This is a genomic window from Halomonas sp. TG39a, assembly GCF_000744395.1.
Taxonomy (GTDB): domain Bacteria; phylum Pseudomonadota; class Gammaproteobacteria; order Pseudomonadales; family Halomonadaceae; genus Vreelandella; species Vreelandella ventosae_B.
Genome location: NZ_JQLV01000001.1, coordinates 922747 through 980417, shown reverse-complemented (window position 1 = coordinate 980417; position 57671 = coordinate 922747). Strand labels below are relative to the sequence as shown.

Annotated in this window: 49 protein-coding genes (2 of these 49 only partly in view); 18 read left to right on the top strand and 31 right to left on the bottom strand. The window is 56.6% G+C overall.

Features of this window, described 5'->3' with window-relative positions:
- The 4 genes from U738_RS04310 to U738_RS04295 all read left to right on the top strand — a co-directional run.
- Positions 1 to 606, top strand: the 3' portion of a protein-coding gene (locus tag U738_RS04310) for a cupin domain-containing protein (protein ID WP_035577669.1). Its footprint begins 585 nt before the window's first position; the window shows 606 of its 1191 coding nt (coding positions 586-1191); its start codon lies beyond the left edge, outside the window; it ends in the stop codon at positions 604 to 606.
- Positions 606 to 1031 (top strand): GNAT family N-acetyltransferase, encoded by a 426-nt coding sequence (locus tag U738_RS04305; RefSeq protein ID WP_035577667.1) that lies wholly within the window; start codon positions 606 to 608, stop codon positions 1029 to 1031. The genes U738_RS04310 and U738_RS04305 overlap by 1 nt, the downstream gene beginning before the upstream one ends.
- Before the next feature lie 405 nt (positions 1032 to 1436).
- Entirely contained in the window at positions 1437 to 3035 is a 1599-nt protein-coding gene (locus U738_RS04300; protein WP_035577665.1) for an isocitrate lyase, read from the top strand.
- Positions 3036 to 3345: 310 nt separating this feature from the next.
- Complete coding sequence (locus tag U738_RS04295; RefSeq protein WP_035577663.1) at positions 3346 to 3816, top strand: glycine zipper 2TM domain-containing protein; 471 nt, start codon at positions 3346 to 3348, stop codon at positions 3814 to 3816.
- 119 nt (positions 3817 to 3935) lie between these two features.
- Here U738_RS04295 and U738_RS04290 read toward each other — a convergent pair whose 3' ends face one another.
- The gene (locus tag U738_RS04290; RefSeq protein ID WP_035577661.1) at positions 3936 to 4214 is read right to left on the bottom strand and encodes a hypothetical protein; all 279 of its coding nucleotides are present in this window, start codon (positions 4212 to 4214) and stop codon (positions 3936 to 3938) included.
- 176 nt (positions 4215 to 4390) lie between these two features.
- On the opposite strand from U738_RS04290, the gene U738_RS04285 reads away from it, so the two are divergent.
- Positions 4391 to 4873, top strand: coding sequence for an FKBP-type peptidyl-prolyl cis-trans isomerase (locus U738_RS04285; protein WP_022520436.1), 483 nt, complete (start codon positions 4391 to 4393; stop codon positions 4871 to 4873).
- 53 nt (positions 4874 to 4926) lie between these two features.
- On the opposite strand, the gene nikR is transcribed toward U738_RS04285, so the two are convergent.
- Complete coding sequence (nikR, locus tag U738_RS04280) at positions 4927 to 5328, bottom strand: nickel-responsive transcriptional regulator NikR (RefSeq protein ID WP_035577659.1); 402 nt, start codon at positions 5326 to 5328, stop codon at positions 4927 to 4929.
- Between the two features lie 98 nt (positions 5329 to 5426).
- Between nikR and U738_RS04275 the strand changes: the two genes are divergently transcribed.
- Genes U738_RS04275 through U738_RS04255 form a run of 5 tightly spaced genes read left to right on the top strand, consistent with a single transcriptional unit; the run spans position 5427 to position 10294 of the window.
- Positions 5427 to 7016 (top strand): ABC transporter substrate-binding protein, encoded by a 1590-nt coding sequence (locus tag U738_RS04275; RefSeq protein ID WP_035577656.1) that lies wholly within the window; start codon positions 5427 to 5429, stop codon positions 7014 to 7016.
- Positions 7007 to 7987: an ABC transporter permease gene (locus U738_RS04270; protein WP_035577653.1), complete on the top strand. Its 981-nt coding sequence runs from the start codon at positions 7007 to 7009 to the stop codon at positions 7985 to 7987. The genes U738_RS04275 and U738_RS04270 overlap by 10 nt, the downstream gene beginning before the upstream one ends.
- On the top strand, positions 7984 to 8802 hold the full coding sequence (locus U738_RS04265) for an ABC transporter permease (protein ID WP_035577650.1): 819 nt from the start codon (positions 7984 to 7986) through the stop codon (positions 8800 to 8802). Before U738_RS04270 ends, U738_RS04265 begins: the two co-directional genes overlap by 4 nt.
- A gap of 15 nt (positions 8803 to 8817) precedes the next feature.
- A complete protein-coding gene (locus tag U738_RS04260) occupies positions 8818 to 9663 on the top strand; it encodes an ATP-binding cassette domain-containing protein (RefSeq protein WP_035577647.1) in 846 nt (281 codons plus the stop codon).
- Positions 9656 to 10294: an ABC transporter ATP-binding protein gene (locus U738_RS04255; protein ID WP_035577644.1), complete on the top strand. Its 639-nt coding sequence runs from the start codon at positions 9656 to 9658 to the stop codon at positions 10292 to 10294. The genes U738_RS04260 and U738_RS04255 overlap by 8 nt, the downstream gene beginning before the upstream one ends.
- A gap of 2 nt (positions 10295 to 10296) precedes the next feature.
- On the opposite strand, the gene U738_RS04250 is transcribed toward U738_RS04255, so the two are convergent.
- From U738_RS04250 to U738_RS04235, 4 genes are all read right to left on the bottom strand, one after another.
- Positions 10297 to 11487 (bottom strand): MFS transporter, encoded by a 1191-nt coding sequence (locus tag U738_RS04250; protein ID WP_035577641.1) that lies wholly within the window; start codon positions 11485 to 11487, stop codon positions 10297 to 10299.
- 26 nt (positions 11488 to 11513) lie between these two features.
- The gene (locus U738_RS04245; protein ID WP_050713717.1) at positions 11514 to 12041 is read right to left on the bottom strand and encodes a C40 family peptidase; all 528 of its coding nucleotides are present in this window, start codon (positions 12039 to 12041) and stop codon (positions 11514 to 11516) included.
- 202 nt (positions 12042 to 12243) lie between these two features.
- On the bottom strand, positions 12244 to 14709 hold the full coding sequence (locus U738_RS04240) for a DUF1266 domain-containing protein (RefSeq protein WP_035577635.1): 2466 nt from the start codon (positions 14707 to 14709) through the stop codon (positions 12244 to 12246).
- A 164-nt stretch (positions 14710 to 14873) separates the two neighbouring features.
- The gene (locus tag U738_RS04235) at positions 14874 to 15116 is read right to left on the bottom strand and encodes a GlsB/YeaQ/YmgE family stress response membrane protein (RefSeq protein ID WP_035577633.1); all 243 of its coding nucleotides are present in this window, start codon (positions 15114 to 15116) and stop codon (positions 14874 to 14876) included.
- A gap of 149 nt (positions 15117 to 15265) precedes the next feature.
- Between U738_RS04235 and U738_RS04230 the strand changes: the two genes are divergently transcribed.
- The 5 genes from U738_RS04230 to U738_RS04210 all read left to right on the top strand — a co-directional run bounded on the left by U738_RS04230 (position 15266) and on the right by U738_RS04210 (position 20670).
- Positions 15266 to 16135 (top strand): D-hexose-6-phosphate mutarotase, encoded by an 870-nt coding sequence (locus U738_RS04230; protein ID WP_035577631.1) that lies wholly within the window; start codon positions 15266 to 15268, stop codon positions 16133 to 16135.
- Positions 16136 to 16196: 61 nt separating this feature from the next.
- On the top strand, positions 16197 to 16385 hold the full coding sequence (locus tag U738_RS04225) for a hypothetical protein (protein WP_035577629.1): 189 nt from the start codon (positions 16197 to 16199) through the stop codon (positions 16383 to 16385).
- Positions 16386 to 16478: 93 nt separating this feature from the next.
- Positions 16479 to 17882, top strand: coding sequence for a YcjX family protein (locus U738_RS04220; protein WP_035577626.1), 1404 nt, complete (start codon positions 16479 to 16481; stop codon positions 17880 to 17882).
- Positions 17879 to 18916, top strand: a complete 1038-nt coding sequence (locus tag U738_RS04215; protein WP_035577624.1) for a YcjF family protein — start codon at positions 17879 to 17881, stop codon at positions 18914 to 18916. Before U738_RS04220 ends, U738_RS04215 begins: the two co-directional genes overlap by 4 nt.
- A 113-nt stretch (positions 18917 to 19029) precedes the next feature.
- On the top strand, positions 19030 to 20670 hold the full coding sequence (locus U738_RS04210; protein WP_051912755.1) for a BCCT family transporter: 1641 nt from the start codon (positions 19030 to 19032) through the stop codon (positions 20668 to 20670).
- 85 nt (positions 20671 to 20755) lie between these two features.
- On the opposite strand, the gene U738_RS04205 is transcribed toward U738_RS04210, so the two are convergent.
- The 12 genes from U738_RS04205 to U738_RS04150 all read right to left on the bottom strand — a co-directional run bounded on the left by U738_RS04205 (position 20756) and on the right by U738_RS04150 (position 35917).
- Positions 20756 to 21877, bottom strand: a complete 1122-nt coding sequence (locus U738_RS04205) for an ABC transporter ATP-binding protein (protein ID WP_035577623.1) — start codon at positions 21875 to 21877, stop codon at positions 20756 to 20758.
- Between the two features lie 232 nt (positions 21878 to 22109).
- Positions 22110 to 22988, bottom strand: coding sequence for a carbohydrate ABC transporter permease (locus U738_RS04200; RefSeq protein ID WP_009287309.1), 879 nt, complete (start codon positions 22986 to 22988; stop codon positions 22110 to 22112).
- Positions 22981 to 23907: a carbohydrate ABC transporter permease gene (locus tag U738_RS04195; protein ID WP_035577620.1), complete on the bottom strand. Its 927-nt coding sequence runs from the start codon at positions 23905 to 23907 to the stop codon at positions 22981 to 22983. The genes U738_RS04200 and U738_RS04195 overlap by 8 nt, the downstream gene beginning before the upstream one ends.
- A 93-nt stretch (positions 23908 to 24000) precedes the next feature.
- Positions 24001 to 25260 (bottom strand): ABC transporter substrate-binding protein, encoded by a 1260-nt coding sequence (locus U738_RS04190; protein WP_035577618.1) that lies wholly within the window; start codon positions 25258 to 25260, stop codon positions 24001 to 24003.
- 111 nt (positions 25261 to 25371) lie between these two features.
- Positions 25372 to 26874 (bottom strand): ATP-binding protein, encoded by a 1503-nt coding sequence (locus U738_RS04185; protein ID WP_035577616.1) that lies wholly within the window; start codon positions 26872 to 26874, stop codon positions 25372 to 25374.
- Between the two features lie 5 nt (positions 26875 to 26879).
- Positions 26880 to 27605 carry a response regulator gene (locus U738_RS04180; protein WP_035577614.1) on the bottom strand — a complete coding sequence of 242 codons (726 nt, stop codon included), beginning with the start codon at positions 27603 to 27605 and terminating at the stop codon, positions 26880 to 26882.
- A gap of 118 nt (positions 27606 to 27723) precedes the next feature.
- Positions 27724 to 28521, bottom strand: a complete 798-nt coding sequence (locus tag U738_RS04175; protein WP_035577612.1) for a Cof-type HAD-IIB family hydrolase — start codon at positions 28519 to 28521, stop codon at positions 27724 to 27726.
- A 124-nt stretch (positions 28522 to 28645) separates the two neighbouring features.
- Positions 28646 to 30361 (bottom strand): N-acetylglucosamine-specific PTS transporter subunit IIBC, encoded by a 1716-nt coding sequence (gene nagE / locus U738_RS04170; RefSeq protein WP_092490859.1) that lies wholly within the window; start codon positions 30359 to 30361, stop codon positions 28646 to 28648.
- Position 30362: 1 nt separating this feature from the next.
- Positions 30363 to 32996 carry a phosphoenolpyruvate--protein phosphotransferase gene (ptsP, locus tag U738_RS04165; RefSeq protein WP_035577609.1) on the bottom strand — a complete coding sequence of 878 codons (2634 nt, stop codon included), beginning with the start codon at positions 32994 to 32996 and terminating at the stop codon, positions 30363 to 30365.
- Positions 32997 to 33051: 55 nt separating this feature from the next.
- A complete protein-coding gene (locus U738_RS04160; RefSeq protein ID WP_152561124.1) occupies positions 33052 to 34071 on the bottom strand; it encodes an SIS domain-containing protein in 1020 nt (339 codons plus the stop codon).
- Positions 34071 to 35174 (bottom strand): N-acetylglucosamine-6-phosphate deacetylase, encoded by a 1104-nt coding sequence (gene nagA, locus U738_RS04155; protein WP_035577605.1) that lies wholly within the window; start codon positions 35172 to 35174, stop codon positions 34071 to 34073. The genes U738_RS04160 and nagA overlap by 1 nt, the downstream gene beginning before the upstream one ends.
- An 8-nt stretch (positions 35175 to 35182) precedes the next feature.
- Entirely contained in the window at positions 35183 to 35917 is a 735-nt protein-coding gene (locus tag U738_RS04150) for a GntR family transcriptional regulator (protein ID WP_035577602.1), read from the bottom strand.
- Between the two features lie 255 nt (positions 35918 to 36172).
- Between U738_RS04150 and U738_RS04145 the strand changes: the two genes are divergently transcribed.
- Positions 36173 to 38113 (top strand): exoribonuclease II, encoded by a 1941-nt coding sequence (locus U738_RS04145; protein ID WP_035577600.1) that lies wholly within the window; start codon positions 36173 to 36175, stop codon positions 38111 to 38113.
- A 108-nt stretch (positions 38114 to 38221) separates the two neighbouring features.
- Here the strand turns inward: U738_RS04145 and rfbC are convergent, their stop codons facing one another.
- From rfbC to U738_RS04110, 7 genes are all read right to left on the bottom strand, one after another.
- Positions 38222 to 38770, bottom strand: coding sequence for a dTDP-4-dehydrorhamnose 3,5-epimerase (gene rfbC / locus U738_RS04140; protein ID WP_035577599.1), 549 nt, complete (start codon positions 38768 to 38770; stop codon positions 38222 to 38224).
- Between the two features lie 3 nt (positions 38771 to 38773).
- On the bottom strand, positions 38774 to 40120 hold the full coding sequence (locus U738_RS04135; RefSeq protein WP_035577597.1) for an NAD(P)H-dependent oxidoreductase: 1347 nt from the start codon (positions 40118 to 40120) through the stop codon (positions 38774 to 38776).
- A 7-nt stretch (positions 40121 to 40127) separates the two neighbouring features.
- On the bottom strand, positions 40128 to 40904 hold the full coding sequence (gene rfbF, locus U738_RS04130; protein ID WP_035577595.1) for a glucose-1-phosphate cytidylyltransferase: 777 nt from the start codon (positions 40902 to 40904) through the stop codon (positions 40128 to 40130).
- Positions 40905 to 40919: 15 nt separating this feature from the next.
- Positions 40920 to 42020: an NAD-dependent epimerase/dehydratase family protein gene (locus U738_RS04125; RefSeq protein WP_051912754.1), complete on the bottom strand. Its 1101-nt coding sequence runs from the start codon at positions 42018 to 42020 to the stop codon at positions 40920 to 40922.
- Between the two features lie 643 nt (positions 42021 to 42663).
- On the bottom strand, positions 42664 to 44289 hold the full coding sequence (locus tag U738_RS04120; RefSeq protein WP_035577593.1) for a methyl-accepting chemotaxis protein: 1626 nt from the start codon (positions 44287 to 44289) through the stop codon (positions 42664 to 42666).
- Between the two features lie 182 nt (positions 44290 to 44471).
- The gene (locus tag U738_RS04115) at positions 44472 to 45683 is read right to left on the bottom strand and encodes an extracellular catalytic domain type 1 short-chain-length polyhydroxyalkanoate depolymerase (protein WP_035577590.1); all 1212 of its coding nucleotides are present in this window, start codon (positions 45681 to 45683) and stop codon (positions 44472 to 44474) included.
- 53 nt (positions 45684 to 45736) lie between these two features.
- Positions 45737 to 46153, bottom strand: coding sequence for a CopG family transcriptional regulator (locus U738_RS04110; RefSeq protein WP_035583164.1), 417 nt, complete (start codon positions 46151 to 46153; stop codon positions 45737 to 45739).
- Between the two features lie 201 nt (positions 46154 to 46354).
- On the opposite strand from U738_RS04110, the gene U738_RS04105 reads away from it, so the two are divergent.
- Positions 46355 to 47473 (top strand): glycosyltransferase family 4 protein, encoded by a 1119-nt coding sequence (locus U738_RS04105; RefSeq protein ID WP_035577587.1) that lies wholly within the window; start codon positions 46355 to 46357, stop codon positions 47471 to 47473.
- Complete coding sequence (locus U738_RS04100) at positions 47451 to 48476, top strand: lysylphosphatidylglycerol synthase transmembrane domain-containing protein (protein ID WP_051912753.1); 1026 nt, start codon at positions 47451 to 47453, stop codon at positions 48474 to 48476. Before U738_RS04105 ends, U738_RS04100 begins: the two co-directional genes overlap by 23 nt.
- 91 nt (positions 48477 to 48567) lie before the next feature.
- Here the strand turns inward: U738_RS04100 and sucD are convergent, their stop codons facing one another.
- From sucD to U738_RS04070, 6 genes are all read right to left on the bottom strand, one after another.
- On the bottom strand, positions 48568 to 49440 hold the full coding sequence (gene sucD / locus U738_RS04095; protein ID WP_009287300.1) for a succinate--CoA ligase subunit alpha: 873 nt from the start codon (positions 49438 to 49440) through the stop codon (positions 48568 to 48570).
- Positions 49440 to 50606, bottom strand: a complete 1167-nt coding sequence (sucC, locus tag U738_RS04090; protein ID WP_035577585.1) for an ADP-forming succinate--CoA ligase subunit beta — start codon at positions 50604 to 50606, stop codon at positions 49440 to 49442. Before sucC ends, sucD begins: the two co-directional genes overlap by 1 nt.
- A 162-nt stretch (positions 50607 to 50768) precedes the next feature.
- On the bottom strand, positions 50769 to 52208 hold the full coding sequence (lpdA, locus tag U738_RS04085; protein ID WP_035577583.1) for a dihydrolipoyl dehydrogenase: 1440 nt from the start codon (positions 52206 to 52208) through the stop codon (positions 50769 to 50771).
- A gap of 134 nt (positions 52209 to 52342) precedes the next feature.
- Positions 52343 to 53923, bottom strand: a complete 1581-nt coding sequence (odhB, locus tag U738_RS04080) for a 2-oxoglutarate dehydrogenase complex dihydrolipoyllysine-residue succinyltransferase (RefSeq protein ID WP_035577582.1) — start codon at positions 53921 to 53923, stop codon at positions 52343 to 52345.
- A 38-nt stretch (positions 53924 to 53961) separates the two neighbouring features.
- Positions 53962 to 56796: a 2-oxoglutarate dehydrogenase E1 component gene (locus tag U738_RS04075; RefSeq protein WP_035583160.1), complete on the bottom strand. Its 2835-nt coding sequence runs from the start codon at positions 56794 to 56796 to the stop codon at positions 53962 to 53964.
- 350 nt (positions 56797 to 57146) lie between these two features.
- Positions 57147 to 57671: the 3' portion of a succinate dehydrogenase iron-sulfur subunit gene (locus U738_RS04070; protein ID WP_009287296.1), read on the bottom strand. 186 nt of this gene lie beyond the right edge of the window; the window shows 525 of its 711 coding nt (coding positions 187-711); the start codon falls outside the window, past its right edge — the gene reads right to left on this strand; it ends in the stop codon at positions 57147 to 57149.

Sequence of the window (57671 nt, the reverse complement as noted above, 5' to 3'; positions counted from 1 at the left end):
CCTCCCGGTTGGGCACATCACGGCGTCAGTCAGAGCGATGACTGCATGACCATTTCGGTGGGTTTTCGCGCACCTTCCGCCGATGAGGCGATCACCTCCTATGCGGACTACCTCGGCGAGCAGCTACCGGCCTCTCAGCGTTACAGCGATGCAGGCATGGCGCCTGCTCAGCAGCCCGGTGAACTGGATGACGCCGCAGTGGAACGGATGCGTCAGCTGATTATGTCGACGCTGGATAACCCAACCCAAGTCGCTCAGTGGTTTGGCCGGGTGATGACCCAGCCAAAATATGTCGATCAAGTGGTACCGCTTGAAACACCGATGACCGAGGCGGCGCTTGTTGCTCAGCTACAAGACGACGAACCGCTTTATCATATGCCGGGCTCACGCTTTGCCTGGCGTAGCGACGCCAGCGGCACCACGCTATTTGTTGATGGCGACGGCCACGCTTGCTCGGCTGAATTGGCTAAACGCCTTGCCGACACTACCCCGCTCTACGCCGACGACCTTGAGCTTGACGGTGCTGCTGCGCTCATCACGCAACTGGTCAATACCGGCAGCCTGGGTTTTATGAGCGATGAAGGTGATGACGACGAGGCGTATTAATGGCGATTACCCACATTAGCACCGGCAACTGGGAAACGCTTGGCCAGGCTGCCAGCGAGATCCGGCGCCGAGTATTTATTGAAGAGCAGAGCGTGCCTCAGGAAGAGGAGTGGGATGGCTTGGATCCTGAGTGCCAGCACTTTTTGGCACTCCTCGACGGGCAGCCGGTAGGCACCGCACGGCTGCTGCCCGATGCCCATATTGGCCGTGTTGCAGTACTTAGTGATGCCCGCGGCACCGGCATCGGCGTGCTGCTGATGCAGGCCGCCATTGAGGCGGCTCGCCATGCAGGACACCCTCAAGTCGTGCTGAGCGCCCAAGTTCACGCGTTGGCGTTTTATCAGCGGCTAGGCTTCGTTGCCCACGGCGAGGAGTTTCTCGATGCAGGTATTCCCCATCGAGAAATGACGCTTTCACTCGCGTAATAGATACTCTTGTTTGATCTCTAGCACTGCTCCGGCAGTGCTTTTTTATGCCCTCCTGACGAAAAACCACTACACAAACCCACCGCTGTATTACCCGCTGTAGTCGGGTTACAACCCACTGTGCCCCCAAGTGTCAATTGTTGAATACGCCATCCTCGTGGATAGTTATTGCATTGCAGCGTTATGGCGATGTGGTTAAGGCTTCAAGCCCGCAACGCTGTATCAGATGCCTCTAGCACTGATGTCTCTAGCACCCAAGACAATGGGCTTAGAGACGATTGACTTAGAGACGATTGGCTTAAAGACAGTAACGCGAAATTCAATGATGCTGAATACAACTTCGCAGGTGCAGCATAAGCAAGCGCTGATTTGCGAAACAACATCAAGACCAAAGAGGGTAAGCTCATGTCAGGACTGCTCGACGATATCAAAGCCATGGCCCAGCTCCGCGAAGCACAAGGCGGCAAATGGGAAGCCATCAAACCTGAGTACGCCGCCCGCATGCGTGCTCAAAACCGCTTTCACACCGGCCTGGACATTGCTCGCTATACCGCCAAAGTCATGCGTGAAGATATGGCTGCTTACGATGCTGATACCGCACAGTACACCCAGTCACTAGGCTGCTGGCACGGCTTTATTGGTCAGCAGAAGCTTATCTCAATCAAAAAGCACTTTGGCACCACCAAACGTAGCTACCTCTACCTTTCTGGCTGGATGGTTGCCGCGCTGCGCTCCGAGTTCGGCCCGCTCCCCGACCAGTCAATGCACGAGAAAACCTCCGTCGCGGACCTGATTGAAGAGCTCTACACCTTCCTAAAGCAAGCCGATGCCTGGGAACTTAACCACCTGTTCCGCGCCCTGGATGAGGCTAAAGAGGCCGGCGACAGCGGCAAAGAGCAGGAGTTGATCAGCAAAATCGATAATTACGAGACCCATATCGTGCCGATCATTGCCGATATCGACGCGGGCTTTGGTAACGCAGAAGCCACCTATCTGCTGGCCAAGAAGTTTATTCAAGCCGGCGCTTGCTGTATCCAGCTGGAAAACCAGGTCTCTGACGAAAAACAGTGCGGCCACCAGGACGGTAAAGTCACCGTGCCCCATGAGGACTTTCTGGCCAAAATTAACGCCGTGCGTTATGCCTTTTTGGAACTCGGCATTGAAGATGGCGTTATCGTGGCGCGCACCGACTCACTCGGCGCTGGTTTGACGCAAAAAATTGCCGTCACCAATGAGCCAGGTGATCTAGGCGATCAGTACAACAGCTTCCTGGACGGCGATACGATTGAGAACGCCGCCGACATCAATAACGGCGATGTGGTTATCAAGCAGAACGGCAAGCTGGTGAAACCCAAGCGCCTCGCGTCGGGCCTCTACCAGTTCAAACCCGGTACTGGCGAAGATCGTGTCATTCTGGACTGCATCACCAGTCTGCAAAACGGCGCCGACCTGCTATGGATCGAAACCGAGAAGCCTCACGTTGGCCAGATCGCCAGCATGGTTAACCGGATTCGTGAAGTCGTGCCGGATGCCAAGCTGGTCTACAACAACTCACCGTCCTTTAACTGGACGCTGAACTTCCGCCAGCAGGTGTTCGATGCCTGGCAGGAAGAGGGTAAAGATGTATCGGCTTACCAGCGTGACAAGCTGATGAGCGCCGAATACGACGAAACAGAGCTTGGTCAGTTGGCCGATGAGTGGACGCGTAACTTCCAACGCGACTCATCTCGCGAAGCAGGGATCTTCCACCACTTGATCACCCTGCCGACTTACCACACCGCCGCCCTGTCCACCGATAATCTGGCGAAAGGCTACTTCGGCGACGAAGGCATGCTGGCTTACGTGAAAGGCGTCCAGCGCCAGGAAATTCGCCAGGGGATCGCCACAGTTCGTCACCAGGATATGGCGGGCTCCAATATCGGTGATGACCACAAAGAGTTCTTCCACGGCGATGCCGCGCTCAAAGCCGGTGGCAAAGACAACACCATGAACCAGTTTGGCTAATTAGCAGGTTTTAAACTGCCTTAACTCGCCATGCAAACCCTGCAACAGGAGGCCTTACAGGCCTCCTGTTTTTGCTTGTCTAGCGGTATTTGCACACTGTTTTCTTAATACGCTGTTACACTCTGGCGTAAGCTATTTGGTAGCGCCTGCGCTACCAGTTGTGATCTTTTTAAACGATCACTGGTCAAAAGCGGTGGCATCAGCTATCTTTAACGAACACTGTTCTATAACTGTAATTGCTCCTCAAACCGTCATCTTAATGACAGCCATGTGGGCGACAGTTATCAAAATAGACACACTGGAGGTTTTAATGAAACGTCTTCTTTTACCCGTTGCCGCACTAAGCATTCTCACCCTAGCTGGCTGCGCCAACACATCCGGCTACTCTGGCGATGTCTATAGCGGTAATCAGGCCAAAACAAGCCAAAGCGTCACTTATGGCACGATCGTGGCGGTTCGCCCGGTACAGATTCAAGCGGAAAGCCGTGCAGGCGGCCTTTTAGGCAGTGGTGGTGGCGCGATCATTGGTGGTCTTCTGGGCAACCAAGTCGGCGGTGGCTCGGGTCGTCAATTGGCAACGGTTGCTGGTGCACTCGGCGGTGCGGTGGCAGGCACCGCCGCTGAAGATGCGACTAACCGCGTCAATGCGCTGGAAATGGAAATTCGTCGTGACGACGGCTCTGACATCGTTGTCGTTCAGCGCGCAGACCAACAATTCCAAGCCGGTCAGCGTGTTCGCCTGATTGGTAGTGGTGCTAGCGTGAGCGTTGCACCTTATTAATGTAAGCAGCGTTCATGGATAGCGTTTAATCGCCACGAAAAAGCCCGACCATCTACCATGATGGTCGGGCTTTTTTTATGACTATTTTATTGCCGCCGACTTTATTGCTGTCGACGAAATCAGTGAGCTTTGCTGCCCGCCCAGTTAACCAGCGCCATAACTGCCCAGCCAATGAGGCCCAACAGAATAACGACCAGCAGCATATCAACCGGCTTCACTAACGTGGTCGAGCCCAATACTCCCAGCGTAATTACCCATAGATAACGGTTATCGCCATGGCTTTTCAAAAAACCGGGCAACACCTTATCTAATCCCTCGCTCACGCCGCTATTCCAGCGCTGATGCACAAAGTAAGCAATCAGGCAAAATGCGACAAGCCAAATAATTAAGATCGTCATTGCATGCTCCAAAAGTGATAGGGCAAAGGAAAAAATGATGGTTGTAGGGTATCCCTGGTCACCCTGGTGCGCAATACCGTCGAAAGTGGTGAGTAGGAAAAAGCGCTGCTACCCCCTGACAAGCCAGCCCACACGCGTTACCATATTGGGACATGCACTCACCGAAAGGTTATTCCATGCAAATTGCGCAAAACTCGGTTGTCGCGTTTCACTACACCCTGACCAACGATGCAGGTGAAGTGCTAGACAGTTCCGAAGGCCGTGAGCCGCTTACCTACCTCCATGGCGCCGGTAATATCATTCCGGGCCTTGAGAAAGAGCTGGAAGGTCGTGCTGCGGGTGAAAAACTGAACGTTGCCGTATCGCCTGAAGAAGGTTACGGCGAGCTGCAAGAGCAGCTAATGCAAGAAGTACCGCGCGATGCGTTCCAAGGCGTTGAAAGCATTGAGCCGGGCATGCAGTTCCAAGCCCAGACCCAAGGCGGCCCGCTGATGGTTACCGTCAAGAAAGTCGAAGGCGATACGGTTGTTGTCGATGGCAACCACCCGCTGGCAGGCCAGCAGCTCAACTTTGATGTTGAGATCGCTGAAGTACGCGAAGCCAGCGCTGAAGAAGTTGAGCACGGCCACGTGCACGGCGAAGGCGGCGTTGAGCACTAAGACGCTCGCGCTACCGATCAGAAAAGGTGACCTCAGGGTCACCTTTTTTATGCCTACTCGTCAGGTATCAGCACTAACTGCCCATGACGCACGCTGCGTGACGACGTTACTTCGGCGGCAAACTGTTTGAGCGCCCGCCCCTGGCCTTTGAGCAGCGCCACTTCCAGGCAACTGTCGTGGTTAATATGCACATGTAGGGTCGACAGCGTTAGATCATGATGGTCGTGGGAGTGGCGCGTTAAGCGCTTGGACAACTCACGGGCGGCGTGATCATAGACATATACCAGCGCGCCCATGCAGGGTGAGTCCGGTGCGACCTCCTCCCTCACCTGCTTTAAACCACTGCGGGTCAGGTCGCGAATCGCCTCTGAGCGATTCTGATAGCCGCGCTCACGCATTAGCGTATCTACCTCCGCCAGCAGCTCTTCATCAAGCGTAACCGTTACACGCTGCATTCACGCCCCCTCAATTGATTCACTTTTCATGTGTCGCCCATGCCGCTAGTATGATGTTATTTAAAAAAGATCATACTAGTAACAGCAAGGATAAAGCGATGCCTGGATTACCTCGGCCTATCTTACTGGGTATTGCACTCAGTTGTTTAGGGGCCGCTAGCGCCGTGCAGGCGAAGGAGCAGCTGGTGCTCGCCGTTGGTGGCGAGCCCGAGCAGGGCTTCGACCCGCTACTGGGCTGGGGGCAATACGGCAATCCGCTGTTTCAGTCGACGCTACTCTCTCGGGGCAGAGACCTTACGCCACAGCCTGAATTGGCTACCCAGTGGTCACTTTCTGAAGATCGTCTAACGTGGACACTCACCCTGCGTGACGATGCCCGCTTTGCCGACGGTACGCTGCTGACCGCTGAAGATGTGGCCTATACCTTCAACGCAGCGGCCAAGGCGGGTGGGCGTGCCGATCTAAGCGCCCTTGATCAAGCCCAAGCCGTGGATGCGTATACCGTCACGCTTCATCTACGCGCCCCACACATCACTTTTGCTGACCAGCTCATGACGCTGGGTATTGTGCCAAGCGCCGAGCGTGACAACGGCTATAGCGAACATTATGGTCGCCACCCCCTTGGCTCAGGCCCCTATCAACTGGTCGAGTGGCAGGAAGGCGAACAGCTGATTGTAGAACGTAATCCCTACTTCTACGGCCCTACGCCCGTCTTTGAACGGCTGGTGTTTCTGTTTACCGGTGAAGACGCCACCCTCAGTGCCGCCCATGCTGGTCAGGTGGATATTGCCTCGGTTCCGCCAGCGCTGGCGGACAATGTACCGGCGCAGATGCAGCGGGTCATCATGGAGAGCGTCGATAACCGTGGCATCCTTTTCCCCATGCAGCCTGCCAATGGTGAGCAAGCAGCGTCGGGAACATTGATTGGCAACGACGTCACCGCCGACCTTGCCATTCGCCAAGCCATCAACCTTGCGGTCGACCGTGAAACCTTGGTGGAGGTAGCGTTGCACGGTTTTGGCCGCCCCGCATTTGGCCCAGCCGACGGCCTTCCTTGGAGTGGCCCGGAAGAGAACGTCGTCGCACCCGACTTGACTCAGGCAGAAAAAATACTTGAAAGCGCTGGTTGGGAACTTGGTGAAGATGGCCTGCGCTACAAAGATGGCCTGCCCGCGCGCTTTCGGCTCACCTACCCCGCCAGCGATACCACCCGACAGCTGCTCGCGGAGGTAAGCGCCGAGATGGTACGCCCACTGGGTATTGAAATGCAGCCCACAGGCCGCCACTGGGACGAAATCCAGCGCGAAGCGCTGCATCAGGACGCGATTATGTTCGGGTTTGGCAGCCACAGTCCGCAAGAGATTTACTACCTCTTCCACAGTCAGTATGCGGGCAACGGTTTCTATAATAGCGGCTTTTATGCCAACCCAGAGGTGGACGCCCACCTTGACGACGCCCAGGCGGCTCACAGCATCGAACAAGCCAACCAGTACTGGCAAGCAGCGCAGTGGGATGGCACGACTGGCTATGGTCTGCGCGGCGACAGTAGCTGGGCCTGGCTGGTCAACCTGGAGCACGTCTATTTTGCCAACACTTGCTTAGACGTTGGCGAGCTGGGCGTGGCGCCCCACGGCCACGGCTGGCCGATTACCGCTAACCTGCTTGAGTGGCGCTGGACGTGCGAGTAATAGCGCGTATCGCGACGCGGCTGTCACGCCTAATCCTGGTGCTGCTGTGTGTGGCAGTGGTCTCGTTTGGGCTGATGATGGCCTCGCCTATCGACCCAATCGATGCCTACCTAGGCCCGCAGATGGCCCAGGTTAGCCCTGAGCAACGTGAATTAATTGCCCAGCGCTGGGGGTTTGATGAGCCTCCTGCTGTCCAGTTTGGCCACTGGCTACGTCAATTAGCGAGCGGTGATCTGGGCTGGAGCCATGTGTATAACCAGCCGGTTAGCGAGGTAATTGGCCAGCGCTTTCAGCGCTCCATTGTGCTGCTGGGCGGCGCCTGGCTACTCTCGGCGCTACTGGGATTTAGCCTTGGCGTTGTAGCCGGAGCCAAAGAGGGCTCAACGCTGGATAACATTATCAGCACCTACGCCTTCATTACCGCCTCCACGCCCGCCTTCTGGCTGGCGATACTTGCCGTGCTGCTTTTTTCAGTAACGCTAGGCTGGACACCCACTTGCTGCGCTGGCCCAACGGGCACCTTAAGCCAAGATGTCACTCTCGCTACGCGCCTGCACCATCTGATACTGCCGATCGCCACCCTGGCGTTGCTGGGCATTGCCAATGTCACTCTTCACACCCGCGCTCGCATGCTTGAGCTAATGCGCTCAGAGGTGGCCACTCATGCTTTCGCCCAGGGTGCCAGCCGAATTGATGTGGCCTGGCGCCACGGCCTGCGCCATGCCAGCCTACCAGCGATGACGCTGGCGTTTGCTTCACTGGGCGAGCTATTCGGCGGCTCTATCCTTATTGAACAGGTATTTGCCTACCCCGGTTTAGGTCAGGCCACGGTGGCAGCGGGACTGCGCAGTGACGTTCCCCTGCTGCTAGGCATTGCCCTCTTTACCGCGCTGTTTGTCAGCGTCGGCAATATGATCGCTGATACGCTCTATGACGTTATCGACCCTCGCATTAAGCAGGGCGGCCTATGAGACTCGCCCTAACAAGCCGCGATGCTCAACCACGCCTGCGTGCCGCTTTCAGCCTGGGCGTCACCGTTCTGCTGGTGACGGGGCTGGTCGCCAGCCAGTGGCTGCTGGGTGATTCAGCTCAGCAGATGCAGTTTGACGCCCGCTTGGCCCCGCCCAGCCTTGACCACTGGTTAGGTACCGACGCGCTAGGTCGGGAACTTTGGGCAAGAACCCTGGCCGGGCTGGCACTCAGCTTTTGGGTGGGCTGCCTGGCGGCGCTACTAAGCACTCTGATTGCACTGAGCCTGGCGGCACTGGCCACGCTATCAGCGCGGCTGGATGCGCTGGTAAGTCTACTGATTGATACGCTACTCAGTGTGCCCCACCTGATTTTATTGATGTTGATCGCCTTTGCCCTGGGCGGCGGCACCCAGGCAGTGATTATTGCCGTAGCCGTCACCCACTGGCCGAGTTTGGCCCGGGTGCTACGCGCCGAGCTGTTGCAACTGCGCCAGGCACCCTATGTGCGAATCTCTCGTGCGCTGGGTAAGTCGCGCTGGTTTGTGCTCCATGGCCACTTGCTCCCCCATTTGCTCCCTCACTGCTTGGTCGGCGCGCTGCTGCTGTTCCCCCACGCGATTCTTCACGAAGCCGCGTTAACCTTTCTGGGCTTTGGCCTAAGCCCCAGTCAACCGGCCATTGGCGTACTGCTGGCGGATGCCATGCGTTACCTAAGCGGTGGCTACTGGTGGCTAGGGGTATTTCCAGGCTTGGGGCTGTTAGTGATGGTGCTGGGCTTCGAGCGCCTTTCCACTCACCTGCGTCGTGCGTTATAGCGAGGAACCACAGATATGTTAACCATTGAGCGTTTAACGCTACAGCTGCCTTATTATGCCCATGGGCATGCCTCATGGTGGAAACGTCGCTGGGCCACCTGCCTGGATGAGCTCTCGTTGCAGTTCTCGGCAGGCGAAGTGCATGCGGTGGTGGGCGCATCCGGTGCTGGCAAAAGCCTGTTGGCCTACGCAGTGATGGGGTTACTGCCAACACCTGCGCGTTTGAACGGGCAGCTTTGCTATCAAGGAAAGCCGCTTGATGAACAACGCCAACGCCAGCTTCGCGGCCGTGAACTAGCACTGATCCCCCAGTCGCTTAGCGCGCTGGACCCGCTGGTGCGCACCCAGCGCCAAGTGACCTGGGCGGCCCAGCGCGCAGGTCATGCCCCGGCGAATGCTTGGCACTCTGCTCAGCAAGCCCTAAATCATTACCAGCTAGACGCCCACGCACAGCAGGCCTACGCCCACGAGCTTTCCGGTGGTATGGCCCGCCGCGTGTTGACGGCCATGGCCCACGTGAGTCAGGCCCAGCTGGTGATTGCCGATGAGCCTACCGTGGGCCTTGACCCGCACCAGCGCCAGCGAGTGCTGGCGGCGTTGCGGGAGCTGGCCGACCAGGGCAAAAGCGTGATGTTAATTACCCACGACCTACGCCACGCCCTACCGATTGCTGACCGCGTGACCATTATGCGTGACGGCAAGCGGGTTGAAACCGCGCCCGCCCATGCTTTTCAAGGTACCGGCGACTTGCTGGTCCATGACTATTCACAGGCACTATGGTTGGCGCTGCCGGACAATCACTTTTCGACCAGCGCGACACGCCAGGCACCACAGCTGCAACAGGAGGCAGACGTTGCTTGAAGCGTGCCAACTTGGCTTTCAGTTTGCTAACAGCTCCCCACTGCTGCGGGACGTTTCACTCACGCTGAAAGCAGGTCAGTGGCTAGGACTAAGCGGTGACTCTGGGGCAGGTAAATCAACGCTGGGCAAACTGCTGGCCGGCTATTTAGCTCCCCAGTCGGGTGCGATCACCCTGGATGGCGCGGCGCTACCTAACAGCGGCGTGCAGCCTGTGCAGTGGCTGCCACAATCGCCAGAGCTGGCGGTTAACCCCCGCTGGCGGGTAGGCAACATATTACGTGAAGCCTGGGCACCTTCTGACGCCCAGTGCCAAGCGTTTGGTGTACAGGCAAACTGGCTATCGCGCTTTCCACAGTCGTTATCGGGGGGAGAGTTACAGCGCGTATGCGTGTTGCGAGCGCTCGCGCCAGAAGTGCGCTTTCTGGTCGCCGATGAGATCTCTACCATGCTCGACCCGATCACCCAGGTAGAGCTTTGGCAGGCGTTAAAACAGGAGACCGAGAAACGCCAGCTTGGCGTCCTCGTGATTAGCCACGACAGCGCGCTGCTGGAACGCCTCTGCCCGCAGCGCTTACACTTAAGCGCAGGTCAATTAATAGACAAAACGATAACTGATGCCAGGGAAGGTTGAAATTAGCTAACTGACTGGCGACGCTCAAAGCGCCATAGACCGAAAGCAATGATCAGCGTGATACTCAGCAGTAGCCACGAGCCAATACTCACCCCTGCCCACCCGGCCCATTGCCAGAACGGCTCCAGCCAGAAGCCACCCAAACTGGCGCCCACATAGTAAAACACCAGATAGAGCGCCGAGGCGCTGCCCCGAGCCCCCAGTGCATAACGCCCCACCCAGCTAGACGCCAACGAATGGGCCAGAAAAAAGCCAAAGGCGTTGACGGTTAAGCCGATGATAATCACCGGCAGCGAATCCGCCAAGGTGATCGCCGTGCCCAGCATTAAAATTACGACCCCCACCATCATGCACGCCGCGGGAGAAAAGCGTTTGGCCAAACGCCCGGAAATCATTGAACCAAAGGTGCCGCCGAGATAGGTCAAGAAAATCAGCCCCAAGCCGCTAGCGGCTAGTTGATAGGGCGCTGCCGCCAACCGAAAGGTGATATAGCTGTATTGGTTAATAAAAATCAGGAAGTTGATACCACCCAAGCAGTAGGCGGCGAGCAATACCGGGTTGCGTAAATGACTGACTAAATCGCTAGCCGCTTTGCGTAGCTCAAAGCGCTGGGGAGTAAAAGCGCGGCTATTGGGCAGCAAGCGCCAAAACACCGCACAGCCGACCAGCGTCATAAGGCCTACCGCTAGGAATGCCGCGGTGGGACCACCTATTTCAGCGGCGCCGCCGCCGACAATACGCCCGCTAATACCACCGAGGGAGTTGGCACCAATATAGAGCCCTACAGCACTTAACAGCGCAGGCTTTTCAAACTCATCCCCCATCCAGGCGATGGCGACTGCCGGTAGCCCGCCCAGCACAAAGCCCTGCACCAGGCGCAGTAGCAGCAAGCTTTCGAAGGTGGGGGCAAATGCCAAGGCAATGGAGCAGCCGCCTGCTAACAGCAGGGTGATGCGCATAATACCTTCGCGACCAATAGCATCAGAGAGTGGCCCGAAGACCAGCAGCGCAATGGCTAAGGAGAGGGTCGACACCGACATCAGCAGGCTGACGCCAAGGGTGGAGACAGCGTAAGTCTCCTTTAACCCTGGCAGCAGCGGCTGCGGTGCATAGAGATTAATAAAAACAAGAAATGAGCCGAGGCAAAGCGCCAAGGTGGCGCGCCACCAGGCGCGCGATTTGGCTTCAATCATGCCATTCCTAGATTAATGACGTCAGGCTACTGGAAAACACTGCCACCCAATTGGGCTAGATGCGTCGGCTCCAGCGCCCGCCGTGACTGCCAGTAGTAACGCTGCCAGTAGCTGTTATCCAAGCTGGAAATAATCACCCCTTTCGAGGTCGAAGCGTGGAGAAAATAGCCATTGCCCACGTAGATACCCACATGGTTATAGCGACCCGGCGGCTGGAAGAACACCAGATCGCCCGCCTGCAGCTCTTGGCGGTCGATCGGGCGTCCCTCGTGTACTTGACCACGGGTGGAGCGCGGAAGCTCTAAATTGAAGGTGTCACGATAAACATTGCGCACCAGGGCCGAACAGTCAATACCTCTCTCTGAGGTGCCGCCAATCCGGTATGGCGTTCCTGCCCAGCGCTGGTGTTGTGCCAGCAGCGCCTCGCGAATCACTGTTGGTGGCGGTACTTGCAAACTGCGCAGATGCGCATCGATGGGGTCAACCGGGGACATTTGCGGGTTCGCCCCCATTCCAGGCAACGTCATCGAGAAATAATCCTCCGGTGCCTGCATATTGCTCTGTCGCGCCGAACCTGCGCAACCAGCGACCAATGCAACTAAACAACAAACACTTACAACACGGACAGCGGTCACAGCGGGGCGTGGCAACGCAACCATGCGATTAACCTCGTGACATCGATAAGAAGGCGGTATGACAAAACTAATTTTTCTAATAAGCATGACTATAAGCTAATTCTCATAGGTTTGGCGAGCATCAATGTAACGTGCGTTGATCGCCCGGCAGTGTATCAATATGCAGTGGCGCGAAATGGCGCGGTTTATTGCCCGGAAAATCCAAGCTTACCCATGGGCCAGCCAAGACCGGCGCACCGCATACCCAAGCCACCAGTGCCTGACGAAAACCAGCTAGAAAGCTCTCCCGCTCAGGGGTTTCGCCCATAAAAAACGAGAACCCTGCATACATCCCCATGGCATACTCCTGCCACCCGGCATAGTGGTCCGCCGCCAATTGATAAGCTCGATCCAACACCTTGGCAAAGGCCGCGCTGTCCAGCCAGCCTAGCTGCCGAGCGGCAATGGCCAAATCGACCAGTTGGGCAATATCCCAGGCCGCCATATCCACCTCATTACAGCCATCTTCGTTGTCGCGCACACGGCGCAAGCGCAGCAGATGGTGGCGTTCGTCGTCAGCACAGTCGCCGGATTCAAGAATGGCGATCTCTGCGCTTAAGCGCTCAGTATTAAGGGTATAGGGCGCATAGTTAATCTGATACTCCTGACGATCCCCCGCTTCGAGCATGTAGGTCAAAAACTCCTGCATATCTTCGCCGTTGCTCAAATGGTAGTGGCTCTCCACCCATTCGCGGATCTCGGCGCACTCACGGGCACTCTCGGGCTGGGGTTCACTCCACACCGCACTGTTCAGCGGGCCCACCAACGACATAGCGGTAAAGTGGCTCAAAGTGGGGCGATTACCCGGCTCGCGCCAAGCGTCGTGGTGCCAATCCAGCCAGTGAAACAGGCTACCAGGATCTTCGATGTGCCAAATAATTTCATTCACCAGCGAGGCATGCTCCGGCTCCGGCAGGCAGCTCTCCCAGGCAAACCACGCCTCTAACAGACGTTTGGCATTGGGGTAAAAACGACATAGGCAGCTACGCAGTGCGCTGGCATAGGCCATTAACGGGGCACGATCCAATAAGCCGCTGTCGAGGGACATATGTAGATAGAAGGCGAATTTTTCAGCCATATGAATAGTCGCCGCATGGCGGCTCACGCCCTTAATCGCGTTGCGCTGCTTCAGCTCTTCCGGCGTCGGCTGACCGAACCAGCTTTGCGACGGCGGCAAAACGCCGTGCACCGCGTCGGCCGCCAACTGATTAAGGTGGTGCGCCTGGGCGGGTAGCCAGTAGCGGGCGAGCGCATGAGCGCCTTCATCGGCATGCAGGCCCAGTGACTCCTGCAAATACAGCGCTGCATCGGCACGCTGCTCTTCCGGCAGCGCCGCGGAGGGGTCTATCTGGCGCAGCATGGCATCCGGCTCGCGAACGCTGGCCAGCGCCAACAGCCAGTGATGGGGCGTGTTACGCCATTGTCGAATGCGCACCTGAGACGCGTTGAGCGTGGGCTCGTCTAACAGCTCCCGCGGAGGGCGCTTCCAGGGGCTATGGCTACTATGCAGCAGTAACCGATGCCGCTCGCTGGGTGTTTTCCCCCGCCGGTCAATGCCGTCAAACAGACTCTGCCCGCGCCCGTAGGCGTTAAGGACGGCGTACCAGTCATGATAGCGACGACTGATCAAATCAGCGGCGTGCCCCGCTAAATCATCGGCCTCTTCCTGGCTAAGCCAACCACAGCAAGCACCGGCCCAGGCGAGTTCCACAATCCGCAGCCAATCCCAAGCCGCCCACTCCAGGGGCTCGCCCTGGGTGACGAATTTATTCAGCACCGGCGCATAGGGCGACTCTTCTACCACACTCCGCTGCCACTCCATACGCTGGGCGTTATCCATACTCAATAGTTCGCGGGCTTCGATATCCCAGCGCTGACGCTCGCCTTGCGCGCCTAACCACAGCATCACCCCGATTAGCCCATCTCGATCACGGACATCCCATGCGTGAGCCAGCCACTCGGTGGCTTCAGGCCAGTCAGTTTGGCTGGCAGGATAGGCAATAATCGGCCGGAATAGCGCGCATAGCCGCCAGCTCTGCGCTTCAGGTTGTTGAGGCCATAGCGAGGCAGGAGCCGGCATTTCAGCCAGGGCGTTTTCGAGTGCATCCCAGGTAATGCCCTCGCCATCGGTTTCAAGGTTGGCCAGCGCCTGACAGGCGTCGATAAAACGGTCATCGGCACCGACTTCCCAACCCCGGGCGCCTAACGCGCGACGTAGATCCGCCAGCCAGGCGCGCAGATCGCTGTAATCACTCGTGATGCGACGAGTCAGATGGTGCGCCCAATGGCGGGCTTGATCAGCGTCTAACCAGCCTGCGGCCCCCGCCAGTGCGGCCCACTCTAGGGCGCCTAGCAAACGGTCGGCACTGCCTGCGGGCGCACCCAGCCCATGGAACAGCTGCTCAGCAAGCTCGCCACGACTGGTAATCCCCAGCTGTAACAGGCGCTGCTCCGCCGCCCCTGCATCGACCGCCAACGGATGAGGAGTAAACGCCCAATCACACAGCACCAGCTGTTGGGCCCACCAGGCATTTAACGCGTCGATCAAGAGGCACCTCGAAAAAGCACAATGTCACCAGCAAAAAGCCGGAGTAAAGCTGCCTAGTGTAACGGAAAGTGGCGCTAACACCGATAGCCCTGGGCGACGGTAGGCACAAAACGACACCGCCCGGCACAAGGCCGGGCGGTGTCATGCGGTTAGCTACTCAATCGTTAAGATTGTTTCACTTTGCTTATCACCCAAAGGAGCACCACGGCACCCACGGTCGCGGTTACCAGCGAACCGATAAAACCACCCGCCGAGAGGCCTAAAAGGCTAAACAAAAACCCACCGATAAGCGCCCCCACAATACCGACGCCGATATTACCCAGGACGCCGAAACCGCCGCCGCGCATGATGTTGCCAGCAATCCAACCAGCCAAACCACCAATGATTAACCATGCAATAAAGCCCATATAGTCTCCTTACTATTTCAATAACGGGTTTTAGCTAAGTATGTTGATAGGCGTTTTACCTACCAGTCACGCTTGTTCTACCATAGCACATAGCGTTACTTTTCGGTGCCTCTAGGTATCGATGTTTGGTTACTCTTAAAGGAAAATTCATGATCCCCAGCTCGCTAAATCAACTGATTAAAAGCACTCAAGGCCAGCAAACGGCTCAGTGGGAAGGCCGCGACGTGGTGCTTTTCAATATGCCTTGGGGCGAGTTGGTGATTAGTCTCCAGGGCGCGCAAGTGCTGCACTTCTGCCCAGAGGGGGATACCGATTGGTTATGGCTAACGCCTACGCCCCAGTCGCTGCCAGGCGCTATTCGTGGGGGTATTCCACTCTGCTGGCCATGGTTTGCCGACGAGCGTTATGCCGACGAGAGCCCCAATCGCGATGGCCCCTTCCATGGCCTAGCCCGCCACGCCGACTGGCATTTGGACGCTGTTGATGAGCACGCCGAGGGAATTGAACTCCACCTCTCCCCCGCGCAGCCCCTTCATACACTGCTCACCGCGCGCTTGGTGGTACAAGCCAACGCCCAGCGCTTAAACGTTGAGCTGATTAGCGAAAACATCGGCGAAACGCCGATCAAAACCAGCGGCGCACTGCACACCTACTTAGCCGTTGCTGACACCCATCAGTGCCGCCTGGAAGGCCTCTCCGGCGCACGTTACCTCGACAAACTGCGTGACTTTGCCGAGAGTGAACAGCAGGGTACGCTAGCCGTTCAGGGTGCCGTTGACCGCATTTACCACACCAATGAAGCCGTACTACTCAGCGATGGCGAGCGCAGCTTGCGCATCGGCAAGCAGTCCAGCGACTCTACCGTGGTGTGGCACCCCAACAACGACCTGCCCAGCGACACGCCCGCCGACGTAGCGCGCCACTTTATCTGCGTTGAGGCTGCCAATACGCGTCTGGATCCAGTGTGGTTGGTACCTGGCGCTCAGCACCTGTTAGGCACCACCCTCAGCCGCGGTTAATCTTCGGTTCATCAATGCTTTGTTATTATGCGCTCACTGCTATTTGAGCTAGGGAGACCCGATGGATCCGCAGCAATGGCTAGAGGCAGCCACGCTCGCCTTTAATTTAATCGGTATGGTGGTGTGCTTGGTCGGCCTGACCCTGGCACAGAAGATGACCCGCCGCTGGCCCGGTTACACTCTGGCGGGGGTTGGCTTTTTGATTGCCACCCTGCCTATGTTTTCGCAGCTACTATTAGTGTTTCGTTAATATGATGCTGGCACTGGTCAATCAGCCCTTTTCACTGTCGTGAGTTAGCGCTGTTAATGGATAGTGATCAATTGCCACAAAAGGATCAATAGGATGCGCCAGCCGTTAAGTCGCGAACTGAGCAATTTATTAGAGCGCGGGCGAGATCGCCAGTTGCGCTTAGCGGTCACCGGCCTCTCCCAAGCGGGGAAAACCGCGTTTTTGACCTCACTGGTCAACCAGCTGCGCCATGCTGGCGTAGAGGCGCAGCTCGATTTACTGCCCGCCGCCCGGGAAGGCCGCCTGCTCGGCGCCCAGCGGCTTAACCAGCCCGACCTGGGCGTGCCGCGGTTCCCCTACGACCCCGGCATGGCCGCCCTGCGTGATACCCCGCCGCGCTGGCCCGAACCCACCCGCGGGATCAGCGAGTTACGCTTACAGTTACGCTACCGCCCTGCCCGCAGCGGATGGCTGACACCGGAAATAGCCCACCTCACTCTCGACCTGTTTGATTATCCCGGCGAGTGGCTGCTCGACCTGCCGCTACTGCAGCACGACTTCTACAGCTGGAGCCAAGCGCAGGCGCTGTACGCAGGCGAACAGCGCCGTGGCCTGTTTAGCGAGTGGCTAGCGGCGGTGGAGAAGCTCGACCCGGCAGGCGAAGCCGATGAGGCTCAACTGGCTGCCCTGGCAGAAGAGTATGCTCAAGGCCTACGTCGCGCCAAGCAGGCGGGTTTTTCCGACCTGCAGCCTGGGCGCTTTTTGCTGCCGGGCGAGCTGGAAGGCGCCCCGGTACTACAGTTTTTCCCACTGCCACAGCTTAATGCGTCTCAACCCAATACTTCTAGAGAGGCGTTGGAAGCACTGCCCGCCAATAGCCTTTACGCCACCCTGACGGCGCGCTTTCGCTACTATCAGCAGCAGGTGGTTAAGCCTTTTTACCGCGACCACTTCCGCCGCTTTGACCGCCAGATTGTATTGGTAGATGTGCTTGGCGCACTCAATGCGGGTCCCGAGCGTTTTGAAGATCTTTCCCGGGCACTGCGCCAGTTAATGCACAGCTTTGACTATGGCCAGCGTAGCCTTCTCACGCGCCTGTTTGCGCCCAAAATTGATCGGCTGGCGATTGCCGCCACCAAAGCGGATCACGTGACACCTGACCAGCACGGCAATCTGGTGCAGTTGCTTGAAGCACTGCTGGCAGAGCCACTTAAAGACCTACGCTTTGCCAACGTGCCGGTTAAAGCGCTCTCGCTGGCAGCGATTCGCGCCACTGAAGCCCGCGAGGTGACCCAAGAAGGTAAGCGCTCACCCGCGCTGCGCGGCACTACGCTAGAAGGCGAAGACGTGCTGGTCTACCCCGGCGATGTGCCCGCTCGACTGCCCGCTGCGGATTTCTGGCAGCAGCAGGGCTTCGACTTCCCCGCTTTTCGCCCGATGCCGACGCCCTCAGAAGCGCTGGATCATATTCGCATGGACGCCGCCATCGACTGGCTGATTGGAGACAAACTGACATGACAACCCCACAGCCACGCCGTCACTTTACCCTGGACGACAAGCCCGCAGAGGTCGCTGCTGCTGAAACACCGCTTCGCCAGCGCGAAGCCTTTGCAGGCGCCAGCGAGCACCATCCGCTAGCGCCTCTTCCAGAAGACAAAGCCCTGCCCGCCGCCAGTTTGGGTGCGCCGCGCAAACGCCGCTGGGGGCTAATATTCGCCCTGGTAGGCGGCGCCATTTTGGGCACCGCGGAGCTGGTCACCGGCATACCCGATGCGTTGGCCCAATCCCAGTGGTTGACCATGGCCTGGCAGGCCTTCGGGATCAGTTTGATCGGGCTAGGGGGGATCTCCCTGCTCAAAGAGTTGGGCCGTTTGCGCCGTCTCAAGCGCCACGACAAACTGCGCGGCGATCTGGCCGAGCTGCCGCTACGCTCGCCCAAGCAGGCCCGGGCCATGGCCGAGCAGTTGAGGCGCCAACTTAAGCTCGCCGACGATGATCCGCACTGGCTAGCTTTTCAACGCGCTAGCCAGCCCCACCATAGCGGCGAGGAGATTCAGACGCTGCTGCGTTATCATTTGCTAGCACCGCGTGACCGCGAAGCCCAGCGCCTGATTACCCGCATGTCCGGCGAAACCGCGATTATGGTCGCGATCAGCCCGCTAACCCTGGTGGATATGGCGCTGGTGGCCTGGCGCAGCTTGGCGATGGTCGATCGGCTCTGCCGCCTTTACGGGCTGGAGCTGGGCTACGCCAGCCGCCTGCGGCTATTTCGCAATGTGCTGCACAATATGGCGTTTGCCGGGGCCAGCGAACTGGCCACCGACGCCAGCATGGATATGCTCTCGCTGGATTTAGCCGGGCGACTCTCTGCACGCGCAGGCCAGGGCCTGGCCACCGGTCTGCTTAGCGCACGCCTGGGGCTCCGCGCCCAGCGCCTATGCCGCCCGGTGCCTTTCACTGCCGATGAACAGCCCAAGATCGCCGACCTGCGCCAAGACCTATGGCGGCAAATCAAGCGTCTCGACAAGGATAAGGCCCCACAGAGCCGCTAATGAAGTAGACGCGACGCCGCCAAGTCTGTTTTCGGTCACAATTTGCGATTCAACGCTGTTTGTCCTCATGATGGGAGTTTGGCATAACATCCTCCAGTGCGGAGAAACTGTTTATGAACACCCCTAATGATTCTGACTCGCCCCCGATAGCCAGCGACATGCAGACCGACTATGTCGTCGGCCAGGATAATATAAAGGGGCAGCTTGGCCCCTTCGGTTTTGATATCCACAACCGCGTCTTCGTGGTCTCTGCGGTTGCCTCGGCAATTTTTATCGTCCTCACCCTGGTGTTTCCTGAACGCGCGAGCAGCGTTTTCCAGTCTATCGTTGCCTTCTCTACAGGAACGCTGGATTGGTATTTCATGATCCTGGTGGATTTCTTCATTTTGTTCTGCTTAGCCCTGGTGGTACTTCCTCACGGCTCGGTCAGATTGGGCGGCCCCGACGCTAGGCCAGAGCACAGCTACCTCTCCTGGTTTGCGCTGCTGTTCACTGCAGGCATTGGCATTGGCCTACTGTTCTTCGGCGTGCTAGAACCGGTTTATCACGCCAATGTTTCGCTACCGCTGGGCGTTGAATCTCCCTTCGGTGCCGATGGCGAGCTGAATCCTGATGCTATTGCTGACGCCAGTGCACTAGGCCTTGCGGGCACCTATCTCCACTGGGGTATCCATGGCTGGGCGGTTTATGTCGTCATGGCGCTAGGACTGGGTATTTTTACCTATAACAAAGGCCTGCCCTTCTCGATCCGCTCGGCATTTTTTCCTATTCTCGGTGACCGTGTCTGGGGCTGGTGGGGACATGCGATCGACATCCTTGCCGTATTTTCGACTCTATTTGGACTGGCGACATCGCTAGGGCTTGGGGCGCAGCAGGCCAATGCGGGGATGAACTTTGTTTTCGGTCTGGAGGTAAGCACCACCACCCAGGTCATCGTTATCGTACTGGTCACGGCGGTGGCGCTCATATCGGTGTGGCGCGGGCTCGAGGGGGGCGTTAAGAAGCTCTCCGAGATTAATATGGTGCTGGCCGTACTGTTCTTCTTTTTCGTGCTGTTCGCTGGCCCCACCCTGCTGGCGTTAAGCGGATTCTGGGCGGGTCTAACAACCTATGTGACAGACTTTCTACCGTTATCGGCGCCCTTTGGCCGTGACGATGACTCCTTTCGTCAAGCCTGGACCATTTTCTACTGGGCTTGGTGGATCAGTTGGGCACCTTTCGTCGGCATGTTCATCGCTCGGGTGTCGAAGGGCCGTACCGTGCGTGAGTTCGTCCTCTGCGTACTGCTGGTTCCCAGCCTGTTTATCTTTATCTGGATGGGCGTCTTTGGTTCAACCGCGCTTGAACAGCTCTACGCCAACCCTGCTGGCAGCCTGGTTAAAGAGTATGTGATCGACAACTACAGACCCGAGCTTTCGCTATTTGGCATGCTGAATGAACTGCCGTTGACAGGATTGATGTCGACGCTGGGAATCGTTCTGGCGCTGATTTTCTTTGTCACCTCCTCTGATTCCGGCTCACTAGTGATCGACACCATCACCGCCGGTGGCAAAATCGACGCTCCGCGGCCTCAGCGGATGTTCTGGGCAATTGTGGAGGGCCTGATCGCCATTGTGCTGCTAATCGGCGGTGGCCTAACAGCGCTTCAAGCGGGGGTCACCGCCACAGCGATACCCTTCTCTATTGTGCTACTGCTGATGTGCTACTCGATCATCAAGGCGCTCAATGGCGAGCTGCGGCTTCTACGTAAATAACACCAACATATAAGCCATGGTAAAAAGAGGCCCCCTGCTAAATCAGCAGGGGGCCTCTTATTTCAACAAGCTCATACGCGGGCGCTTAAGCAATACGCTGCTCGGTCTCCGCATCAAATAGAATCGCGCGGCCCATATCAACACGCAGCGCTAAGCGCTCCCCCGCCGTTACCGCGCATTTAGGCCCAACACGGGCGGTAACTTCCTGTTCGCCCAGGGGTAACCGCAGCAAGATATCCGCCCCGGTAGGTTCTACCACCGCCACGCTGGCGCTGAGCAGCGTTCCTTCGGCTTGGGAGGTTAACCGCTCATCCTCTTCGCTGAAGTGCTCCGGGCGCAGGCCAAGAATCACCGGCTGATTCAACCGCTCGGCCATGTCTGGTGCGATACGCGCTTCTGGCCAGGGCAGCACCAGTTCCTCCTCCCCCGGTGTGGCAATTCGCAGTTGATAACCGCCATTGTTATCTTCCAAAGAGGCGCGAATAAAGTTCATCGACGGCGAGCCCATAAAGCCGGCCACAAACATATCCACCGGGTTGTTGTAGACCTCATCCGGGGTGCCCAGCTGCAGAATATGGCCATCGCGCATCACTGCGATGCAGTCTGCAAGGGTCATGGCTTCGACCTGGTCGTGGGTGACGTAAACAATGGTGGTGCCCAGGCGCTGGTGAAGCTTTTTGATCTCGGTGCGCATATCCACGCGCAGTTTTGCATCCAGGTTTGAGAGCGGCTCATCAAACAGGTAGACCTTTGGCTCCCGGGCCAGCGCACGCCCCATGGCTACCCGCTGACGCTGCCCGCCGGAGAGCTGTGCAGGCTTGCGTTCCAGCAGGTGAGTGATCTGCAGAAGATCAGCCACCCGCTCCACGGCGGCTTCCCTCTCGGCTTTGGGCACCTTGCGCATCTCAAGCCCGAAGCTGATGTTCTGGCGGACGGTCATACTGGGGTAAAGCGCGTAGGACTGAAACACCATGGCGATATCCCGATCCGCGGGGGTACGCCAGGTCACGTCTTCACCATCGATATAAATATTGCCAGAGGTCACCGGCTCTAGCCCGGCAATGGCATTCATCAGCGTGGACTTACCGCAGCCCGAGGGGCCAACCAGAATCAGGAACTCGCCGGAATCGATCGAGATGCTGACGTCTTTGAGCACCCGCTCGCTACCGAACTCTTTGCGCACGTTGTGGATTTCTAACGCTGCCATAATGAAAATCCTATTCTAAAGCGACTGACAAACTCCATTCATCTGGGTTGGTCAGAAGCAGCCCTCCGCGGGGGCGCTGTGAACCCTTCCCTGGGCGCTACTTTCGCCATCTGACCGCCACGGATGGCGGAAATGCCGGAATTGTTGGGAACATTTTCCGGCCCTGGCGAAAGACCCCCGCTACGGGCTGCTTCTGACCTTCTAGATATGGTTGCCACTCACCTAGTTGTTATTAGCCTTTAACGGAGCCCGCAGTCAGCCCGCGCACGAAGTATTTTCCCGCCAGCACGTACACCACTAGAGTGGGCAGCGCGGCAATCATCGCCGCCGCCATATCCACGTTGTACTCGCGTACACCAGTGGAAGTATTCACCAGGTTGTTTAGCGCCACGGTAACGGGCTGGGTGTTATGGGCCGAAAACGCCACGCCAAACAGGAAGTCGTTCCAGATTTGGGTGAACTGCCAGATCACCGAAACCACGATAATGGGTGCGGAAACCGGCAGTAGAATGCGCCAGAAGATGCGGAAAAAGCCCGCACCATCCAACTTCGCCGCCGATACCAGCTCGTTGGGGATACCCACGTAGAAGTTGCGGAAAAACAGCGTAGTAAAAGCGATGCCAAAGACCACGTGAACCAGAATCAACCCGGCGCGGGAGCTGGAGATACCCAGCCAGCCGAGGGTTTGCGCCATGGGCAACAGCACCACCTGGAAAGGAATAAAACAGCCAAACAGCATTAGCGCGAAGACTAATTCAGAGCCTTTGAAGCGCCATTTGGTCAGCGCATAGCCGTTAAGGGCTCCGATAGTGGTTGAGATCAGCACCGCTGGAATCACAATCGCAAAGGAGTTCCAGAAATAGCCGCCTACGCCATCACAGCGCATGCCGGTACAGGCTTCACCCCAGGCTTTTGTCCACGGCGCGAAAGTGGGATTTTGCGGAAATGAGAGCAGCGACCCGGCGCTGATTTCGCTCAGCGGCTTCACCGAGGTCATCAGCATGACTACCAGCGGGAGAATATAGAACAGCGCGGCGAGTATCAGCACGCCGTAGAGCAGGCCACGGCCGAGCCGCGCAGCGGGCGTCTGACGACGAATCACATTAGCCATGCTTGCGGCTCCTTAATTCGGAGTAGAGGTAAGGAATCAAAATCGCCAGCACGCCGCCCAACATCAGCATAGCGCTGGCGGAGCCCAAACCTATCTGCGCCCGGGTGAAGGCGTGGGCGTACATAAAGGTGGCGGGTAAATCGGTGGCATAGCCAGGCCCGCCGCCGGTGAGCGCAACGACCAGGTCAAAGCTCTTGATCGCAATATGGGCCAAAATCATCACGGCGCTAAACACTACCGGACGCAGGCAGGGCATCACTACGCGCCAATAAATCCGCGGTAGGCTAGCGCCATCTAGTTGCGCGGCTTTGATAATGCTGTCGTCGATACCCCGCAGCCCGGCTAAAAACAGCGCCATCACAAAGCCTGACGCCTGCCATACGGCGGCAATCACCAGGGTGTAGATGGCCATATCCGGGTCGACAATCCAGTCAAAGCGAAACGACTCAAAGCCCCAGCCCTGAACCATCGCTTGAATGCCCAGCTGCGGGTTGAGCAACCATTTCCACACCACACCGGTAACGATAAACGACAGCGCCATAGGGTAGAGGTAGATGGTGCGCAGCGCGCCCTCCTGGCGAATTTTCTGATCGAGCAAAATCGCCAGCAGCGCACCAATCACCAGGCAAACCGTTACGAACAGCACACCAAAAATCATCAGGTTGGTTGAGGCGACCCACCAGCGCTCATTGGCCATTAAGCGTGCATATTGACCAAAGCCGACAAAGTCATAGCTGGGCAGCATGCGCGAGCTGGTTAGCGAGAGCACGAACGTCCACAGCATGAAGCCATAAACAAAGAACAGCGAAATGGCCACTGATGGCGCCAGCACCAGGCGTGGCAGCCACGCCTGCAAACCGCCGGATGGCGTCGTCCGCTTAGCGCCAGCCCCTAAAGGCGTCGCAGAGGTATTTTTCATGGGGAGGGAATCTCTCATGGAGAAGTATCCTTGCCAAGCAACGAAGGCGCCGCCGTTGCAGCGGCGCCTGAAGAACGCTAACGCTAGAAAAGCCTAGAAAGAGGCCGCTTCGGCAGCGCTCACCATGCGTTCTGCCGCTTCTTCAGCAGGCATATCGGCGTCGTTGAAGTAGTTGGTAACCACATCAAAAATGGCACCCTGTACATCCGCACGTACGGCCATACCGTGAGCCATACTCGGAACTAGGCCACCCTCTTCGGCGGTGCGCTGAAAATCAGCCAACGACTGCTGGGCACAGCTATCGAATTCGCTCATGTCCAGATCAGGCCGCGCAGGAATCGAGCCTTTGGCAAGGTTAAACGCTTCCTGGAAAGTAGGCTCAAGCACCAGACGGGCTAACGCTTGCTGCGCCTCGCGCTCCTCGTCGTCGGTGACGCGGAACATGGCCAGACTATCGATATTGAAGGTGAACGCATCTTCGGTGCCCGGCGCTGCGGCACAGAGGTAATCTTCCCCGGCGGTCAGTCCAGCCGCAGTGAACTCACCTTTGGCCCAATCGCCCATGAGCTGAAACCCAGCCACTCCTTCAATCACCATTGCCGTGGCAACATTCCAGTCGCGCCCAGGCATGCCTTCATCCATCAGCTCGCGGGTACGTTTGAAGTCTTCAAGGGCATCGATCATTTGTTCGCCGCCCAGGGCTTCAGGGTCTAGTTCTACCAATGCCTGCTGATAAAACTCGCTACCCTGACCACCTAACAGCACGCTTTCGAAGACCGTAGCGTCCTGCCAGGATTGGCCGCCATGAGCCAGCGGTACGAAGCCCGCTTCGCGGATAGCCTCGCCTGCCTCGAACAACTCATCCAGCGTGGTGGGCATCTCAACTCCAGCCGCTTCGAGCACTTCGGGGTTGGCCCACAGCCAGTTTACCCGGTGCACGTTGACGGGTACCGCCACGTATTGGCCGTCGTGACGCATGATATCGGCCACGACTTCCGGCAGCAGTTCATCCCAACCTTCCGCATCGGCAACGCCGTTCAGGTCACCGAGCAAGCCAAGCTCACCCCACTCCTGAATCTCGGGGCCTTTGATTTGGGCGGCGGAGGGCGGGTTGCCCGACATGGCACGGGATTTAAGCACCGTCATGGCGGTTTCACCGCCGCCGCCTGCCACGGCGAAATCTTGCCAACCGTAGCCTTCAGCTTCCATTAACTCTTTAAGCACGTTGGCAGCGCGAGCTTCACCACCAGAAGTCCACCAGTGCAGCACTTCAACTTCATTCGCTTGAGCGGTGGTGGCTAGCGTGGCACCTGCCAGAGCAAGCGCGAGGGTCGTTTTCTTTAACGTCGACATGGAGTAACTCCTTATATTGTTATTGTCCTCTCGGACGTTCGACATCCAAGAGGTTACGCCAAGGTGAGCGTCAACGGGAGTTACCGAGTACTGCATAGTGTTGGGGTTTTATTACAAACCTGTAATAGTTTCCTGGCGGGGTAGCGAGAGAGTCACCACCAGCCCACCATCAGCATGGTTGGCGAGCGTGATATCGCCGCCATGGGCACGGGCAATATGCCGAGCAATACCCAACCCGAGGCCGCTACCACCCGTGTGTCGACTGCGTGAGGGCTCCAGGCGCACAAAGGGCGAAAACACCCGCCCCAATTGCTCTTCGGGTATACCTGGGCCGTGGTCACGAATACGCATGGTGACAACATTACCGTGATCGATTAGCTGCACATCGGCCTGCTTGCCATAGAACACCGCGTTCTCAAGCAGGTTTGCCAGGCAGCGTTTAAGCGCTACCGGTTTGACAATCAGCGGCGCGATAAGAGAACCACTTTTAATCTCAATAGTGACCTTACCCCCCTGAAGGCTAAGCTCTTCGGCCAGCTCTTCGAGCAGGTGTGTTAGATCAACGGGCTCGGGCTCTTCATGCAGGTCTAAGCCTTTTACCGAGGCCAAGGCACCTTTAACCAAGCTATCCAGCTCATCCAGTGAGGCGCAAAAACGCTCGCGCTGATAGTCGTCATCGAGCATCTCGGCGCGCAGGCGCATGCGGGTTAAGGGGGTCTTTAAATCATGGGAAATCGCCGAAAACAGCCGTTCGCGCTCCTCAATCTGCTCACGAATACGCCGCTGCATACGATTGAACGCTGCGGCGGTGGCGGCAACCTCCTTAGGGCCGCTCTCCCGTAGTGGCGGCATATCCAAATCATCGCCCAACTGATTCGCTGCCCGTGAAAGCCGCGCCAATGGTCGGGTCACGCTGGTAATTCCTAACAGCGAAAGCGCCAGCACACTCAGCAGCACCAGCAACCCGACCAGCAAGCGCTCCTCAGAAAGCCAGCGATAGCCGCTGAAAATATCGGGTACGCCCAGCAGCGTGGCCACATACAGCCAGGTGCCTGGGGCAAGCTCCAGTTGAACCACTAGAATTGGCGGCGAGAGCGGTTCCATCAGCAGGCTGTGCTGCCCCCAGCGGGGCGGCAGATCGTAAAGCAGTACTTCGTTATTGAGCACTCGCAGGTTTTCCGGGCGGGAGAACTCGACAATCACGTCGTCAATATTGAGCTGCTGGGTGAGCACCGAGCGCACATTGTTCACCACCACCTGTTTTTCCGGCCCCGAGCCGATATCGTCGATGGCCAGCCTGCGTTCGTTGACGCTAACAAAAAAGCGCGTGCCGCCCATATTACGCAGCTGATCCAGCACGATGTGGCGGTAGTCAACGGGCAGTGAGCGGAAAAACTTCATGGTGGAGGCGATGCTAAACGCCATATTGGTGGACAGCTCATCAAGCTGTGCCAAGTGGCTGGAGCGCACCTGGGAAGTCCAGATCGCGTAGCTGGCCCCTTGGGCGACCAGCACTCCGGCGATCATAATGATCACAAAGCGCCCGCGCAGGGATGCTGGTAACCAGCGGGCCGCTCGTCGTGATAAGCGTCGATGTATTTTTGCCCACTCCATGCGTCTCACGTTAATGCGTCTACCTGAGCGGTTAATACGTAGCCCGCCCCGCGCACCGTACGAATCAGTTGGGAGTGCTGGGCGTCTTCCCCCAGCCGTTGGCGCAGGCGGCAAACGTGGACATCAATGGAGCGATCAAGCGGCGGCGCGTCCCGCCCACGGGTAAGCGCGTAGAGATCATCCCGAGTGAGCACCTTCGCCGGATGCTCTAAAAACACCTGCAATAGCTGAAAATCAGCCCCTGAAAGCGCGGCGCGCTCGCCCTGCAGGTCAATCAACTCACGGGTCATTCGGTCGAGTTGCCAGTTACCAAAACTGACCCAGCGTGCCTGCCCAGCGGGCAGCTCAGGCGGTGCACAGCGGGTACGCCGCAGCACCGCTTTAATCCGCGCCAGCAGCTCACGGGGATTAAACGGCTTGCCCAAATAGTCATCAGCGCCTAGCTCAAGGCCAAGAATACGGTCGGTCTCATCGGCACTGGCGGTCAGCATAATAATCGGTACATCGCTGTGTTTTCTAACGTCGCGGCAGATGGTAAAGCCGTCATCTCCCGGAAGCATTAAATCGACAATCAGCAAGTCAGGTGCATGTTCAGCGCGCAGAACATGCAGCGCTTCGGCACCCTCCGCCGTCAATACCCGGTAGCCATGACGCCCCAGGTAGTCCGCGAGCAGTTCACAAATTTCCGGATCATCGTCGACCACAATCAAGGTAGCAGGGGGTGTCGTCATCGCAGCAGTTGTCGCCCTACATTGTTGTCGTTTTATTGGGCTTTGATGATGATCGAGGGGCCAAGCAGTAGCAATACCGCTACGACCAAGGTTGCATTAGATTAATGTTCTTCGACGCTTAAAGCCCAAACCGCTGCTTAAGCCACTCGGCAACGGCAGCTTCACCGTGGTGGCCAATGCGTTCAGCGCCTGAGAGACGATCAAATAGTGCCGGGTGGGCATTAGCCATTACCTGGGCCTCCCCTGCTAAATCGAGCATTTCTGTATCGTTAAGGTTATCGCCAAACGCTAAACAATCTGCGGGCGTTAAGCCCAACCGTTCCAGCAGTGATGACAGCGCCACACCTTTGTTGACCCCGCCGGCCATGATTTCCAGAGAATCAATGGTGGAATAGGTAATATGCAGCCCGTCGCCGTGGGCCTCTTGTGCCTGGGCTTCTAGCTGTTTTAGCGCGTTTGGATCGCCTAGATAGAGCACTTTGCCTACACCATTAGCGTCCATTTGCGCGGGGGGCACGACTTCATAGCCAAACCCTGTGGAGGCGTGAAGTGATAATAAGTGCGGGGCCTCTGAATCAATATGCCAACCGCTTTCGCGATAAAGGTTAAGCCGCACTTGAGGCGGGCGCGGAAGATTGATCAGCGTCTTGGCATGTTCAGGCTCAAGGTGATTAGCCGCCAGCAAGGCATCTTCAGGATCGTGAACATAGGCACCGTTAGTGCTGATCAAGTGCGCAGGAATATCCAACTGATCACGAAACACCTTCATATCGTAGTAGTGGCGGCCAGAGGCGAGCGCGACATGATGACCTTGCTTCACCAATGCTCTGAGCACCTCTACGGTGCTTGCGTGCAGCGTGTGGTCGCTTCCTAATAGGGTTCCATCCAGGTCAGAAACAATTAAGCGAGGTGTCATAGCGCGCTCCGTGAGTGTGGATGTTTTAGCTTAACCGATTGATTCCTCGGACGCCTAGCCGCAACCGGCTAGGACGCCAGGCACAATGGCCACTCCACCTCGCGGGTTCGGCCATTGGGCAACATCAATGGGATGACAGCCCCAAGGCTACCGCCTTTGCTTGTTCATCCAAGATGACATGAATCACGCCTCGCTGCAGCCGCTGCACGCCGTGGGCTCCCAGGCTAGCCAGGGCCCTCTCGTCTAGCATAGAGACATTGGTTAGTTCCAAGCGCAGCCGCGTGGATGCCACCGCCGTCGCACTATGCACATTGCTCTCGCCGCCCAGCGCTTGCTGCCAAGCCTGACGACGCTGAGGTGTTAGGGGCTCTATGGCAGCTACAGAGGACGCTACGGCATTAGACGGCCCTGGTTCGGCAAGTTGCTCCGGTGCCTCACCAGTGGCGCTTAGCGCAGCGCGTATATCATCAACTACGGCGTCGGCGATAGGCCCTACAATGACCTGAAGTCCACCGCCCTGAAGGCGCAGGAGCCCTCGTGATCCCAGCGTCTTGAGAGCCGCCTCGTCGATAGCATCAGGGTTGTCCAATACTAAGCGGAGACGAGTAGTACAGGCGCCAACGCTTTGCAGGTTTGCTGCGCCCCCCAGAGCGGCAACGAAGGCAGGGCCTCGCTCACTGGGAGTAGCTTCTGCCCCAACGGGTGCTATTGTCTCTGGGTCACGGCCCGGCGTTGGTAGGTCGAAGCGCACAATCGCCCAGCGAAATACTGTGTAGTAGATGCCAGCGTAGACCAACCCTACCGGCAACATCAGCCAGCCGTTGGTAGAAAGACCGTAGGAAAGTGCGAAGTCGAAGGCCCCAGCGGAAAAAGTGAAGCCCAGTTTAACGTCAAGCCAGTGCAGCAGAGCTACTGAGATACCGGTCAGCAAAGCGTGCATGACATAGAGCAACGGCGCCAAAAACATAAAAGTAAATTCAATGGGTTCGGTGACGCCGGTCAGAAAAGCGGTCAACGCCAGCGACAACAGCAGGCCACCTACCTGGGCACGTCGCCCTTTCGGTGCGGCGTGGTACATGGCCAGCGCTGCGGCTGGCAGGCCGAACATCATCACCGGGAAAAAGCCCGCCATAAAGCGGCCTGCGGTAGGATCACCTGCGAAGAAGCGATTAAGATCCCCGCTAACTACCGCCCCAGATGCCGTTTCAAAGCTGCCAAAAACAAACCATACCAAGCTGTTGAGCACATGGTGCAGACCAGTAACGATCAGTAGCCGATTGAGCACTCCATAGACGAATAGCCCTAACTCACCAGCATCAATGAGCCATTGGCCCAGCAAATCAATACCGTGCTGGATGGGAGGCCAGATAGCCCCGAAGGCGAACCCCAGAACCACAGCGGCAAGGCCGGTGACAATAGGCACAAAGCGCCGCCCGCCGAAGAAAGCCAAGTAGTCTGGCAGTTGGATTGCTTGGTAGCGGTTATAAAGCAAGCCCGCCACGCTGCCGATGATGATGCCTGCCAGCACACCCATATTAATCTCTGGATTAAGAGAGTTCAGCACGGCATCTAGAACCAAATAACCAATGACACCGGCCAGACCCGCTGCGCCATTGCTGTCATTGGCAAAGCCCACCGCCAAACCAATGGCAAAGATCAGCGCTAAATTGGCGAAGATCGCCTCACCCGCACTAGCGATAAAGGCGATATCGAGTAGATCTGGCTGACCTAAACGTAATAGCAGACCAGCAATAGGCAGCACGGCAATCGGCAGCATCAGGGAGCGGCCAAGTTGCTGTAGACCGCCCATCAGACGGGATCCCAGGGTCATGACAGGCATATCAGCACCTCGTGAGGGGAGTTGTTGTTGTGGGAGTTGTCGTTGTGGAACTTGTGGCTAATGGAGCTGCATCGTTAAGCGCCAACAGCTCGCCGAGGCGCCGACGCACCGCGACAGCGTCGTGAAGAGCCAGTAACTCGGGGAGCTTGGCTGCCAAGACGGCGGTGTCCAGACGGCGCAAAGTAGCCTTCACCGCCGGTATTTGTGCAGGCTCTACTGAGAGTTCATCGACACCCAGGGCCACTAGCAAAGGAGCGGCCAGTTCGTCACTGGCAGCACTGCCACATACGCCGACCGAGCAACGCCCCTCAGCGCCATCGACCGTCGCTTGGATCAGACGCAGTACCGCCGGGTGGAGTACATCAGCCCGGCTGGCAAGCGCTGGATCTTCACGATCCATGGCGAGGGTGTACTGGGTTAAGTCGTTGGTGCCAATGGAGAGGAAATCGGCCTCGTCGGCAAGACTGGCAGCGCAGAGTGCGGCGCTGGGCACTTCGATCATGGCCCCTAAACGCGGCCGTTCACTCAGCCCTAACTCAACGGCCAGCGTCTCTAAACGCTGGCGCACTTCGCGTAGTTCGGAGGCCTCGCTCACCATAGGCAGCATGATATGCAGCGCTTTCAACGGGGTAACACCCAGTAACGCTCTTAGCTGTGTCTCCAAAAGCTTGGGCTGGCTTTGCCAAAGGCGCACACCGCGTACTCCCAACGCTGGATTAGGCACATTTGGCAAACGCAGATAAGGAAGCTGCTTGTCGGCGCCAATATCCAGCGTGCGAATAATCACTGGTTTACCGTCTAAAGCCTTTAGAGCGGCTTGATACTCTTTACGCTGAAATTCCTCGTCCGGGGCGCTATCTCGCTCTAGGAACAGAAACTCGCTGCGTAGTAGGCCTACGCCATCAGCGCCTGATGCTGCCGCTAGGCGCGCCTCCTCGGCGCCACCAATATTAGCGCGCACCTCAACAGTACGTCCGTCTAAGGTAATGGCTGGCTCATGAGCTGCGGCCCGCGCCGTTTCGGCTTGCTGTCGGCGAACCTCAACCCGGTCAGCCATCTCGGCCTGTTGTATCGGCGTTGGCTTCAGCGCCAAGCAGCCGTTCTCGGCATCTAGAATGACGCTTTCAAGGGAGGCCTCATGAGCTGCTTCCAATAGCCCCTGCCCCATGGCCACTAGACAAGGGATACTCCGTGCCCGCGCCAGAATAGCCACATGAGAAGTGGTGCCACCGCCAGCAAGACAAAGCCCAGCGGGGTGCTGGTCAGCCACGGCCACCAATTCCGAAGGGGTTAAATCCTCCGCCACCAAGACGGCGCCTTCAGGCAGCTCAGGAGCTGCCTCTTGATGGTCGTTACTCAGCGCCGCCATCACACGTCGTTGCAGGTCACGCAGATCCGCGACGCGGGCGGCCATCAAGTCATTACCGCTAGCGACAAGCCGCTCGGCTTCAACGTCTAACGCCTCGCGCCAAGCTTGGCCAGCACTGCGGCCATCACCAATACGCGCCTCTGCCGCTGCTTCTAGGTTCGGGTCTTCCAACCAGGCGCCATGGGCGGCGAAGATTTCCGCCTCCGCGACCTGCCCTTGACGTGTTGCCTGCGCCTCTGCCTTTGCTAAGTCTTCGCCGATACGGTTCAGCGCCTGTTTAAGGCGGGGGGACTCTACGCTTTCACCTTCCCCGTCATAAGGCACGCTAGGCAGTGGCGGTCGGTAAACTATCAGCGGGCCAGTCGCCAAGCCCTGACTGGCGATCAAACCGGCCAGCTCTCCTGCTCCAAGTTCTTTCTCAAGCTCTTTCTCAAGTGCTTGGGTCGGTACCGCCGGGGTTGTGCCAGCAGCGTGCTCCTCGGCTTCGGGAGTAGTCAGCAACGCTTCAGCAGCGTCCAAAGCGACTTCCCCCCGAGCTCCCTGGGCAATCAGACGCAAAGGGCTGCCTGCGACTAAGCCAAGGTTCATTAGCGCACTTAAGCTTTCAGCATTCGCGCTAGCACCTTCTGCCGCTGGTTCACGGTGCACTTCCAAATTAACATCGTGCTCCCGTGCGATGGCTCTTAGCCGCGCCGCAGGACGGGCATGCAGCCCTGCCGCGAGAGCAAGCGTTATGCAACGCTCCACTAACGGGCCTTTGGTCGTTGCGGCTTCGCCCTGCTCCGCTGAGGTGCGCGTAAGCACCATCAGCGTTTCGCCTAGGGCAACTCGCTCCCCCTTCGCATAGCGAAGCGGCAATAGGCGCCAGCCAGCGGTTTCGGTGACCACTATGGGCGTGATCAGCGCAGAGGCGCCTAGCGCCAATACATCGGCGTCAAAACGGCACAGCGGCTCACCGGCGCGGACTTGGTCACCCACCGTCACCAATAGTTCGATGCCCCGGCCCTGTAATTCAACCGTGTCCAGTCCCAGGTGAATCAGCAGCTCTAAGCCAGCGTCGGTTCGTAAAGTCAGGGCGTGGCGAGTGCGGGCACATTGCACTACCTCTCCGTCGCAGGGAGCATGCAGGCACTCGCCGAGGGGGTCGAGGGCAATGCCCTCGCCTAGCGCTAAGCCAGCGAAAACAGGGTCAGGCACCTCGTTGAGGGGGATCACCACCCCCTCTACGGGGGCCAGTAGGGTTAGGGTTTGACTTGCATCGGACATGGGAAGACTCCCGCTTTGTCTTTGTTATTAGCTATCAGCTATCAGCTATCAGCTATTAAAGGGTGCAGGTGACCTTGTTAAGGTGCCGGGGTCGATCCGGGTCACTACCCCGGGCCGCCGCTAGGGCTGCCACCATGACGTAGAAGCTTTGGATGACGGACAGCGGCTGCAGGTCGTCGTGGCCCGCGTCCACCAACGTTAGTTGGCGTTTAGCCACGCTCGCATCAGCCGCCAGTAATACCTGCGCCCCGACGCCCTCTAGCCATTCGGCCAGCGTTAGCAATCCGGCCTGCTCCGGGCCGGGCGGCGCGAGTACCAGCACTGGGTAGCCAGGGCCTATCAATGCCATCGGGCCATGGCGAACTTCTGCTCCGCTAAAGGCCTCGGCCTGAATGGCACAGGTCTCTTTGAATTTAAGCGCCGCTTCTTGGGCAACCGCCAGCCCGGCCCCCCGGCCAATGACCATCATCCTGTCGGCTGTCTGAAATGCCTCTACCGCAGGCGTCCAATCTTGCTCAAGCGCTTTTTCCAGGCGCTCTGGCAATCCCTCCAGGGCGGTTAATAAGCTGCGATCCTCGCTCCAGTGACCCAGTAGTTGAGCCATGGCAGAGAGGGTCGCTAGGTAACTTTTGGTGGCCGCAACGCTCTTTTCTTCCCCGGCATGGAGAGGGATCTCAGTGTCACTGACTGCACCCAGCGGCGACCCCGCCGTATTGAGCAGCGCCAACGTATGGGCACCGCCGGTCGCTAACGCCTGCTGGGTAGCAATCAAATCAGGGCTCTGCCCTGACTGGGAGACCGCCAGGGCCAGATGGCCACTAGCCCGCCAAGGGGCCTTGGCCAGTGTCGTCAATGAAGGCGGCAGCGAAGCCACCGGTAGGCCGCGTTGCTTCATGCACAAGTAGGCAAAGTAACTAGCGGCATGGTCGGAGCTCCCGCGGGCCACGGTTACCGCTGAAACCGGCGGCGACTGACGCAGTTGCTGGCCCAAATCAGCCATCATGGGTGCATTTCGCCGCAGTTGACTCCGGATAATTTCCGGAGCGCTGCGGGCTTCATCGAGCATCAGGGACATCAGGCATCTCCGTGGATAAAGCGGCCCTCTACGAAGACCGCTTGAAGTTGGAGTTGAGGGTCAAGAACAACCAGATCAGCCACTGCGCCTTCCGCAAGGCGACCAATATCGCCAAGCCCCAGAAAATCAGCGGGAATGCGGGATAGGCGGTCAGAAGCCTCAGCCAGCGAAAGTCCGAGGCTTACGAAGTTACGCAGCGCTTGATCCATGGTCAGCGTGCTACCGGCCAAGGTGCCATCGGCCAAACGTACCCCACCTAAGCATTTGGTGACGGTCTGCTCACCCAGGCGGTAATCGCCGTCAGGCATGCCAGCAGCAGCGGTGGAATCAGTCACCGCATAGAGATTAGGGATGCAGCGCAAGGCAGTAAGGATGGCGCCAGGGTGGACATGCAGCAGGTCGGGAATCAGCTCGGCATACTGGGCATGGGCCAACGCGGCTCCGACCATACCTGGCTTACGGTGGTGCAGGCCGGTCATGGCATTGAATAGGTGGGTGAATCCGCAGGCACCATGAGCCAGAGCCTCGACCCCTTCTTCATAGCTGCCTAGGGTATGCCCCAACTGCACCCGCACGCCTCGATCGCTAAGGTGGCGAATCAGTGCCATATGACCGGAGAGTTCTGGAGCGAGGGTAATCAAGTGAATCGGCGCCAGATTACAAAGCTCGTCTAGCTCCTCGATCAACCCAGTCCGGGCATAGGATGGCTGGGCACCTAACTTACCAGGGTTGATATAAGGCCCTTCCAGATGCACGCCCAGTACTTTGGCTGCCAGAGGTGCGGGTGCCTGCATATAAGCTGCGATATCCCGTAGTGTCCTTCTGATGTGGTCGTCTGGCGCAGTCATGGTAGTGGCAAGCAGCCGAGTGGTTCCGAAGCGAACATGGGTGCGGGCCAAGGTAGCCAGTGCCTCGCCTCCCTCCATAACATCAGCGCCACCGCCACCATGCACATGTAAATCGATAAAGCCGGGGAGTATGCGAGGATGATCATTGGAATCAGGGTCTACCGGCTCGCCGCTGATACGCTTGATACGCTCCCCCTCCCAGTGAATCTCGCCCAGGCGCCAGCCCTCGGCGGTCAGGATATTGCCAAATTGCATAACGTTTCCTAGCGAGTCAGTTCGACCATAAAGTCGTAGTAATCGGTGCGGCAGTAAGTCACCGTAAGCTCTGCTGGCGTGCCATCGGCCAGATACCCTAGCCGAGTGATCTTAAGCAACGCCTGCCCCTCGGGCACTTCGGCGAGCACCGCTAGCTCTGCGTCAGCGTTGATGGCGGTGACATGCTGCAGGGCTCGAGCCATTGACTTACCGCTGGCTTCCAGTACCGCATAGAGAGACGTTTCTACTGATTGAGGATCGGGCAGCACCGATACAGGTAGGCAGCTATCCTCTACCGCCATCACCACCTCATCAGCCAAACGTAAACGCTTAAGGCGCGCCACCTGGGCATCGGCACCCAAGCCAAGACGCATACTCTCTTCCGCGTTGGGAGTTGCCAGCCTGCGCTCTAACCATTGAGAACTTGGCGTAAAACCACGCTGAGTCAGTAGCTCGGTGAAACTCACCAATCGGGTTAACGACTGATTAAGTCTCGGCGTGATGAAGGTGCCAGAACCACGGCTACGGCGAATGAGCCCCAGCTCAGCCAAACAATCCAAAGCCTTGCGCGCGGTAATACGCGAGACATTGAGGGTATCGGCCAAGCTCCGCTCTGAAGGCAGCGCCTCGCCGGTCTCCCAAGCGCCTGTCTCGATGGCATGCTCCAACTGACGGGCTAACTGCTGGTAGAGCGGTGTCGCTCCCTGCGGGTCAAGGCGCAGGTGGGTAAAGCGTGGATCCATGGATATCTCCGTACGACAAACAATACCAATTGAATACCAATATAGACATAATTCAATACCAATCAAGTGCCAATTAACAACTACCACAACCGAATAGCCCCACTCCACTCTGCCCACAGGGTAATTACCCAGCTAACAGGGAAGATGTAGGTTATTGATAAATCGAGAACAAAAAGAACTTCACATAGCGACAATTGGCGCAGCCTGCGGGAATCCGTATAGTGGCACCCTAACTCTCGCCAACTGATTGAGCTCATGCTTCAGAACAACGCCATGCTTGCCCAGCTCAAGCAACAGATTCGTCAAACCACCCCCCGTGCTGAAGGGGTGATCAAAGCCACCGACAAAGGTTTCGGGTTTCTCGAAACCGACGACGGTGAATCCTATTTCGTGCCGCCGCCCGCCATGAAGCAGGTGATTCACGGTGATCGCGTGGAAGGTGTGATTCACGAGAACGGTGACAAAAAGTCCATTGAGCCGGAAAAGCTGATTGAAGCGGGTCTTGATCGGTTTGTCGCCCGGGTGCAGAAGCGCGAAGGTCGCCTATCTGTCGTCCCCGACCATCCGTCGATTAAAAATATTATCAAGGCGCGGATAAAGAACAGCCTTGATGAAGAGAGCATTGCTGATGGCGATTGGATCGTCGCTCGGCTGGTACGTCATCCGCTAAAAGCCGACGACCGCGCCTTCTTTGCCCAGATTGATGAGCTGGTGGCTAAAAGCGACGACCCTGCGGTGCCGTGGCGCGTTACGCTGGCACGCCATGCGCTGGAACAAGAGTGCCCCGACGCGGGCACCGACTGGCCGCTGATGGATGAAGGTCTGACCCGCGAAGACCTGACCGCTACGCCCTTCTTCACCATTGATGGTGAGAAGACCCGCGATATGGACGATGCGCTGCACGTGGCCACCCGCGCTGAAGGCGGCTGGCAGTTGAGTGTCGCGATTGCCGACCCCACTGCTTACGTGGAAGAGGGCCATGCGGCTGATTTAGAAGCCCGCACGCGCGCCTTTACCGTTTACCTGCCTGGCCAGAACGTCACTATGCTGCCAGAGCAGTTGGCAGATGATCTCTGCTCGCTGTGGGAAGGTAAGGATCGCCCCGCGCTGGCCTGTACGCTGGATATCAATGCCGACGGCAGCATGGGCGAGTATCGCTTTTTTGCGGCCAACGTTAAGTCTCACGCCAAGCTCGTTTACGACAACGTCTCCGACTGGATCGAAGGCCAAGGCGATTGGGCGCCCGCAGATGATATTGCCGAGCAGCTCACCGCGCTGCGTGATTTGACCGAGGCACGTACTGCTTGGCGTAACGAACACGCGCTGGTGTTTAAAGACCGCCCCGACTATGTGTTCGATCTCGATCCTGCCGGTAATGTCTTGGCGGTGCGCACCGAAGAGCGCCGGATTGCTAACCGCATGATCGAAGAGTCGATGATTGTGGCCAACGCCTGCTGCGCGGACTTCCTGGCCCAGCATATCGGCCACGGTATCTTTAACGTGCACCGTGCGTTCGAGCCGGAAAAAGCCGAAGCCGCCCAGGAGTTCCTGGCAGGTCAGGAAATTGTGGTCGAGCGTGAGGCGTTGACTGAGCTTGCCCGCTACACCGAGCTTAAGCGTGCGCTGGAAAGCCGCGATGACGCTTGGCTGGATGCGCGTCTGCGCCGTTTCCAGGGCTTCACCATGATGTCCGCACAGCCCGGCCCGCACTTTGGTTTAGGCTTGGCTGCCTACGCTACCTGGACATCGCCGATTCGTAAGTATGGCGATATGGTCAACCACCGCTTGATCAAGCGCGTGTTGAAAGGCGAACAGGCGCCCGCCGAGGCTACCCAGCAGCTCACCGAGCAGCTGACTGAGCGTCGCCGCCTGAACCGTATGGCCGAACGTGATGTGAAAGATTGGCTCTACGTGCGTTACCTGACCCCCTCAGCGCAGAACCAGGACACCTTTGAGGCCGAGATCATGGCCATCAACCGTGGTGGTATGCGCGTTCGTCTGCTGGAAAATGGCGCGACGGCGTTTGTACCTGCTCCCTTGATGCACAGTGACCGCAGCAAAGTGGTCATTGATGATAAAGAGGGGCGTATTCAGATCGAGGGCGAAGAGCGTTATAAGCTTGGCGATCCGCTGCGCGTAGTGCTCACCGAAGCTCGCGAAGAGACTCGCTCGCTGGTGGCAAAGCCAGCTGATTGATAAGTCATCACTAGCTAGGTATTACCCAAAGGGGCAGCGATCACGCTGCCCCTTTTTTAGTGTGTGTTTGGTTGATACCTGGATTCGCTGCTAGTTATTCGCCAATAACTAAAAAAGTGCTTCGTTTCGCTCACTGATTAAGGGCCAGCTAGCATCTTTTTCAGATACCACTGTGTGTGGAATCGGCCACTCAATTGCGAGACGTTCATCGTTATAGCGCAAACCACTTTCAGACTCAGGATGATAGGCCGCCGAGACCAGATAGCTGACTTCAACATCGTCGGTCAGTGTCTGAAAGGAGTGCGCAAAGCCTGGCGGGACATAAAGCTGATGCCGGTTTGCAGCGGTTAATTCAAACAACTGATGCTGCAAGTAGGTTTCCGACTCTTCACGGATATCCACGATGACATCGACAATCGCGCCTCGAATGCAGCGCACCAGTTTGGCTTCGGCATGGGGCTGGCGCTGATAATGCAATCCCCTTAAGGTGCCTCGCTGAGCAGAAAAGGAGGTATTCTGCTGCACAAAATCACTCAGCAGGCCATGGCGCTCAAACTCCGCACGGCACATGGTGCGGGCAAAAAAACCGCGTTCATCACCATGTGGTTCAAGCTCTATCAGGCGGGCATCCTTGAGGTTCGTTTGATGAAAATGCATGTCTTACTCCGTGAAAGTGGCAGCAACGACCGACATCGGCTCCAGGGCAAACATAGCTTCCTGTTCAGCATATAGACGGTCGATCAGCCGCCCGGGCGGTATACGCACATCATCAAAGGTTAGCGCCGCATCCTTTTCCACATGCCTCACTACCTGACAGCCTAGCGCTAGCCCGATAGGCAACAGCCGTTCCCTGCGTATTACCTCAATGTTTTCCGCCACACCATAGACTTCAAAACCGCCGAGTTCTTCTATTGTTTCCCCCTCTCGCAACGCTTTTTTGGCTATGGCGATAACGCCCACCCTCGGGCCCTCTAAGGGGGATAACACTGGATCACGGAAAAGCACGGCACGGGCAACGGACGTGGGCACTTCGAAATGGCAAAGGTGGTAGGGCGTTGTGAAGCAGTAATATGGCCCCTCGCCCAACTTGTAGAGTTCGAGATAGTGGCGCTGGCGGGGGCTATCAATTGTCCCGAGCACAAATACGCCCGGCCCTGGCTGCGCTCCAACAACATAATCAACCAAACCCGGTTCCTCTGGGTTCAAGTAGGGCTCAAATGCCGACACCGCCTGTTCGATGGGCAGTAAAGGGCCACCGGCTACGCCACCGGAGAAATCAGGGCCCAACATACCGCGTTGCGCCACTTGCATACCGGTTCCATTGGCGACGATCGCCTGTTCGAACGATATCTTGGTGCCATCAGCAAAAGAGGCCACCATTGCCGGCTTTTGCCCCCAGCGTTTGGCAAAGCTTTCCTGGGTAGCCGGATTGCGATAAGGGTCATGCAAGCCTTTAATGTTGCCACACAGCACAGGCTTAATGCCTAGCCCGGCGACAAACCGATAGAGGTTCATCTGCACGCCAGGCTGGTCGCCATCGGCAAAGCTATAGACAACCCCCATCTGATCAGCTTTCACTTTCAAGATAGGGCCGATCGTGCCGTCGAGTTCCGCATTCATTTGGATGACGTCTTTACCACTCTCCAGCGCCGCCAGAACAGCATGTGCCGCGAACTCCAACGACCCGGTGACTTCAATGATCGCATCCAACCCTTCAGCCCTCGCCAGTGCCACAGCATCTTCGGTGACCGCCGGTCGCCCAGCCGCAATCGCCGCTTCCAGTTGCTGCTGGGTGTCACAAGCGACTGGCTCAATCCCGATTTGCTGGAAGACCTTGACCGCGGCAGCCATATGGCGATTGGCAACGGCACAAAGGCGCATTCCGGGCGTCGCGGTCATAATTTGCAGAGCGATACCACCCGCTTGAAACCCCGCCCCTATAATCCCCACACGAATGGGATTACCCTGCGCCTCTCGTTTGGCAAGCGCTGTATCAACAATAATCATTGTTGGTTCATTCCTTCCAAAGCTTCCAGGGGGCGCCTTCTGCCCAGGCGGTCTCAAGCACCATTCTGTCTCTCAGCGTATCCATACTTTGCCAGTAACCGTTATGATGGAAGTAGCCTAATTTCCCCATCTCAATCATCCGGTTCATGGGCCCGTTTTCCCATACGGTCTGGCTATCATCGATCGTCTCAAACACTTCCGGATGACAGACGAAGAAGCCGCCATTGATAAGCCCTCCATCGATTTCGCCCTTTTCACGGAAGCCCTCTACCTGGCTATTGCCCTCTTTCAAGCGTAGCGCGCCATAGCGGCCCGGCTGCGTTACTGCCGTCAGTGTGCACCAATTATTCGAGGCCAGATGTGAGTCGATCAGTGCATTAATATTCAGATCACTTAACCCATCACCATAGGTCAAACAAAAAGGTTCATCTGCCAGGTAAGACATAGCCTTTTTGAGACGTCCACCGGTCATGGCATCGGCGCCTGTATCCAGCACGGTGATTTTCCAATCATCGTTAACACTCTGCAGCCAGTCGACGTTGCCTGTCTTCAGATCTATGGTGTAATCGGTTCGATTACCGCGATAATTGAGGAAATAGTCGCGAATGTACTCCACCTTATAGCCACCCAGGACGATAAACTCCTTTAAGCCATGATGGGCGTACATCTTCATGATATGCCAAAGGATAGGCCGACCACCTACTTCCACCATGGGCTTGGGGCGAATGGCGGTTTCTTCACTTAAGCGCGTTCCAAACCCTCCTGCGAAAATTGCGACTTTCATAGTCAAGCCTCCGTTTCAGGCCTCAAGGTTAACGTGGGTAGTGGCAGGCAAAGCACCCGGAGTGACTGCATCACAAATTTTCCAGCGTAGGCTTTCAGATAGCCGTTCCGCAGCGATATGGGCCTGTAGCGCATGCAGACGCATATAGCGCGAGGCGCGGAACTGGGTATCCGAGAACTCCATGCTTTTGAGCCCATTGATCAACCCCATGATCGAATCGAGAAGTGTCATCTGGGGTTGGTACTCGGGTGCCAATTTTGCAAACAGGCTGAAATCCACTTGGTAGGAACGGCTGTCCGCCGGGGCTTGGGTATTGATACTCAGCGTGGTACCGGGGATTGCCTGGGCAACCGCCGCGGCTAAGTCTCGCACTTGATGATTGCGTGCATTCGAGCCGGTGTTGATATTGAGTATGCGTCCGCCATTTTCAGGCTTGCGCTGTATTGCCCAGTCGACAGCGCGGGCCATATCAGAAACGTCGATCAAGGGCCGCCAGGGTGATCCATCGCTAAGCACGCTAATATGCTGCTGACTCAGGGCACCGGCAACAAAATCATTGAGCACCAAATCGAGCCGTAAACGTTCTGACATTCCGCAGGCAGTCGCAAAGCGCAAGCTAGTAATCACCATGTCGCCCTCGATGCCGGCTAACGCTTTTTCAGCCGCTATTTTCGAACAGGCATAAGCGGTAACGGGTGCCACGGGATCCACTTCACTACGCGGTGCCCCCAGAGCGACACCATAAATACTGCAGCTTGAGGCAAAAACGAAGTTTTTTACCCCCGCCTGAGCCGCTGCCATGGCAATATCAAACGTCGCCTGGTGATTGACCTCATCTGTCACTACGGCAAAACGGTCTCCCATAGGGTCATTGGAAATCGCTGCCAGTTGAACCACTGCCGTATAGCCTGCAAAAAAATCATCCGGAATATCTCGCACATCCCCCATAAACTGTTGGTCGAGATAACGCTCGGGAAACAGTTCGGCCCCCGTCAAACAGTGTGCGAAGTAGGCAGTGTCGTACCCATGAAGAGTGGCGGCTGGGTGACGTAAAGCTAACTCCCGCACCACAACGGAGCCAACATAACCCATATTCCCCACAATTAAGATTTTCAAAACACCACCTCATCAATAATTATTATCACTATAAAACTGGTTATTTCTCCGAATAAAACATTAGAACTCTGTTACTACTAATAACCAGCTTTCTTTAAGAGCTATTTCTTACTAGTCACTTATTGATTACCTGTTTATGAATTCCCTATGCACTAATCATTATTCCTCACAAACTATGCCACTAAACACTCACAATTTGAAACAAAAAAAATACCAAAACTTACATTCAAAATAAGAGACGGCTCTTTTACTGTCAAGAGCAAAGGCGGGTTAAAAATCTAGTCTGCGGTACTATTTTTTTCATCCGACAACACGGCAAAAGGAGTGCCTTTTCGGTCACTCCTTCTTTTTTTCAGCTATCGGTTTGATATAGATTCTGACGGCAACCAAGTGGCAGTCGCAATCGAGTAGCACTCAGTTCACGAGGGCTTCCTTACCCAGCAGCTCACCAAGCAGTTGAGGGAGCGTCGGAGTTTATGCCCGTAGTAATTGATAACAAAAAAGGCGTATCCAAGTCGAAGTTGAAGAGCGTATAAGCTTGGGAATAGGTCCGTTTGCTGATGGCCCAGCCTAGCAGTTAAATTTTATTAGGCCGTTACAAAAGCAGCAGCGCACTTGAGACGCCGCTGCTTCTATCAACTTACTAGAATTCTGCTTGTCTTGCTGCCGTGGGTAAGGCCTTGGCAGGTTTGTACTCTGATGCCTTTTGCACGACAGCTTCATCTATCTGAAAGGCAGCTACCAGCTCGCGAAGACGCCCAGCCTGATCTTCCAAGGAAAAGGCTGCATTAGTCGATTGCTGAACCAGGGTGCTGTTTTGCTGAGTAGTAGAATCCATTTCAGTAATAGCCGTATTGATCTGCTCGATACCACTACTTTGCTCCCGAGTGGCAGAAGAGACCTCGACCATCAGCATAGCAAGGCGCTGGATCACCGCTTCCGTCTCACCAATAGTCGCAGCGCCTCGCTCCGCTTGGTCAGAACATAGCTTTATTTTGCTACGCGTATCGTCCAGCATAGTGCGAATCTCACCTGCTGAAGCGGCACTGCGGCTTGCTAACGCACGCACTTCTGTTGCCACCACCGCAAACCCACGGCCTTTATCACCAGCACGCGCCGCTTCAACGGAGGCGTTTAAAGCCAGGATATTAGTTTGAAATGCAATCGTATCGATGGCCTCAACGATCTTATCCATGCTAAGCGATGCGGCTGTCACTTCGCGCATTAATTCCACACTTCGGGAAACTTCTTCGCCACTGCTTTGCATCTGTTGCGAAGCATTATGGGCCAGCGTATCAGCCTCTTTGGTTGAATCGCTATTCTGACGAACCGTTGCCGTCATCTCCTCCATACTAGAAGCCGTTTCCTGCAAGGCAGCTGCCTGCTGCTCAGTGCGAGCGGCGAGCTCCTGCCCACCTTGGGCAATCTCATTGGCTCCGTTCAAGACATTCTCACTGGAGTCACGTAGTGATGCGACCAGAGTAGTGAGCGCTTTACTCATTTCGGCCATGGAGGTTAATAACTGAGCCGTTTCATCACGCCCTGTGGCTACGATATCGTGTCGCAGATCTCCTTCCGCTACGCGCTGGGCAACCTCAACGGCCCGCCGCAAAGGCAGAACGATGCTACGCGTAATGGCAATTGCCAGCGCCAGCGCCATCAACAACGCCACCCCCGAAAAAATACAAAGCTGCCAAATAGCCAAACGATACTCAGCATTTATCGCCTCATTAGCCGTCTTGACCCCTTCAGCAGCCACTAGGCTAATTTCATCAGCCAACTCCTCAAGCTGGTAGATACTATCTTTATGCTCACCGAAAGCCAGATTGGCTTGAGAGGTTTCGGTAATACTGCCTAACTCAATTTGGCGATAGACTGACAGAAAACCCTCTTCATACCCCTGGAGGGCGCTTCCTGCCTGTTGGTACAAAGCATTGAGGCTATCTTTATCGGCAATTTGGCTACCCGCCTGGAAAGCGGCCTGTATTTCTTCGATGGTCGCCGCCCAACTTTGCTGATAAGCCGCTACACGATCACGACTGTCAATATTGATGAAGATATCTTTTTCAAAGCGCCGCGCTTGCAATGCCAGACGCTGAATTTCAGCGGCATTGCTTGCTAGAGCTACGTCCGTGTCCAGGGTTTTTTGGGCAGTATCTTTGGTGAAGGTGATGCCCATAATTCCCGCTATTAAAGTGCCCAAAAGAAATAGCGAGACCAAGCCAAAAGCCAGTGCGAGCCGTGTACCGATCTTGAACCGTGAAAGCATTGCCAAATCCTAACAAGTGAAAGAGCTAGGATTTTAGGCAACAAGAATGAAAACTGTAACTCAACCTTTGCAAACTATTGTCAACTTTTATACATAATCAAAGAGTATCTACTATACCAGCGCGTCTCACCTCGCTAACTTACTGACAGACTAGACATAACCTGAGCGGATATCGGCCAGCTCTATGACACTATCTGCCGATGCTGACAGAAGAAACGCAGCATTTCCTTGGTGGCATTGGGGCCTTTCGGGTCGGTATAGCTTCCTTTCGTGCTGCCGCCCGACCAAGCGTGGCCCGCCCCGTGTACCTGCCACTGCTCCAGATGAGTTTCGCCTTTCGCATTATGGTGCGTGGTACAGGTATAGCCGTGGCCATTGGCTACCTTCCCCTTCTCCACTGTCGCCCCTGCTTGATACGACGTGCTGTACTGGGCGGCTACGCGATCCGCATTGCTGGGGTGCACGGTGGTGTCACGATCACCATGAAAGATAATCGCTGGCACATCCGACGCCCATCTAGCTTGTTTGGCGTTGTTACCGCCTCCCAGGGGGCCAGTGCCGCCCTGCATTGCCCCTAAAGCATCGGGAAGACTCTTGGCTACGCCATGGGGCAACCCGGAGTGCACGCCCACCGCGGCAAAGAGATCCGGGTAGGTCATTGCCAGGGTGGTTGCCATGGCAGCGCCGGCCGAGAGCCCTGCCACATAGACACGGGTGGCATCGAGTCCATAGGTGTCGATGATCTGGCGAGTCATGCCAGTCAAAATCGCCGGTTCACCGCCCTCCCGCTGCTGGTCTTCGGCTTTAAACCAGTTCCAGCACTTGGAATTATTGGCGGTCATCGGCTGAGCTGGATAGAGCACACAAAATAGCTGGTCTTCGGCCAGCCGGTTCATACCGGTGCCTGCAGCGAAGTCATCGGGGTTTTGCGTACAGCCATGCAGCATCACCACCAGCGGCAGTGCCTGACCGGTATAGCCGCTAGGGATATACAGTTTGTAATCACGTGCTCCCACATGGTTGGTAAACCGACCAGCAGTGAACGCCCCGGGCTGTGCTTCCTCACTGACACTAGGTGCTTGCTCGGGTTGCGCCATCCCACCGCGAAACTTCATCCACTTATCCCGCCATGCAGCAGGCACCTTAATATCGTTGGGCGTGAATGCTCCGGCTGGCGAATCAGCAGGCTCTGGCTTGGATACAGTTGCTTCTTCGTCGATAACCTCGCAGGCTCCGTCGAAGGTATTGCCACCTCGATAAGCGTTATCCGGTGTTGCATCACGCCCAGCTTCGGGCACGCTGCCCTGGAGAAGGGCCATGGCCTCGTGAAGTTTCCCTGCACGGGTGAGTCGCGTTGCTTCTTCCATTCGTTTCGTCACAGTGGCGTCAATCATGATCAAAGTCCCTATTTAGTGATGCAGTGGTTGCCTGTTGAGTGGCAGGCGCTTCAGTGGATTCGATCCGCCAGAGCGGCTTTAACCGCTTTGCTAGCATTAAGTGCCCCCAATACGACCACCGACTCGATGGTGGCAAGGGCAAGCTCCGGCGTTACATCGTCGGCAATGCTGGCCATACCCAGCACCTGAATCTGCAACATCTCCCCTGCCGACTGCAGGGCCTCTAAATCCGCGCGACTGTAGTGCTCAAGCCCTAGCACAAACGATTTGCGGGTGACGGTCTCTCTCACCACATCAGCATGGTTTGCCAACTGATTGCGGATAGCCGTCCGGATCAGATCGGTTCGGTTGGAGTAAAAACCCTCCTGAACCAGCAGGTCGATCTGCCCCAGATCAACGACCCCCAGATTGATAGTAATCTTCTCGCTAGAGTCGCCGCTCTTGCGGCGCAGTTCGTGCACGCTCATGTGTGAAGCCTCGTTGTGCTCGTCATTGAACATCCCATTGGCACTATAGCATCTAAATAGACTCCACATACCATCCATGTGGATGGTATTTATAATAGTTTAGTCTCATAAATAGTCCAGCGCATCGGTTCAAGTGTCGTCGAACTGACTTATTTCTCCTTTATGGTGAAACGATGACACTGGGTAGGACTGGAGGTTAGCTTGCACATTGCCGATGTGACGATGTTTCATGCCCCCGCCAGCGGCGGCGTGCGTACTTATTTGCAGGCCAAACACCGCGTTTTTTCGCGCATTCCACAGCTGCGTACCAGCCTGCTTGTGCCGGGGGCGGAGCGCGATAGCCTCGGCGATCACCACACCTTACCGGCACTACATCTGCCCTTGGGTCAGGGCTACCGTTTTCCGCTGCGTGGGTCGCCCTGGCGAGATACCTTGATTGATCTAAAGCCTGATCTTATTGAGGCTGGCGACCCGTATGTAACGGCGTGGGCAGCGCTGGCCGCGGGTCAGCGCCTTGGCGTGCCAGTGGTAGGCTTCTATCACTCCGACCTTCCACGCTTGATGGGTGACCGCTTTGGGCACTACGTTGAAAAGCGCTTAACACGCTATGTCACTGAGCTTTATAGCCAGTTCGATAGCGTGCTAGCGCCCTGTCATGCTATGGCGAACCGGCTTCGGGATTGGGGCGTTGATAACGTTCGCGTGCAGTCACTAGGCGTCGATTTGACGCAATTTAATCCCCAGCAGCATGACCCGGCTTTCCGCCAAACCATGGGTATAGCCAACGATAAGAAGCTGCTGATCTTTGTGGGACGTAACTCCCGTGAGAAAAATATTGATGTGCTGCTGGCGACGATGCGCCAGCTAGGTAGCGATTATCATTTGTTGCTGATGGGCCCCGGCATGCCGCATCACGTTCCCAGCAACGTCACCATTGTGGACCGATGTTGTGGCGCCCATGAGGTGGCTAAAGCCCTGGCCAGTAGCGATGCACTGCTGCACGCTGGCACCCGCGAAACCTTCGGTTTAATTGCCCAGGAAGCGATGGCCAGTGGCCTTCCGGTAATAGCAGCCAATGCAGGTGCACTGGCAGAAAATGTGCCGCTGGGGGCGGGTATTTTATGCAAACCGCTTGATCCAACTGCCATGGCTGAGGCGTGTGTGGCACTGTTTAGTAATGACGTGGCCTCCAGCGGGCGCTATGCGCGCCGCCATGTAGAGCGCCATTTCAACTGGGATGGCGTCATGCACTCACTGCTTGAGCACTACCAGTACCTTTGCCACGGCAGTCAACCGTATGCACTCAACCAACACCACTAATCGTCGCCAGCTACTCAAGTGGCGACCCATCCACGGCGTGATGATTGTCTTGGCGCTGAGTGCGCCGCTGGTGCTCACCGCCTGGCTGGGTGGCGCTGAGGCACTGCTGCGCGTCAAACACTTTCCGCTCGGGCTGTTACTATTGATGCTGGTAATGGCCTTTGTGTGCTGGAATCTCAATGCGGCAAGGCTACGTTTGATGCTGGGTGGCCGTGCAGGCAAGCTAGGCCAAGGCGGCGCTCTGGGCATTGAACTGGCGTCTAAATTTGCCCTGTGCGCCACCCCAGGCGGCAGCGGTGGCCCAGTCACCCTACTGATGCTGCTTGCCCAGCGCGGCTTCCCGCCCGCCAAAGGCGCGGCGGTGTTCTTGATCGACCAAGGCTGCGACTTACTGTTCTTCCTGGCGATGCTGAGCGGCCTGGTGCTGTTTTCGCTGCTTAGCGACACCCAATGGCCACATCAATCGTTGGTACAGTGGGCGCTGGCCGGCTTAGCCTTTATGGCAACGTTGGTGATTGTGGTCATGCGCTATTTACCCAGCCTATTACGCTCACCCAGTGTGAACACGCCATGGCCAAGCCGTTATCGGCGGCGCTGGCTAGCACGGCGTTTGTTGCGCTGTCGGCATGCGTTAAAGGTGACGCTTGAGCTGCCGCGCACTACGCTATTCGCGATGCTATTACTGACCACGGCGCATTGGCTGATGCGCTATAGCTTGCTCTATTTGGCAGTGCTAGGGGTGGGCGGTCATGCAGATTGGATGTGGACGTTTCTAACCCAAATGCTGGCCATGGCTGCCAGTCAGTTCAGCTTTCTGCCCGGCGGCGCGGGTGCTGCGGAGGTGGGCGTGGGTGGCCTGTTACTGCCGTTGATGGAACGCGAGCAGGCCGCTGCAGCAGTATTGGTATGGCGGTTGGTCAGCTATCATCTTTATTTGGCGGCAGGCGCACCGCTGTTTATTCTATATAGCTACCGAATGCTACGCCGTTCACCGACGCCATAGCCCTTAATAACATGGCCCTTAATAACATGGCCCCAATAAATAAGGGCGCCCCGAGGGGCGCCCTTATCGCGTGCAGCTAAACGTCAGTGACTTACCAGCCAGTGACTTCTTTCAGCGCATCGCCGATTTCAGCCAAAGAGCGCACAGTTTTAACACCGGCGTCTTCTAGAGCAGCAAACTTCTCGTCAGCGGTGCCTTTACCGCCAGAGATGATCGCGCCCGCGTGGCCCATACGCTTGCCAGGAGGCGCAGTCACACCGGCAATGTAGGAAACCACGGGCTTGGAAACGTTGGCTTTGATGTAAGCTGCCGCTTCTTCTTCAGCTGTACCACCGATTTCACCGATCATAACGATAGCTTCGGTTTTCGGATCCTTCTCGAACATCTCAAGGATGTCGATGAAGTTAGAGCCCGGAATCGGGTCGCCACCGATGCCCACACAGGTAGACTGACCAAAACCGTGATCAGTGGTCTGCTTAACGGCTTCATAGGTCAAGGTACCAGAACGAGATACGATACCTACGCGGCCCGGCTGGTGAATGTGACCCGGCATGATGCCGATTTTGCATTCGCCTGGGGTGATAACACCGGGGCAGTTCGGGCCGATCAGGCGTACGCCTAGCTCGTCACATTTCACTTTTGCTTCGAGCATGTCTAGCGTAGCGATGCCTTCAGTGATGCACACAATCAGCTTGATACCGGCATTGGCCGCTTCAAGGATTGAGTCTTTACAGAACGGCGCCGGTACGTAGATAACGCTGGCTTCCGCGCCGGTTTTCGCTACCGCTTCTTTCACGGTGTTGAAAACGGGCAGACCGAGGTGCTCCTGGCCGCCTTTACCCGGTGTAACACCACCGACCATTTGCGTACCGTAGGCAATCGCCTGCTCGGAGTGGAACGTGCCTTGGCCACCGGTAAAGCCCTGGCAGATGACCTTGGTGTTCTTATCGATCAGGATGCTCATTACTTGCCCTCCGCCGCTTTAACGACCTGCTGAGCCGCGTCGGTCAGACTAGTAGCCGCGATGATGTTCAAACCGCTAGATGCTAGTTTTTCAGCACCCAGTTCGGCGTTGTTACCTTCCAGACGTACGACAACCGGTACATTGACGCCCACTTGCTCAACGGCACCGATAATGCCTTCAGCAATCATGTCGCAACGTACGATACCGCCGAAAATGTTAACCAGTACGGCTTTAACATTGTCATCCGACAGGATGATTTTGAACGCTTCTGCCACGCGCTCCTTGGTGGCGCCGCCGCCAACGTCCAAGAAGTTAGCGGGCTTGCCGCCGCTTAGGTTGACGATGTCCATGGTGCCCATGGCCAAGCCTGCGCCGTTAACCATGCAGCCGATGTTGCCATCAAGTGCGACATAGTTAAGTTCCCACTTCGCCGCATCGGCTTCGCGCTGATCTTCTTGCGAAGGATCACGCATTGCCTGCAGATCAGGGTGACGGTATAGCGCGTTGCTATCCAGACCCAGCTTGGCGTCGAGGCAGTGTAGGTTGCCTTCGTCGGTAATAACCAGCGGGTTGATTTCTAGCAGTGCCAGGTCTTTGTCGTGGAACAGCTGAGACAGGCCTAAGAAAATCTTGGTGAACTGCTTGATCTGGTCGCCTTTCAGGCCCAGAGCAAAGGCTAGCTCACGCGCTTGGTACGGCTGTGCGCCGACAAGCGGATCGATTTCGGCTTTGAGAATCTTTTCCGGGGTCTCTTCCGCAACCGTCTCGATCTCTACACCACCTTCGGTAGAGGCCATGAAGACCACGCGACGGGTAGTACGGTCGACAACGGCACCGAGATACAGCTCGTCGGCGATGTCAGTGCAGGTTTCAACTAGAATCTTGGCAACCGGCTGACCTTTTTCGTCAGTCTGGAAGGTAACCAAGTTCTTGCCCAGCCACTTTTCAGCAAAGGCTTTAGCTTCAGCCGGGTCTTTGATCAGCTTAACGCCACCCGCTTTACCACGGCCACCGGCGTGCACCTGAGCTTTAACCACCCACATGTCACCACCGATTTTTTTGCAAGCCTCTTCGGCTTCTTCGGGAGTGTCGACAGCAAAGCCTTTAGACACTGGTAGACCATAATCGGCAAACAGCTGTTTACCTTGATACTCGTGAAGATTCATCGATTCATGCCATTGGTTGCATGTGACTCGAACGATGATCAGCTTTTTTTAAGAACAGTCTTAAAAGAACTGGCCATCCCCGTTCTTTCGATCTTTGTGGATTAAGACAAAGCCGAAAGTTTGCGCCACCCTTAAAAGGTGGCGCTTCGTTGTTTAACTAAATTACTTACGCTTCTTGCGATTGGCCATATGAATCGCGTGGCCATCTACCGCAAGCGCTGCTTCGTGAACAGCTTCCGACATGGTCGGGTGCGCGTAGCAGGTCAGGGCCAGGTCTTCGGCGCTAGAGCCGAATTCCATGGCAATCACGCCTTGGGCGATCATCTCGCCAGCGTGTTGACCCACGATATGCATACCGAGAATACGGTCAGTTTCCGCATCAGCGATAATTTTGGCACTGCCTTCGGTGGCGTTATTAGCCATCGCGCGACCACTTGCCGCAAACGGGAAGGTGCCGGTTTTGACTTCGATGCCTTTCGCTTTGGCATCTTGCTCGGTCATACCGACCCACGCCACTTCCGGGTAGGTATAGATGACGCTAGGAATAGTGTCGTAGTTCATCTCAGCTTTATGGCCAGCGATAATATCCGCCACCATGATGCCTTCTTCAGATGCTTTGTGCGCCAGCATCGGGCCGCGTACACAGTCACCGATGGCGTAAACGCCCGGCACGTTGGTACGGCACTGGTCGTCGACAAAGATAAAGCCGCGTTCATCCAGCTCAATGCTGACACCGTCGGCGATGACACCTTTGGTGTAGGGACGACGACCAACACAGACGATGAGCTTATCAAAGGTCATCTCTTGTTCGCCGTTGGCATCGCTGTACTTCACAACGACTTCTTCGCCTTTGACTTCAGAACCGGTGACGCGAGCGCCCAGTTTGATATCCAGTCCCTGCTTCTTGAGCAGCTTCTGCGTCTCTTTGGCGACTGTGGCGTCTACCATCGGCAGAAAGCCGTCCATTGCTTCAAGCACGGTGACTTCTGAGCCCAGACGGTTCCATACGCTGCCCAGCTCAAGACCGATGATGCCAGCACCAATCACGCCCAAACGCTTGGGTGTTTCGGTGAATTCCAGCGCGCCGGTAGAGTCGACAATCAAGCCTTCGGTCAACGGGGTCGGCGGAATTTCCACCGGTACTGAGCCCGCAGCGATAACGATGTTATCGGCATCATAGGCGGTGGTATTGCCGTCGTTGTCAGTGACCTCAACCTGCTTGCCAGACACCACTTTACCGGTACCTTCGATCGCAGTAACGCCATTGGCCTTAAACAAGCCAGAGATGCCGCCGGTCAAGTTCTTAACGATCTTGTCCTTGCGCGCCATCATCTTGGTAACGTCCATGGAGACGTCGCCGGCCTGAATGCCCATATCGTCGAAATCGTGCTTGGCTTCAACGAACTTGTGGGATGCTTCAAGCAGCGCTTTAGACGGGATACAGCCCACGTTCAAGCAGGTGCCACCGTGGACAACGTTGCCTTCTTTACCGATCCATTTTTCGATACAGGCCGCTTTTAGGCCCATTTGTGCAGCGCGAATGGCGGCGACGTAACCGCCAGGGCCGGCACCGATAACGATCACATCAAACTTATCAGCCATGTTGGCTCCTTTAGCTTGCTGACCTCACGCCGCGATAACTCAAACCGGGCGCGAGGCTGTGTGCAATTGCAGATAAATCCTGGTTAAGCAGTAGCGTACTGAATCATTATTTCATTCAGTACGACGTTGGTGCTTTAGACATCCAGCAACAGACGTGCCGGGTCTTCCAGCAATTCTTTAAGGGTAACCAAGAATTGAACGGCGTCTTTGCCGTCGATCATACGGTGGTCGTAAGAGAGCGCCAGATACATCATCGGGCGAATCTCGACCTTGCCGTTAATTGCCATCGGACGATCCTGGATTTTGTGCATGCCCAGAATGGCGGTTTGCGGCGGGTTGATGATCGGGGTCGACATCAAGGAACCAAAGGTGCCGCCATTGGTGATTGTGAAAGTACCACCAATCATGTCGTCCATGCCCAGCTTACCGTCGCGGCCACGCTTACCGAAATCAACAATCGTACGTTCAACGTCAGCAATTTTCATGCTGTCGGTGTCACGCAGTACCGGCACGACCAGACCACGGTCGGTGGATACAGCAACACCGATATCCTGGTAACCGTGATAGACAATGTCGGTGCCGTCGATAGAGGCGTTCACATCCGGATAACGCTTGAGCGCTTCTGAAGCTGCTTTGACAAAGAAGCCCATAAAGCCCAGCTTGATATCGTGAGCTTTTAGGAACGTCTCTTTGTACTGCGCACGCAGGGCCATGATCTCGGTCATGTCCACTTCGTTGTACGTGGTCAGCATCGCCGCGGTTTGCTGCGCCTGTACCAGGCGCTTGGCGATTGTCTGACGCAGGCGACTCATGGGTACGCGCTTCTCGATGCGCTCACCTTCGGCAGCCGGTGCAGCGGCTGCTTTCGCCGGTGCAGCCGATTTCGCTGCTTTCTTGGCGGAGCCATCTTTGACCGCTTTCTGAACATCTTCTTTCAAGATACGGCCACCTTTGCCGGTGCCCTCTATCTTGGCAACGTCCAGGTCGTGCTCGGCAACCATTTTACGCGCAGCCGGGGCGAGGATCTTGCCGCCCACTTTCTCATCGGCGCCATCGTCATCGCTGCTGCCTGCTTTAGCGGGTGCTGAATCGCCGCCGCTATCGCCACCACTGCTGTCACCACCAGCGCCTTCAGTGAAGGTCGCTAGAATGGCTTCAGATTCCACCTGGCTGCCCTCTTCGGCTTTAATTTCAGCCAGGGCGCCATCGGCCGGCGCCACGACTTCCAACACGACTTTGTCGGTTTCGATATCGGCCAGCACCTCATCGCGCTTGACCGCTTCACCGACTTTTTTGTGCCAGGTAGCCACGGTGCCTTCCTGTATCGACTCAGGGAAGCTGGGGGCTTTTACATCGTGCTGTTTGCCGCCACCGTTACCGCTGCTGGCTGGCTTGTCTTCGGATGGTTTGCTGTCTGCTTCTTCTTTCGGCGCTTCAGAAGCACTTTCTTCTTTCTTGCCGCTGTCGCTAGAAGCACTGCCTTCACCAATCTTGCCTAATACTTGCTCTGACTGAACGGTATCGCCCTCTTCGGCCATTACGTCGGTCAGGGTACCCGCTTCCGGTGCGACAACTTCGAGTACTACTTTGTCGGTTTCGATTTCAACAATCAGCTCGTCACGCTCAACGCTGTCACCCGGCTTTTTATGCCACGCCGCCACTGTGCCTTCGGCAACGGATTCCGGAAAGGTTGGCGCTTTGATCTCAGTAGCCATGTCGTTTCCCTTATGTGTTCTCTAAATCCGGTGGTCGCTTATAAATTAAAAGCGTCTTCCACCAGCTGGCGCTGCTGTTCAGTGTGGACGGACATATAGCCAGCTGCAGGAGCAGCAGAGGCGGGACGTCCAGCAAATTTCAAGTCGCGTCCGAGGCCATCTTTCAGCATATCGGCCACTGCACGCATATTGTGCTGACTGGAATACCAAGCGCCCTGATTAAGCGGCTCTTCCTGGCACCACACAATGTCTTCTATGTTGGTGTAGTCTTGCAGCGCTTCCAGAAGCTCTTCTTTCGGGAAGGGGTAGAGCTGCTCAACACGTAAGATTGCTGTGTCATGACGCTCATTCTCAGCGCGCCACGCAGCCAAATCGTAGTAGACCTTGCCAGCACATAGCACCACGCGGGTGACCTTCTCTGGCACAAGATCCGCCTGGTCAGCAAGTACCATGTGGAACTTACCGTGGGCGAGATCTTCAAGGCTCGACGTCGCTTCTTTATGGCGCAGCAGCGATTTAGGTGTCATGACCACCAGCGGCTTACGCAGCGGACGAATCACCTGACGACGCAGTAGATGATAAATCTGCGCGGGCGTGGTCGGTACACAAACCTGCATGTTGTGCTCGGCACACATTTGCAGGAAGCGCTCCAAGCGTGCCGAAGAGTGCTCTGGGCCTTGGCCCTCGTAGCCGTGTGGCAGCAGCATGGTTAAACCACACACACGACCCCACTTCGTTTCACCTGAAGAGATGAACTGGTCGACGACCACCTGGGCACCGTTGAAGAAGTCACCGAACTGGGCTTCCCAGATCACCAAGTCATTCGGCGCGGTGGTTGAGTAACCGTACTCAAACGCCAAAACCGCTTCTTCCGAAAGGATAGAGTCATGAATGGTGAAACGCGGCTGACCATCGGCCATGTTCTGCAGCGGCACATAGGTGGTGCCGTCTTTCTGGTTATGCACCACCGCATGACGGTGGGAGAAAGTACCGCGACCAACGTCTTGCCCGGTAATCCGAATCGGGTGGCCCTGCTCTAGCAGAGTGGCGTAGGCCAGCGTTTCCGCAAAGCCCCAGTTAAGCGCCAGACCGCCAGCCTGCATCTTACGCCGGTCATCATAAATCTTGGCCACCTGGCGCTGTACGTCGACGCCATCCGGCACCTCACACATTCGAGCGGCTAGCTGCTGCAGACGCTTCATATCGAAGGTCGTATCGGCATCGCCCGACCATTCGTGGCCCAGGTAAGGCGCCCAGTCAACGAATAGAGAAGCATTGGGCTCTTGCACCAATGCATTGGCCACGTGATTGCCTGCCACTAGATCATCACGATAGGTCTCTATCATCGCTTTGGCGTCTTCGTCAGAGAGCACGCCCTGTTCAACCAAGCGCTTGGCATACAGCGACCGCGCGGAGGGATGATCTTTGATCTTGGCATACATCATCGGCTGCGTGCCTGACGGCTCGTCAGCTTCGTTATGGCCACGACGACGATAGCAAACCAGATCGATCACCACGTCCTTTTTGAACTGCTGGCGATAGTCGAGAGCCACTTGGGTGGCGTGCAGCACTGCGTCCGGGTCATCGCCATTGACGTGGAAAATTGGCGCTTGAACCATCTTGGCAATATCAGTGCAGTATTCGGTAGAGCGAGCATCCAGCGGATGCGAGGTGGTGAAGCCCACTTGGTTGTTAATCACAATGTGGACTGTGCCACCGGTTTTATAAGCACGGGTCTGGGACATCTGGAATGTCTCCATCACCACACCCTGACCAGCAAAAGCCGCGTCACCGTGGACGTTGATCGGCAGCACTTTGCTGCCCTCTTCGTCGTTACGACGATCTTGGCGGGCACGCACAGAGCCCTCTACGACTGGCGCGACAATTTCCAGGTGCGACGGATTAAACGACATCGCCAAATGGACTTCGCCGCCCGGTGACATGACGTTTGAACTGAAGCCCTGGTGGTACTTCACATCGCCTGAGCCGCGTTCAATGACTTTCTTACCGTCGAACTCATCAATCAAGTCAGCTGGGTTTTTACCCAATATATTGACCAACAGGTTGAGTCGACCACGGTGCGCCATGCCGATGACCACTTCCTTGGTGCCATAACCGCCAGCACGCTGGATAAGTTCATCCATCATCGGCACAAAGGTTTCACCGCCTTCAAGACCAAAACGCTTGGTACCTGGATACTTGGATGCCAGGTAATTCTCCAAACCTTCGGCGGCCGTCAAACGCTCCAGCACGTGCTTACGCACATCGGCGCTGAAATCAGGCGCACTGCGTACCGACTCGAAACGCCGCTGTAACCAGCGTTTCTCTTCCGTATCGACGATATGCATGATCTCGCAGCCGATGGAGCGGCAATAAGTACGCTCCAACGCATCCACGATGTCACGCAGTGGCGCTTTGTCGATACCTAAAAAGAAAGAACCGGTTTGGAACTCGGTGTCCAGATCAGCTTTTGAAAGCTGATGAAAGGACAGATCGAGGTCGGGGACGGGGGTGGGATTACGCAGTCCTAGCGGGTCGATATTGGCCTTTTGATGGCCACGGAAGCGGTAAGCGTTAATCAGCTGCAGGACTTTTACCTGCTTCTTGTTTTCACCGCTATCGGCAGCGGCGACTACACGGCCCGGGCGGCTTTCGCGCCCCAACTGGTAGAACTGATCACGGACTGGGCTTAGTGGAACATCGTGGGAGGCACTGCCCTCGGGGCGCGGCAACTGGTCAAAATAGCTGCGCCATTCGTCAGGGACAGACTCAGGATCGGCGAGGTACTGCTCGTAAAGCGCTTCCACGTAGTGAACATTGCCGCCACTAACGTGAGAGGAACGCCACATCAACTCCATTATGCCTTGTTGCATCTCTCGTTCACCCTGCACTGATGGGGTGGTATCGGTATCGTCGCAAACGTGCGGCGACATCGCTATTGCCCTGCCGGCGGGGCGGGACATTTGCCGGCGGCGCCGGCCAACGGCCGGAAACCCTGTTCATCTAGCTATTCGTTCTCAAACTTTTCATACGGTGTTTCGTCTTCAGTTCATGCTCGAAAGCCGGTACCCCAGGCACCGGCTTTCAAACTTGTCTGATCAGCGGTGCGACGTGACGCCGCACCGCGTGACAAACCCTATGATAACAAGCGAAGCGCCATGATTTAAGTGGCATTATCACCCAACTTAAGTGGCAGACGCTTTTTTACTAAGATGTCATAGGCTTAGGTAGCATCAGCGAGTAACATTTCGCGAATTTTACCAATTGCCCGGGTAGGGTTAAGCCCTTTTGGGCACACCGCTACACAGTTCATAATGCCACGGCAACGGAATACCGAGAACGGATCTTCCAGGTTGCTCAACCGCTCGCTGGTGGCCGTGTCACGTGAATCGGCCAGGAAGCGGTATGACTGCAGCAGACCCGCCGGGCCAACGAACTTCTCGGGGTTCCACCAGAACGACGGGCAAGACGTTGAACAGCATGCGCACAGAATACACTCATACAAGCCATCAAGCTTGTCGCGTTCTTCTGGCGACTGCAGGCGCTCAATGGCCGGCGCAGGCGTGTCGTTCTGCAGGTACGGCTGAATACGCTCGTACTGCTTATAGAACAGCCCCATATCGACGACCATATCGCGAATAACCGGCAAGCCCGGTAGCGGGCGCAGGGTCAGCTTGTTGTTTTTGACAACGTCTGACAGCGGCGTGATACAGGCCAAGCCGTTTTTGCCGTTCATGTTCATGCCGTC

What these genes read in the sequence shown, in the direction of transcription:
- U738_RS04305 (WP_035577667.1), top strand. Translation starts at nt 606, where the DNA reads ATGGCGATTACCCACATTAGCACCGGCAACTGGGAAACGCTTGGCCAG.
- U738_RS04300 (WP_035577665.1), top strand. Translation starts at nt 1,437, where the DNA reads ATGTCAGGACTGCTCGACGATATCAAAGCCATGGCCCAGCTCCGCGAA.
- U738_RS04295 (WP_035577663.1), top strand. Translation starts at nt 3,346, where the DNA reads ATGAAACGTCTTCTTTTACCCGTTGCCGCACTAAGCATTCTCACCCTA.
- U738_RS04290 (WP_035577661.1), bottom strand. Translation starts at nt 4,214, where the DNA reads ATGACGATCTTAATTATTTGGCTTGTCGCATTTTGCCTGATTGCTTAC.
- U738_RS04285 (WP_022520436.1), top strand. Translation starts at nt 4,391, where the DNA reads ATGCAAATTGCGCAAAACTCGGTTGTCGCGTTTCACTACACCCTGACC.
- nikR (WP_035577659.1), bottom strand. Translation starts at nt 5,328, where the DNA reads ATGCAGCGTGTAACGGTTACGCTTGATGAAGAGCTGCTGGCGGAGGTA.
- U738_RS04275 (WP_035577656.1), top strand. Translation starts at nt 5,427, where the DNA reads ATGCCTGGATTACCTCGGCCTATCTTACTGGGTATTGCACTCAGTTGT.
- U738_RS04265 (WP_035577650.1), top strand. Translation starts at nt 7,984, where the DNA reads ATGAGACTCGCCCTAACAAGCCGCGATGCTCAACCACGCCTGCGTGCC.
- U738_RS04260 (WP_035577647.1), top strand. Translation starts at nt 8,818, where the DNA reads ATGTTAACCATTGAGCGTTTAACGCTACAGCTGCCTTATTATGCCCAT.
- U738_RS04250 (WP_035577641.1), bottom strand. Translation starts at nt 11,487, where the DNA reads ATGATTGAAGCCAAATCGCGCGCCTGGTGGCGCGCCACCTTGGCGCTT.
- U738_RS04245 (WP_050713717.1), bottom strand. Translation starts at nt 12,041, where the DNA reads ATGCAGGCACCGGAGGATTATTTCTCGATGACGTTGCCTGGAATGGGG.
- U738_RS04235 (WP_035577633.1), bottom strand. Translation starts at nt 15,116, where the DNA reads ATGGGCTTTATTGCATGGTTAATCATTGGTGGTTTGGCTGGTTGGATT.
- U738_RS04230 (WP_035577631.1), top strand. Translation starts at nt 15,266, where the DNA reads ATGATCCCCAGCTCGCTAAATCAACTGATTAAAAGCACTCAAGGCCAG.
- U738_RS04225 (WP_035577629.1), top strand. Translation starts at nt 16,197, where the DNA reads ATGGATCCGCAGCAATGGCTAGAGGCAGCCACGCTCGCCTTTAATTTA.
- U738_RS04220 (WP_035577626.1), top strand. Translation starts at nt 16,479, where the DNA reads ATGCGCCAGCCGTTAAGTCGCGAACTGAGCAATTTATTAGAGCGCGGG.
- U738_RS04215 (WP_035577624.1), top strand. Translation starts at nt 17,879, where the DNA reads ATGACAACCCCACAGCCACGCCGTCACTTTACCCTGGACGACAAGCCC.
- U738_RS04210 (WP_051912755.1), top strand. Translation starts at nt 19,030, where the DNA reads ATGAACACCCCTAATGATTCTGACTCGCCCCCGATAGCCAGCGACATG.
- U738_RS04205 (WP_035577623.1), bottom strand. Translation starts at nt 21,877, where the DNA reads ATGGCAGCGTTAGAAATCCACAACGTGCGCAAAGAGTTCGGTAGCGAG.
- U738_RS04200 (WP_009287309.1), bottom strand. Translation starts at nt 22,988, where the DNA reads ATGGCTAATGTGATTCGTCGTCAGACGCCCGCTGCGCGGCTCGGCCGT.
- U738_RS04195 (WP_035577620.1), bottom strand. Translation starts at nt 23,907, where the DNA reads ATGAAAAATACCTCTGCGACGCCTTTAGGGGCTGGCGCTAAGCGGACG.
- U738_RS04190 (WP_035577618.1), bottom strand. Translation starts at nt 25,260, where the DNA reads ATGTCGACGTTAAAGAAAACGACCCTCGCGCTTGCTCTGGCAGGTGCC.
- U738_RS04185 (WP_035577616.1), bottom strand. Translation starts at nt 26,874, where the DNA reads ATGGAGTGGGCAAAAATACATCGACGCTTATCACGACGAGCGGCCCGC.
- U738_RS04180 (WP_035577614.1), bottom strand. Translation starts at nt 27,605, where the DNA reads ATGACGACACCCCCTGCTACCTTGATTGTGGTCGACGATGATCCGGAA.
- U738_RS04175 (WP_035577612.1), bottom strand. Translation starts at nt 28,521, where the DNA reads ATGACACCTCGCTTAATTGTTTCTGACCTGGATGGAACCCTATTAGGA.
- nagE (WP_092490859.1), bottom strand. Translation starts at nt 30,361, where the DNA reads ATGCCTGTCATGACCCTGGGATCCCGTCTGATGGGCGGTCTACAGCAA.
- ptsP (WP_035577609.1), bottom strand. Translation starts at nt 32,996, where the DNA reads ATGTCCGATGCAAGTCAAACCCTAACCCTACTGGCCCCCGTAGAGGGG.
- U738_RS04160 (WP_152561124.1), bottom strand. Translation starts at nt 34,071, where the DNA reads ATGTCCCTGATGCTCGATGAAGCCCGCAGCGCTCCGGAAATTATCCGG.
- nagA (WP_035577605.1), bottom strand. Translation starts at nt 35,174, where the DNA reads ATGCAATTTGGCAATATCCTGACCGCCGAGGGCTGGCGCCTGGGCGAG.
- U738_RS04150 (WP_035577602.1), bottom strand. Translation starts at nt 35,917, where the DNA reads ATGGATCCACGCTTTACCCACCTGCGCCTTGACCCGCAGGGAGCGACA.
- U738_RS04145 (WP_035577600.1), top strand. Translation starts at nt 36,173, where the DNA reads ATGCTTCAGAACAACGCCATGCTTGCCCAGCTCAAGCAACAGATTCGT.
- rfbC (WP_035577599.1), bottom strand. Translation starts at nt 38,770, where the DNA reads ATGCATTTTCATCAAACGAACCTCAAGGATGCCCGCCTGATAGAGCTT.
- U738_RS04135 (WP_035577597.1), bottom strand. Translation starts at nt 40,120, where the DNA reads ATGATTATTGTTGATACAGCGCTTGCCAAACGAGAGGCGCAGGGTAAT.
- rfbF (WP_035577595.1), bottom strand. Translation starts at nt 40,904, where the DNA reads ATGAAAGTCGCAATTTTCGCAGGAGGGTTTGGAACGCGCTTAAGTGAA.
- U738_RS04120 (WP_035577593.1), bottom strand. Translation starts at nt 44,289, where the DNA reads ATGCTTTCACGGTTCAAGATCGGTACACGGCTCGCACTGGCTTTTGGC.
- U738_RS04115 (WP_035577590.1), bottom strand. Translation starts at nt 45,683, where the DNA reads ATGATTGACGCCACTGTGACGAAACGAATGGAAGAAGCAACGCGACTC.
- U738_RS04110 (WP_035583164.1), bottom strand. Translation starts at nt 46,153, where the DNA reads ATGAGCGTGCACGAACTGCGCCGCAAGAGCGGCGACTCTAGCGAGAAG.
- U738_RS04100 (WP_051912753.1), top strand. Translation starts at nt 47,451, where the DNA reads ATGCACTCAACCAACACCACTAATCGTCGCCAGCTACTCAAGTGGCGA.
- sucD (WP_009287300.1), bottom strand. Translation starts at nt 49,440, where the DNA reads ATGAGCATCCTGATCGATAAGAACACCAAGGTCATCTGCCAGGGCTTT.
- sucC (WP_035577585.1), bottom strand. Translation starts at nt 50,606, where the DNA reads ATGAATCTTCACGAGTATCAAGGTAAACAGCTGTTTGCCGATTATGGT.
- lpdA (WP_035577583.1), bottom strand. Translation starts at nt 52,208, where the DNA reads ATGGCTGATAAGTTTGATGTGATCGTTATCGGTGCCGGCCCTGGCGGT.
- odhB (WP_035577582.1), bottom strand. Translation starts at nt 53,923, where the DNA reads ATGGCTACTGAGATCAAAGCGCCAACCTTTCCGGAATCCGTTGCCGAA.
- U738_RS04075 (WP_035583160.1), bottom strand. Translation starts at nt 56,796, where the DNA reads ATGCAACAAGGCATAATGGAGTTGATGTGGCGTTCCTCTCACGTTAGT.